Source organism: Marinimicrobium sp. LS-A18, from assembly GCF_000463525.1.
Taxonomy (GTDB): Bacteria; Pseudomonadota; Gammaproteobacteria; order Pseudomonadales; family Cellvibrionaceae; genus Marinimicrobium; species Marinimicrobium koreense.
In genome coordinates, this window is record NZ_AWEP01000002.1 from 517,477 (window position 1) to 575,147 (window position 57,671).

Consider the following 57,671-nt stretch of genomic DNA (forward strand, 5'->3'; position numbering starts at 1 on the left):
AAAAACCTGGGCGTACAGTCTCTGGCCGACGCGCTGCGGACCATGCCGTCGGTGTCCATTACCAATGCCGGTGGGCCGGGTAAAGCCAGCTCGGTGCGGGTGCGCGGTGAGTCCGGTTTCCGGACGTTGGTGCGCGTGGATGGGGTGGACATCACCGACCCCACGGGGCCTCAGTCGAGCAGTCAGGTGCATCACCTGTTGACGGCCAACGTTGCCCGGGTCGAGCTGCTTCGTGGCCCCCAGGGCATGATGTACGGCGCGGATGCGGGCGGTGTACTCAACGTCACCACCGATCATATCAACGACGGAATGCAGTCGGGCCTGAGTGTTGAAGGAGGCCGCTACGATACCCGGAATTATTCGGGGTATGTGGGCGGTGGTAATGAGCAGGGCGATTTTTATCTCTCGGCCGCGCGCGCTGATACCGAGGGTTTCAGCGCTCGATCCGACGATCCCACCGGGGAGGCCGATGGCTACGAAAACACCACGCTGCACGCGCGCGGTGGTTGGAATCTGGATCGGGATTTGCGGGCGCAGATCGTTGTGCGTGATACCGAAGGCACCTCTGAGTTTGATAACTGCGGCTTCCCGGTGACAACGCAAAACTGCGTTGATCAGTTTGAGCAAACCAACGCTCGGGCGAGCATTACCCACAGCAATCAGAGCGGCGCCAATACCTTTGCTTACTCTCAGACGGATGTGGATCGGGTCAACTACGCCGATGGCGCTGAGTCCTATCAAACCGAAGGCAAAATCGCCAAGTGGGAACTGAACGGTAAAGTGGATCTGGCCGACTCTCACACCCTGGTGTACGGCGCCGAGCATCGCCGCGATGAGGTGATGGACCTGGAGCGCGAGCAACGCGGGGCCTACCTTGAGTATCAGGGTGATTATCAGGATCAGTGGTTTGTGACCGCCGGTGTGCGTCAGGATGATAATGACGATTTTGGCAATCACACCAGCTACCGACTGAGCACCGCATACCTGGTGCCGCTGTCCGGTGGTGAACTGAAGTTCAAATCGGCTTTGGGTACCGGGTTCCGCGCACCCAGCCTGTCGGAAATCGACTATAACCGATCACAGGAACTTCCACCGCCGTCGTTGGACGCCGAAGAGAGTCGAGGTCTGGATCTGGGTGTCGAATATTTCGGACGTGACGGCCTGTACCTGGAAGCGGTCTGGTTTGACCAGAAAATCGAAGATGAAATCTTTTTCGATATGATCGCTTACAGTGGTTATCTGCAAGATGGCGTCACCAGTGAGTCCCGAGGGGTAGAGCTGAATTCCGAGGTGCCTTTGGCCGACCAGTGGCAACTGGTGGGTAACTATACCTACGTGGACACCGAAGCCGGCGATGGCAACCCTCGCTCACTACAGCCGCGTCATCTGGCCAATGTCGGTCTGCGCTACTCGCCGGTGGAGGCACTCACGGTGGCGCTGGACTGGCGCACATCCCGGGATCGGCAAGAGGGCACCACCGAGTTGGACGATTATCAGGTGGTCAACGCCAATGTGCGCTATCAGGTCATTGACGGTATGGTGGTGTTTGTGCGCGCGGAAAACCTGTTGGATGAGGACTATGTCGAAACCCTCAACTACAACACCAGCGGCGCGGCCGGCTATGCCGGTGTAGAGTTCACCTTTTAGGCACTAATGACAGGACACTCCATGAGTGACATGAACGAAGAGCGCAAGGCGGCCCGTCACAAGGCCGCCATGGAGAAACAGAAATCCCGGGTGGATGCCCGTATCGCGGCGGCGGACACCGATCGCGGTGTGGCCATTCTGTTGACCGGTAATGGCAAGGGGAAATCCAGCTCGGCCTTCGGCATGGTGCTGCGGGCCCTGGGTTATGGCCAGAAGGTGGGCGTGGTGCAGTTCATCAAGGGCGAGCAGCTCTCCGGGGAAGAAATTTACCTCAAGGAGCAGCTCCCTCAGGTGCGCTTTTACCAGATGGGTACCGGCTTTACCTGGGACACCCAGGACCGCAGCGGCGATATTGCCGCCGCCGAGCGGACCTGGGCCCAGGCGGCGGAGATGCTCAATGACCCCTCACTCGATCTGGTGGTGCTGGATGAGCTGACCTACATGCTGGCCTTTGATTATCTGGATGAGGCCACGGTGCTCTCGGCACTGGCGAACCGCCCGATGCATCAGAGCGTGGTGGTCACCGGGCGGGGCGGCGGTGCTGAACTGCAGGCCCTGATGGATACCGTCTCGGAAGTGAAGGATATCAAGCACGCCTTCAACGCCGGGATCAAAGCCCGTCGGGGCGTGGACTACTGACCGTGGTGGTGCTTGCCCGCACCCGCCAGAGCCGGCGCCGTCAGGGCACGATTGTCCTGGGGGGCGCGCTGCTGGTCAGCGTACTGCTCTCGCTGTGGCTGGGCTCGGTGAATTTGGGGGCGGTCAATGTCCTCAAGGCTCTGGTGGGGCTGGAGGCACCCGGGCACACCGCGCAGATCGTGCAGGCCATCCGACTGCCGCGCGCCTTGCTAGCGGCGTCGGTGGGAGCACTGCTGGCGCTGTGCGGCGCTATCCTGCAGGGGTTGTTCCGCAACCCGCTGGCGGACCCCTCCCTGATCGGCGTGACCGCCGGCGCCTCCGTGGGCGCCAGCCTGATGATTGTGCTCGGCACGGGCATGAGTGGGGTGCTGACCGGTGTGGCCGGTATGTCCCTGGTATCCCTCGGCGCGTTTCTGGGCGGGCTGCTCACCGTGTGGTTGGTTTATCGGGTGGCGACCGGCATCAATGGCACCTCCGTGGCCACCATGCTGCTGATGGGCATCGCGGTGTCCGCTCTATCGGCCAGCGCCACAGGGCTGCTGGAGTACTTTGCCGACAACGAAATGCTCCGGCGGATCAGTCTCTGGCGGATGGGCGGCCTGGAGGGGGCGAACCTGACCCGGGTGTTACTGGCCGGCGGTATTCTGGCCGTGGCATTGCTGGCCTTGCCGTCCTTTGGGTGGGCGCTCAATACGCTGCTTCTGGGTGAGTCTCAGGCCCGCCACCTCGGGGTGGATGTCGAGCGGCTGAAAACCCGGCTGATCATTCTGGTGGCGGCGGGGGTCGGGCTCTCGGTGGCGGTGGCCGGCAGCATCGCCTTTGTCGGGCTGGTGGTGCCGCACATGATCCGGTTGTGGGTCGGGCCGGATCATCGCTACCTGTTGCCTCTGTCGGCTTTAGGGGGCGCGGTGTTGCTGTTGCTGGCGGATGTGGCGGCACGCACCGTGATGGCTCCGGCCGAACTGCCCGTGGGCCTGGTGACGGCCCTGTTGGGGGCGCCATTCTTTATTTCCCTGCTGCGCCAGCGCCGCTTTGAGGGGGCTTAGGCCATGTCATTACTGCACATCGATCAACTGAGTGTCTGTATTGACGAGCGCGAACTGGTCTCCTCGGTGTCACTGGCGGTGCAGCCGGGTGAAATCCTGGCGCTGATCGGGCCCAACGGGGCGGGTAAGACCACGCTCCTGCGCGCCATCAGTGGTGACCTGAGTCCGAGCGCGGGGGAAATCCGGTTCAACGATCGGGTGCTGGCGCACTGGCTCGCGGGTGAGAAGGCCCTGGCGTTGGCGGTGCTGACCCAGTCCAATCCGCTGGCCTTCCCGTTTACCGTGTCTGAGGTGGTGGCGCTGGGGCGCACGCCCCACAGTACCGGCGTGCTTATCGATGAACAGGTGTGTGCCGAGGCCATGGCGGCTCTGGATGTGACGCACCTGGCCGAGCGGCTCTATCCGTCTCTGTCCGGCGGTGAAAAGCAGCGGGTGCAGTTGGCCCGGGTGATGGCCCAGATCTGGCGCCCGGATACCGCCGACGGTCGGCTCCTGCTGCTCGATGAGCCGGTGGCGGCACTGGATCTGGGCCACCAGCGCCAGCTGATGCAGGCGGTGCGGGCCTTTGCCGATCGGGGGGTCGGGGTGGTGATGGTGGTGCACGATATCAGCCTGGCCGCCGCTTACAGCGATCATCTTCTGGCACTCAAAGACGGTGGTCGGGTGGCCTATGGTTCGCCGGATGAGGTTGTGAATACGGCGCTGATTGCGGATCTGTTTGATACGGAGGTGGAGGTGATTACCCATCCGAAAACGGGAAAACCGGTGGTATTGGCCAATGGGTAAACGTAAGGGTTTGTTTCGTCGGTTTTTGACGGCGTTTATTTTGCTGCTTGGTTTATCCCTCGGGCTCCATGCACTGGCCCAGATCCAGGTAACGGATGATCTGGGCCGGGAGATCACTTTGGAGCAGCCGGCCAAGCGGTTGATTGCGCTGGCACCGCATATCGTGGAGAACGTCTACAGCGCCGGCGCAGGTGACCGATTATTGGCGGCGGTGGATTACAGTGACTATCCACCGGAAGCCCAAAAGTTGCCGCCTCTGGGGAGCGCCCAGTCGGTCAGTGTGGAGGCCGTTGTGGCACTGGAGCCCGATCTGGTGTTGATGTGGGCCACCGGTAACAGTCGGACCTTGCGTCAGCAGTTGGAGCGGCTTGGAATCAACGTGTATGTGGATGAGCCACGTACCCTTGAGGATGTGGCTCGCTCGGTCCGCTCCATCGGCGCACTCACGGGAACCGGGGATAGCGCTGAACAGGCCGCCCAGAGACACCTGAATCGATTGGCCGAGCTGCGGGCTCAATACAGCGAGCGAACACCGGTCAGCGTGCTGTATCAGGTCTGGCATCAACCCCTGCAGACCCTCAATGGCGAACACCTGGTGAGCGATGTGATCCGCCTGTGCGGCGGACGCAATGTCTACGCCGATGCCAAGCCTCTGGCACCGACCATCAATATGGAGTCGGTGTTGGAGCGCGATCCCCAGGTCATTGTGGCCAGCGGTATGGGAGAGGAGCGCCCGGATTGGTTGAATGAGTGGAAGTCGTGGTCCGAGTTGACGGCGGTACAGCGGGATAACCTGTTTTTTGTGCCGCCGGATCTGATTCAGCGGCACACGCTGCGCATCCTGGATGGCGCCGAACTCTTCTGCCGGCACATTGACCGGGCCCGCCAGCGCCTGTCAGGCGACCCCTGAGTCAGCGGGTCGCCTGATCCGAGTGTGGATTGCGGGTCACCGGGCGGGAGAGGGCGTCGATGGCGTTCAGGGTAAACGCCTGGAAGTCGTGGTAGTCGTTGGCGGAGAAGCGGCCGGCTTCGAGTCGATAGTCAAACTGATGGGTCAGCGCATCAGCGCCGGCGAGGGACCGTGACCGAAAGTGACCAAAGCGGGACTGGTCGTGCTGGTCGGCCACTGGCTCCGGTGTCCGTTCGTCCTCCACCGGGTAGGTGATGCGGGAGGTCAGCCGAAGGGGGTAGGCGATCTCAAAGTCCGTCTGACGATCGTGCACGTAATGACTACTGAGGTAGTAGCGCTCCCAGTAGGCCGGATCGATGACCGCCGCCTGATCGCGCTGGCGCGCGCTCCGGCCGACCCGGTAGTTGAGCGTCAGAATCAGCTCCTTCTCGGTGTCGTCCAGGTTGTCCACGGACAGTGATTCCACAATCACCGGCCGGCCATTCTCCCCGAGGAACCGCTGCACCCAATTGAGTCGCTCGCGGGGCTCGATATCTTTGAAATAGCCGCGCAGGCTGGAGGCAAAGTAGTCGCTCATGGTCAAGCTTTCCCGCACCAAGGTTTCGCCATTGGGCAGGGCGCTCAGTGATCGGCGGATGTCGACTCGGCTGGGGCTGAGTGCGGGTACCTGAACCAGCGCAGGGCGCTCTCCCAGAGTCAGCGTCCAGGTGCTTCCCAGCCCGTCCGGTGCTACCCCGAGCAGATCGATGTTTTTGTTGGTGGCATCGATAAAGGTGCCGCCGTTCCACTCCGGCAGATACACGACCATATGATCAAACTGATCGATGCTGGGCATATCGGGGTCCACCGGGCCGGACAGATTGGCCAGGGCCAGCTCGGCGGGAATCCCGGCTTCGCGCAGCAGGCGCCAGAGCAGTACCGAGTGGTCCTTGCAGTCGCCAAAGCGGTCCTGAAGAATCTGCTGCGGTGGGTTGGGGGTGTAGCCGCGCACCCCGAACTCGAGCGCTTTGTAGGTCAGGGTGCGTTGCACATAGCCGGCAAGGGCGGCTATGCGTGCCCCGGTATCGTCCGGGGCCAGGCCCTCGGTGAGTGTGGCCACCAGTGCACCCAGCTCCGGGGTATCCGCGAGAATGACCTCGTTCACCCGTGTCCGGTAGTCTGATCCGGCTTCCCGCCACTGGTTTTTACTGACCACAACCACACCGGCCATATAGTCTTCATCGTCCACCTGCATCGGCTCCCACAGCGCCGGGGTCGGGTTTTCCACGGTCCAGAGCAGAGAGTTCCGGCGCTTCTTGGGCTTGGGCGCGTTGGTCTGGTTGTACAGCAGGTCGTCCAGCTCGCCCTCGATATAGAGCGCCGATAGCCCGATCGGACGCTGGCCGGACAAATATAGGCGCTCGAACGGGAATCGCTCGGCCGGGGAGCGCTGTTCCAGAGTGTATTCAAACTCGATCCGGTAACCCGGCGCCAATCCGGCCACCGGGGCGCGAACAACCTTGCCGAAGGTGGCCTGGTCGTAGTCCTCGGCATCGCCAATGTACAGGCTGCTCCGGTCCAGTGAAGACACCCGCTCGCCGTCTTCGTCAAACACCTCGAGGCGGTTTATATACAGGCGTTCAGAAAGTGGGTTGTAGCGGGCCATCAGCGTGCTGTGACGATTGACGCCGGCGGTATCGTGCACCTGGATATGACGCACCTCGGTGGTTTTGAGCGGTCTGGCCGGGTCGTAGTGATAGGCCGTGACCGTCAGGGGGTAATGAGAGTCATAGCCGTCTATATCACTCACCTCGTCCGGAGGCGTCAGGGCGGGCCAGGCCACCGGCTCGATGGGGGTGTTGATGGAGGTGGAATCGCCCTTGCCCAACTGGGCGTTGGTGAAGCGCAGATATTCAGCGGTGGCCCGGTCGCCGGGCTGCAGGATCAGTGCCTGCTCGAATGACGCCTTGGCCTCCCGGTAGCGCTCAAGATGGTACTGGGCATCGCCCCGGTAGTTGTACACGGTATTGGAACCCAGCCCTCGCTCAATCAGCCGGTCGCTGTAGGCGATGACCGCTTCGTAATCCCGCATGTCTCCGAGCACATCCATCCGGGTCAGGTGCAGGTTGGCGGAGTGAACCCCCCGGCGATCTGCCTCATCCAGGACCGTCAGGGCCTGCTGGAAGGCGGATCGGGCCCGGGCGACTTCCGCTTGCGCCTGGACGGCGGCTGCACCGGGCTGGCGGGGGCTGTGCTGGTCCAACACGGCCTGGGCCTGGTCGGCCCGGTCCTGCTGCAGCAGGCTCTGCACATACGCGTAGAGGTCGTCTTCCGACAGGGAGCCCAGTGCAAAACCGCGCTGATAGTGATCAATGGCGGCCGGATAGTTCTGCAGGTGGTACTCAAACCAGCCCAGCCAACCCTGGATCATGGCGTCGCTCTGGGCCTGAATGTCCGGGTGCTGCATGAACGCCAGCCCGTCCCGGTAGCGGTTCAGCAAGTTGTAGGTGGAGGCGGTGTTATTGATATAGACCTTGTCCTGTGGATCGAGTCGGGCGGCAAGGGCAAACCCTTTTACCGCGTCCAGATGGTTCTCTGCATTGTGGAAATACAGACCGGCGGCGTTGTAGAACCAGGCTTGCGCTACGGGGTCGGCCGCAGCGTTGGGCTTTGACCAACTCACAGCGTCGACGACCTCTTCGGACAGAGTATCCAGGGCCGCGTCGTCCAGGGTGGTCCAGACGGCAAATAGGTGGGTGCAATCACCCCGGTTGACCAGGTGATAGCGAAAGCGCAGCGGCAGTTCATCCTCCCTGGGCAGAAGCCGCTCCCAGGACGCTGCCTCCTGTTGGCCAATGCGTCGGGGTTGGGGGTTGCGGGCACCCGGTGTGGGGTATTCGTGCCCGATGGCCCGTAACAGAGCATAGCGCACCGCCTCTTTACCGGGCCGCCAGTCGGTGAAGCAGGCGGGGACCGAGACGAAAGCTCCCTGCCAGCGCTCCCCGCCAATGTCCGGGTGGCTGACATGCTCACTGACCTGTGGCCAGTAGGTCCAGTCGCTCCCGGTCAGGTCCAGTTGGTAGCCAAACGGCGATTCATAGGTCTCGAACGGCTGGCCGCTGGTGACGGGTTGAGCCTCGGAGGATCGGTTTTTCGCGGCGATAGCCCCGGGCGTCAGGACGGTCAACGCCAGAACAAGACTGGCAATACGATACAGGGGAATGCGAGGGGGCATGACGAAGGGTCCTTTAGCCGGGTCCTTTTTCCGAGCCGTGATGGCTTATTATGGACCACAGCGCTCATGGGGAGTATGGCACGGGGGTCGCGTTTGTTTTGGGAGTCTAGCCGGAAAGTCCAGGGTGGGCAAATGGCGCGCCAAGTGGTCACCGAGGGGGATTTCGGGTGGTGACAGAGCTTCGGATAATGCTAGTATTTGTCCTTTCTTGCATCACGGCGCCCGGTGCGGCGCTTGAGAATAACAACTGAGGTAATATCGTGTCGAAACAATTGCTGATCTACAACAACATTTCCCCCGTCTCCAGCGAAGCGCACCGCGACTGGTCGATCCAGATTGACAACCACGCCTTTGCCGAGGAGCTGAATTCCGTGCCGCTGCTGGCGACCGAAATCACCTCTGTGGCCCGTGAGCTGCCGGTGATTTTTGCCAAGACCCAAGACGATGGCGGTTTTGTTCCCCTGGCGGTGATGGGCCTGAAGAAAGGCCAGAACCTGTTTCTGGACGAGAAAAAGCGCCTGACTATGCGCTATATCCCGGGCTTCCTCCGCCGCTACCCCTTCGCCTTCGCCAATGACGGCAAGACGGACAACTTCACCCTGTGCATCGACGACCAGTTCGAAGGCTGGAGCAAAGATGGCAGCGAGGGCAAGCGTCTGTTCACCGAAACGGGCGAGCAGACCGAAGAGCTCAAGGGCGTCATGGAGTTCCTGAAGGACTACCAGTATCGCGCCGAGCTGACCAATGTGTTCTGCAAGCGTCTGTCCGAGCTCGAGCTGCTGGAGCCGATGGAAGCCAATATCAAGCTGAAAGACGGCCAGGAAGGCGGCGGTTTCAACCTGACCGGTTTCTACGTGGTCAACCGCGAAAAGCTCAAGAAAATCAGCGACGAAGACGTGCTGGACCTGTTCAAGAAAGACGGTCTGGAGCTGATCTTCAGTCACTTGCAGTCCATGCAGAACCTGAATGCACTGGTCAACAAGTACTCAGAGCAGTCCAAAGAAGCCGCCTGATTGTTTCGGTGGTTCAAAAAACCCGCACTGGCTGCGGGTTTTTTTGTGCCCGGCGTTCGGGCCTCGGGGGTGTGAGCGGGGCAGATCAGGTGCCCTGGGCGGGTTCGTGGATGCGCACGATCAGAACGTCACAGGCGGCCTGGTGCAGAATATCGGTCGCGGTGGTGCCCAGCAGTCGCTTCAGTCCTTTTTCCCCGTGACTGCCGGTCACGATAACATCGGCGCCGAGCTTGCCGGCCAGGTAAGTGATCTCTTGTGGTGCGTCGCCAAACAGGATGTGAAGGTGGTCGGGAGGCAGAGCCATGCCTTCAGCATATGCCTGGAGGCGAGGAAACAGCTCCTGACGAACCTGCAGTTCACCGTGGCGATGGTTGCGCCCGGTGCCGCTACCCAACGCCGTGACCGGGTGCTCGGCCACGTGGACCAGATGGAGGTGCGAGCCCGTCGTCACGAGCTTGCTCGCGCCGCTCAGGACCTGGGCAGAGTCCTGGGTCAGATCCAGTGCCACCAGGAGGGTGTTATAGCGGGACATGGCAATCTCCCTTAACCGGTTCTAAGCTGTTGTCTCCATAAGTGTAGCCCAAGGCGTGGGTTGATCCGAACGAACCTGAGGTAAGTAGTAGACTGTAATCAGAGGATCAGGCTGAGCGGCCTCCGAACGTGGGGCTGAATGCCGATCCGCCATACCTGTTAAGACCCGGAGAGCGGACTATGACCAGCACCGACACCTCGCGCACCATCCTGTTGACCGGCGGCACCGGCTTTATCGGTGTACCGCTGTGTCATGCATTGCAGCAGCGGGGCTATCACCCGGTGGTGCTCACCCGGGACACCCTGCGGGCCGCAAGGGTTCTGGGGACGGGCGTCAGCCTGGTATCGGAGCTGAGCCAGTTGCCGGATCGACCGGTCGACGCGGTGGTCAATCTGGCCGGCGAGCCCCTGGCCAGTGGCCGCTGGAATGACCGGCGCAAAGAGGAATTTCGGCGCAGCCGTATCGGGACCACCGAGGCGCTGCTGGCCCACTTTCAACAGCGGGGCCACTTTCCGGAACGGATGGTCAGCGGCAGCGCCATCGGCTTCTATGGCGATGGGGGTGACCGACCGCTGACGGAAGTGGATGGTAGCGGTACGGGATTTGCGGCCCAGTTATGCCGGGACTGGGAGGCGGTGGCGGAGCGCTTTGCCGACTCCGGTACCCGGGTCTGTCGGTTGCGGACCGGCATTGTGCTGGGGCCCGGTGGGGGTGCGCTGCAGTCCATGTTGTTGCCCTTCAAGCTGGGGTTGGGCGGGCGTCTGGGGTTGGGGCGCCAGTGGATGTCCTGGGTTCACCGGACGGATCTGGTGCGTCTGATTCTGCACTGCCTGGAACAGGACAACCTGTCCGGACCGGTGAACGGGACGGCGCCGAATCCGGTCACCAATCGCTACTTCACCCGCTCCCTGGCGAAGACGCTTCATCGCCCGGCCGTCTTCCCCGCGCCGGCGTTCATGTTGCGGGCCATGATGGCCGATATGGCGGATGAGTTGTTGCTGGTCAGTCAGCGGGTATTGCCGGAGGCGGCGCTGGAGTCCGGTTTTCAGTTTCAGTATCCCGAACTGTTGCCGGCGCTGGAGCAGATTCTTCGCAAATCCGGGAGCGAATAGCGACCGGAATAAATAATTTTCTTCGGAGCCTTGAAAACGGTCTGGTCGGCCTTATTTTTTCAGTAAGCCCGCTCGAATTGAGGGGCCTGGTTACCGGCACTACCTGATCGGTCGTGTGTCCGGATGAGCAACACGCTGTTGCTCCCGGCCGGTAGCATTCACTGAACCTGACTCGATCATTGTGATGAGTCCCATTGAATATTGCTCTGAAGAGGATATTGTTATGCGTAGCTTTGATTTTTCTCCCCTGTACCGTTCTGCCATCGGCTTTGATCGCATGGCCAGCCTGCTGGATACATTGAGCCGCAGCGAGCAGAACCAACCCAGCTATCCCCCGTACAACATCGAGTTGACCGGTGAGGATCAGTACCGAATTACCATGGCCGTCGCCGGGTTTGACCGCTCGGAATTGAACATTGAGGTCAATCAGAACAATCTGACGATTTCGGCCAATAAAGAGCCCGAACAGGAAGAGCGGCAGTACCTGCATCAGGGCATCGCCGCGCGTAATTTTGAGCGCCGGTTCCAACTGGCCGATCACGTGGAAGTCAAAGCCGCGACCTTCGAAAATGGTCTGCTGCACATCGATCTGAAGCGGGAGATTCCCGAGGCGATGAAGCCGCGTACCATTGAGATTGATGATGGGCAAAGCCCGTCATTGAAAGATGGTCGAGACGTCAAGTCTGTTGGTCACGAAGCGGAATCGAAAAACAGTGGCGACTCCAAAGCCGCTTAAACGGCACTCTGTCCTCGAGAAAAACCGGCGAGTCACTTCGCCGGTTTCTTTATGGGTTTGAACTTGACGATTTCTCGGATCGGTTCACTCCGCGCTGAACAGTTTCGCCCGAACGGTCGCCCGGTATTCACGCGGGGTGATCGCCAACTGTTTTTTGAACAGGGTGGTGAAATAACCCGTATCCTGATAGCCCACCTTATCGGCAATTTCAGCGATGGTCAGGTTGCTGGTTTTCAGTAAGTCCCGGGCATTGTTGATCCGAATTTCCTGCAGATAATCCAGGGGCGTCTGCCCGGTGGCGGCCTTGAATCGACGGTTCAGGGTTCGCGTGCTGAGCCCAAAGCGCTCTGCCACCTGAGAGAGCACCACCTCCCGTGGGTAATTGTCCTGCAGCCAGAGCTGGACCTGAATGATGTCTTCATCCGGATGGCGACTGTGCGCTTCCTCAAAGTAACCGCTGCTCTCGTAGGAACGGCGGATTTCGTGGGAGAAGTGACGTTCGACGTGGCTGGCAATGCGCTTGTTATACAGGCGCTGAATAAAGTGCACCGTCAGATCCGCCAGCGAGTTCACACTGGCGGCACAGTAGAGATTGCCCGCCTGGGTAATGAAGTACTGTCGCTTGAGATCGACCTCGGGGTAGTCGCGTTGGAACTGGTCGAAGTAGTGCCAGTGAGTCGTGGCGGGCTTGCCGTTGAGCAGTCCCGCCTCGGCCAGAAAACAGCAGCCGGTACCCACCGCGCTGATCAGGGCGCCGTTCTGATATTGCTCCCGAAGCCAGTCCAGCACCTGCGGTTGGCGCCGGATGATGGGGCGCGGGTTGCGCCAGAAGCCGGGTACATAAACCAGGTCGGGGGAGGGGGCATTCTCCAGGGCGTGGTCTGGCGTCCAGCGCAGGCCGGATCGGGTCGCGGCCGGCTCACCCTGGGCCGAGACCGTGCTCAATATCAGTCTGGTTCGCTGGCTGCCGCGGTCGCGCTGGTTGGCGCTCTCCGCCGTGAGCAGCATTTCCATGGGCAGAGTGGCGCTGGTTGCCAGCATGTTGTCGCTGAGCAGAAACGCAATCTGGATGGCTTCTCCGGCATTCTGGGGCATAAAACGGGCTCTCTGGTGTGATTTGGCCAAAATACCACAAGTTTTGGCGAAAACAACCATGACAATTGCCAGTCAGGGCAATACACTTTCCAGCTGTCCAGACCTCCTGTGCCCGCCGTCTGTGGGCCCGTCGAGGTTGTTGAATTCAATGGGAGTCAACTATGTCATCACTGCCGGTTATTGTGGGATTTGGTGGTTTTAATGCCGCCGGTCGAAGCTCGGGTCATCATGCCTATCGGCGAATGATCATCGAAAGTTTGCCCACACAAGAGCGGCAGGAGACCCTGGCCGGCCTGGCGGTGCTGATGGGGCTGGTGACTTTCGAAGACAATGCTTATCGGGACGCGGATGACCGCCCCTATGAGCTGGCCGAGATTGAGCGCCAGTTCGGCCCGGCGATTCTGGAGGGCACGCTGATTCGCCGCATCGACCCGGCGCTTTTTGATGTGGATGCCGCGCACTGGCAGAAAAGTGCCAGCCTCAGTGGTAGCGAGGCGCCCATGAGTTTTGAATTGTCCGAGCGCGACCTGCCCGAACCGCTGCCTTCCGACTGGCAGGTTCAAACGCTGGACGATCGGCGCGTCAAAGTCACGCTGACTGGAACACTGGATGTAAAATGGGACAGCTTCCGGGCTCTGCCGGTCAAGTCCGCCGGGCAACTGCCCAAGGGGTTCGATCCCGGCACTCTGTATAACTCCCGCTTTCATCCCCGAGCCTTGCAGTTGACCGTCATTGGTGCCTCTGATGCGATCCAGTCGGTGGGTGTGCCCTGGGCTGACATTGCCAATGCGGTGCGTCCGGACCAGGTGAGTGTATATGCCAGCAATGTCATGAGTCAGATGGACGAGGCGGGCTTTGGCGGTTTGCTGCAGGCGCGCCTGAAGGGCGGTCGGGTCAGTACCAAGCAGTGCCCACTGGGTCTGAACAGCATGCCGGCGGATTTCGTCAACGCCTACATTATCGGCAGCGTCGGTCAGACCGGGGCCATTGCCGGCGCTTGTGCCTCATTTTTGTATAACCTGCGCGCGGCGGTGGAAGACATTACCGCCGGACGCTGCCGGGTCGCAGTGGTGGGCAACGCCGAGGCTCCGATCACCCCGGAAATCATCGATGGTTATGCCACCATGGGCGCTTTGGCCGCCGAAGACAAACTGAAGAAAATCGACGGTGCCGACGAGACCGACCCTCGTCGGACCAGTCGACCGTTTGGAGAGAACTGCGGTTTCACCATTGCCGAATCCAGCCAGTATGTTGTGCTGATGGATGATGCGCTGGCGATTGAGCTTGGAGCCGATATTCACGGTGCGGTCAATGACGTTTTCATCAATGCGGACGGCTTCAAGAAGTCGATTTCAGCACCGGGGCCGGGTAACTACATCACCATGGCCAAGGCGGTCGCCTCCGCGCGCGCCATTCTGGGTGATGAGTCGATCCAGAAGCGCTCCATGATTCAGGCCCACGGCTCCAGCACCCCCCAGAATCGGGTGACCGAATCCGAGATCTTTCATCGGGTGGCCGAGGTGTTCGGTATTACCGACTGGCCGGTCACCGCGGTCAAGGCCTATGTGGGCCACACCCTGTCCGCCGCCAGCGGCGAGCAGTTGATCAACAGCCTCGGTGTGTTCCGTTATGGCTTTGTGCCGGGCATCAAGACCATCGACAAGGTGGCGGATGACGTGTTTTCCGAACGCCTGACCATTCCGCTGGAAGACCTGGATCGCCGGGAAAATCCGCTGGATGTGGCGTTCCTGAATTCCAAAGGGTTTGGTGGCAACAATGCCACTGCCAGCGTGCTGGCCCCCCGGGTGGTGGAGCCGATGCTGCGCCGCCGCTACGGTGACTCGGCGTTTGAAGCTTACGCGGCGCGTCGGGAGTCGGTCCGGGAGCGGGCCGGAGCCTATGATAGCCAGGCGCTCAAGGGGCAGTTCGATACCCTGTACCACTTTGGCCAGAACATGATCGATGAGAGTGAAATCGAGCTGGGCAACCGGGAGTTGCGCCTGCCGGGCATGGCGCAGAGTATCGACCTGGACCTCCCCAATCGCTACACCGATATGACCGACTGAGCGCCCGGGCGTCTGCCGGTCGGCCACAAGCGGCTGGCCGGCACGCAAATTGGCCGATCTTTGTCCATATCGGCCTATACAAAGCCGATTCTTTCCCTTAAAATACCGCGCCTTTCGCACCCTGTGTGTGATTGGGTCTTTTCACCGGGTGTCGGTAAGTGCCGGCCCCAATTGGAAAATATAGGAAAATCCTCAATGGTAACTATTCGTCTGTCACGTGGCGGCTCCAAAAAGCGTCCTTTTTACCACCTGTCCGTAACCGACAGCCGCAGCGCCCGTAACGGCCGTTACATCGAGCGCGTTGGTTTCTTCAACCCGATCGCCCGCGGTCAGGAAGAGCGCCTGCGTATCGACAATGAGCGTGTCGAGTACTGGGTAGGCCAGGGCGCACAGCTGAGCGAGCGCGTAGCCAGCCTGCTGAAAGAGCAGAAGAAGCAAGCCGCCTAAGCGAGGCGCGCTTGACTATGGCTGACGCCCGAACCCGCAACAAGGGGTCAAACCTGATTGACGTCGGGCGTATTACCGCCGTATTTGGTATTCAGGGGTGGGTGAAAATTCACTCCTACACCGAGCCGCAGGAGAACCTGTTTGGCTACGGCCCCTGGTGGTTGAAAACCGCCCGGGGAGTAAAACCGGTAGAAATCGACGATAGTCGACCTCACGGCAAAGGGTTTGTCGCGCACATCAAGGGTGTCGATGACCGTGATGAGGCCGCCCTCTACACCGGGGTGACCATTGCCGTGGAAAAACAGCTGCTCCCGGAGCTGGAAGGGGATGACTATTACTGGCACCAGTTGCAGGGCCTTCGGGTCGTCAGCCACTGGGACGGTCAGGAGTACGATCTGGGTACCGTGACACGTATGCTGGAAACCGGCGCCAACGATGTGTTGGTGGTGCAGGGCGATGCCCAGAGTATCGACCAGAGCGAGCGGTTGATTCCCTATGTGCCCGAACAGTATGTGCGCCGGGTTGACCTGGCGGCAGAGTGTATCGAGGTGGACTGGGACCCGGAGTTTTGAGCGAAGCGCCCCACACACAGCCGGTACGGCTGGCGGTAGTCAGTCTGTTTCCGGACATGATGCAGGCGGTGACTGGTTACGGTGTGACCGGCCGGGCCGTCAAGCAGGGGCTGATCGACGTGCAGTGCTGGAATCCTCGGGAGTTTACCCGGGACAAGCACCGTACGGTAGACGATCGACCCTACGGCGGCGGTCCCGGCATGGTGATGATGGTGGAGCCTCTGCGCGATGCCATTGCGGCCGCCAAGGCCTGGGCCGGAGAGAACGCGCCGGTGATTTACCTGTCGCCCCAGGGGCGCCCGCTGGATCAGTCTGGCGTGGAAACCCTGGCCAGTTATGGCCCGATGGTGCTGGTGGCGGGGCGCTATGAAGGGATTGATGAGCGCCTGCTGAAGACGGTGGTCGATCAGGAGTGGTCCATCGGGGATTACGTTCTGAGTGGCGGTGAGTTGCCCGCCATGGTGGTGATTGACGCGGTAACCCGACTGATTCCAGGCGCTTTGGGCCATGCTCAGTCGGCCGAGCAGGATTCCTTCACGGAAGGTCTGCTGGATTGCCCACACTACACCCGCCCGGAAAATTTTGAAGGGCATGAGGTCCCGGAAGTGCTACTGTCCGGTGACCACGAAAGAATTCGGCGCTGGCGCCTGAAACAGGCGCTGGGGCGGACCTGGCAGAAACGGCCAGACTTGCTTGAAGCAATTAACCTAACCGAGGAACAGCATGCGCTGTTGACGGACTTTCGTCGGGACCTTGAAGCACTTAACTCTAGCTGTGAAGCTACAGACTCTCAGGAGACTAGGCATGACTAACAAGATCATTCAGGCGCTCGACGCCGAACAGATGAAGCAGGATGTACCGGAATTCGCCCCGGGCGATACCGTTGTGGTACAGGTAAAGGTAACCGAAGGTAACCGTGAGCGTCTGCAGGCGTTTGAAGGTGTGGTTATCGGTAAGCGTAACCGCGGCCTGAACTCTGCATTTACCGTGCGCAAGGTATCCCACGGTGTGGGCGTTGAGCGTACTTTCCAGGTGCACAGCCGTCAGGTTGACAGCATCCAGGTGAAGCGTAAGGGTGATGTTCGCCAGGCGAAGCTGTACTACCTGCGCGATCTGACCGGTAAGGCGGCACGCATCAAGGAAAAGCTGTCCTAAGCGATACGCTGATCCGTTCGAAAAAACCGGGGCCTTGGCTCCGGTTTTTTTATGCTATTCTCGCCTCAATGCCAACCTATGACCGATCAGCACTGTGACCTTACCCGCCCAAGAGAGCCAGGCCCTGGAGCAATATCTCGACGCCATCTGGATGGAAAAAGGCCTCAGTGAAAATACCCTCAACTCCTATCGGCGCGATCTGGAGGCGTTTGCACGCTGGTTGGTCGAGCAGGGCAGGGGGCTGATGGCGTTGGATGCGGTCGCCGCCTACGACTACCTCGCCTACCGCCACCAGAAGGGCTATTCCAGTCGTTCCACGGCACGCTTTCTCTCCTGTGTTCGCGGCTTTTACCGCCACCAGATCCGCGAGGGACGGCTGACGGAAAATCCCCTGGCCCTCGTAGACAACCCGAAACTGCCCAAATCCTTACCCAAGTCCCTCACCGAGGCCGATGTTGAGCGGCTGCTGCTGGCACCGGATCTGGAAGATCCAGTGGGCTTTCGCGACCGTACCATGCTGGAGGTTCTGTACGCCTGTGGTCTTCGGGTCAGCGAGCTGGTGGGGCTCACGCTGGCGCAGGTCAATCTTCGCCAGGGGGTGGTCCGGGTCATGGGGAAGGGCAGTAAGGAGCGATTGGTGCCGCTCGGTGAGGAAGCGATCGACTGGATCTCCCGTTATCTGCAGGAAGCGAGACCTGTGCTCTTGCATAATGCGCCCAGTGAAGTACTCTTTCCCAGCACTCGCGCCCGAGAGATGACCCGTCAGACGTTTTGGCACAGAATTAAACATTGGGCGCTGGTGGCGGGTATCGACAAACCCCTGTCGCCCCATACGCTGCGACACGCCTTTGCGACCCACCTGTTGAACCACGGGGCGGATTTGCGGGTCGTACAGTTATTGCTGGGCCACAGTGATCTGTCGACTACCCAGATATACACCCATGTCGCCCGGGCGCGGATGCAGGAGCAGCATCGCCAGCATCACCCCCGGGGATGACGCGTCAGTGTCGTTGAATACTTTGAAATTGTGACAGGAAAACGTTTATGTTGAAGCAAGTGGCGGTTGGTCTGATGGTCCTGATGGGGAGCGTGATGGCCCAGGCTCAGGAAATGTCCACCGAGGATCGTATTCTGAAGGCCCTCTCCGAAGCACGTCCCGATTTTGAGTTTACCGATGTGCGCCCGGCGCCCATTGAGGGGCTGTACCAGGCTCGGGTGGTCGGCGGACCGGTGCTCTATGTCTCTCCGGACGCGCAACTGATGATTGCCGGTGACATGTTCACCATTGAGCCCAGTGGTTTTGGGCGCTACGAAGACCCGGCGGTCGTGGAAAAGCGCAAGCAGCTTGCCGCTCAACTGGATGAAGAAGACACCATTGCCTTCGCTCCGGAGGGTGAGAGCAAAGCGGTGGTGTATGTGTTCACGGATGTGGACTGCGGTTACTGCCGGCGCCTGCACAGCCAGATGAGTGCCTATCAGGACGGTGGTGAAACCAAGCCCGGCTACAATGATCTGGGCATCGAAATTCGTTACCTGGCCTATCCCCGGGCCGGTGTGGGCAGTCCCTCCGCCCAAAAGCTGGAAACCGCCTGGTGTGCGGACGACCAGCAGGCCGTACTGGATCGTCTGAAAAACCTCCAGTCGGTGGACAACAAATCCTGTGATAACAACCCGGTGGCTAAACATTATCGCCTCGGTGGTGAGTTCGGCGTGAACGGCACGCCGGCTCTGGTGCTGCCCAACGGGACGGTGCAGCCCGGCTATGTGCCGCCGGCGCAGCTCGCCCAGATTCTGGGGCTCTGAGGGCCCCACCCCTGTCGCCAATTGACACCTCGCGAGCGGCCCAGTAAGGTTGCTCGCCCGCGCCTCGCTCCGGGGCGCGCATTCCAGTAGAATAGCCGGTCTCGCCCGCCCGCACCCAGCGTTGGCGGGCGTTACCTTTTACCAGCAGGGCTCATTTTTTGGGGGAGAGAAGTTTGAAACCGGTCAAAATAGGTATCTGTGGCCTCGGCACAGTCGGCAGCGGCACGGTCAACGTTCTTCATCGCAACAGCCGGGTAATCAACGCCCGGGCCGGTTGTGACATTGTGATTGGCCAGGTCGCCTGTCGTCGCGACGATGTGGACTGCGACATCTCCGGGCTGAACGTCACCCGCGATATCTTCGAGGTTGCCACCAACCCGGACATCGACATTCTGGTCGAACTGATCGGCGGAATTGATGTGGCCCGCGAGCTGATTCTCAAAGCGATTGAACACGGCAAGCACGTGGTTACCGCCAACAAGGCCCTGATTGCCGAGCACGGCAACGAGATTTTTGCCGCCGCCAATGAAAAGGGCGTGACCGTCGCCTTTGAAGCCGCCGTGGCCGGTGGTATCCCCATCATCAAGGCAATCCGTGAGGGTCTGTCCGCCAACAAGATCGAGTGGCTGGCGGGGATCATCAACGGTACCGGTAACTTCATCCTCACTGAAATGCGCGACAAGGGTCGCGGTTTCTCCGAAGTGCTGGAAGAGGCCCAGGAGCTGGGTTACGCCGAAGCCGACCCGACGTTTGACGTCGAGGGCATCGACGCGGCCCACAAGCTGGTAATCCTGGCCTCCATCGCTTTCGGTATCCCCCTGCAGTTCGACAAAGTATTCACCGAAGGCATCAGTCGTATCGCCCCGCAGGACGTTCAGTACGCCCAGGAGTTGGGTTACCGGATCAAGCATCTGGGGATTGCCCAGAAAGGGCCCAAGGGCATTGAGCTGCGCGTGCATCCGACCCTGATTCCCCAGAAGCGCCTGATCGCCAATGTGGATGGCGTGATGAACGCCGTGTTGGTCAAGGGCGATGCCGTCGGCCCGACCCTGTATTATGGTGCCGGTGCTGGGGCCGAACCCACTGCCTCGGCCGTACTGGCGGATATCGTCGATGTCGCGCGCACCCTGACCGCTGACCCCGAGCACCGGGTTCCCTACCTCGGCTTCCAGCAGGAACAGCTGCGCAGCGAACTGGAAATCGTGCCCATTGAAGAGGTCGAGACTGCTTACTATCTGCGTATGTCGGCTCTGGACAAACCCGGGGTGCTGTCGCAGGTTGCACAAATTCTGAGTGACTCCGGCATCAGTATCGAAGCCCTGATCCAGAAAGAGGCCGCGGACGAAGAAGAAATCGTTCCGTTGATTCTGTTGACCAACCGGGCCGTGGAAAAGCAACTGGTCGAGGCGATCATCAAGATCGAATCCCTGAGCTCCATCACCGGCCCGATTACCCGCATCCGTGTGGAGCCATTGAAGTGAAATACATCAGCACTCGGGGCCAGGCCCCGGCCCTCGATTTTGAAGACGTTGTCCTGACCGGGTTGGCGCCAGATGGCGGCCTGTATGTACCGGAAACGCTGCCGGAATTCAGCCAGGAAGAAATCGCCTCCTGGGCGGGCCTCTCCTACGAAGAGCTCGCGTTCAAAATTATGGCCCCGTTCGTTTCCGGTGCCGTATCCGATGCGGAACTCAAGCAGATCATCAGTGAGGCCTACAGCAGCTTCCGCCACGACGCCATTGCGCCTCTGGTGCAGACGGCGCACAACGAATGGATTCTGGAACTGTTCCAGGGTCCGACCCTGGCGTTCAAGGATTTCGCCCTTCAGTTCCTCGGCCACCTGCTCGGTCACCTGCTGAAAAAGCGTCAGCAGAAAGTGGTGGTCATGGGGGCAACCTCCGGGGATACCGGGTCGGCGGCCATTGAAGGCTGCCGTCGGTGCGACAACATCGATATTTACATTCTGCACCCCTACAAGCGGGTGTCGGATGTACAGCGCCGGCAGATGACCACTGTGCTGGAAGACAACGTGCACAACATTGCCTTGGAAGGCAACTTTGACGATTGCCAGAATATGGTGAAAGCCAGTTTCGGCGATCAGTCATTTCTGCCCGAAGATCGCCAGTTGGTGGCGGTCAATTCGATCAACTGGGCGCGTATCATGGCCCAGATCGTTTACTACTTTTACGCGGGCCTGGCACTGGGCGCGCCGGCACGTCCGGTGTCGTTCTCGGTGCCGACGGGTAACTTCGGCGATATTTTTGCCGGTTATCTCGCCAAGCGCATGGGGTTGCCGATCGATCAGCTGGTGATCGCCACCAACAGCAACGATATTCTGCATCGCTGCCTGAGTGGCAATGATCACAGCAAGCAGCCGCTCCAGCATACCTTGTCGCCGAGCATGGATATCATGGTATCCAGTAACTTCGAGCGCATGTTGTTCGATCTGTACGATCGCGACGGTGACAAAATCCGCGGCCTGATGGAGGACTTCAAGTCCGGCGCCATGCACCTGGATGAGTCGGCGCTGTCGAAGGCGCGGGAGCTGTTCAGCAGTTACAAGGTGGATGATGATGTGATGCTGGAGGTGATTCGCGATGTGTTTGAACGCACCGAATACCTGATGGATCCGCATACGGCGATTGGTTTAAAAGCTGCCCGCGAAACGCGTCGGCGTCAGGATATTCCGATGGTCTGCCTGGCCACGGCTCATCCGGCGAAATTCCCGGAGGCGGTGCGCAAGGCCGGTCAGGATACCGATCCGGCGCTGCCACACCACATGGCGGACCTCTTCCAGCGCGAGGAGCGCTACGAAGTATTGGCCAACGACATCGGCACCGTACAGTCCTACATCGCCAAAAATTTGAAAGCGTAGGGCGCTCAAGCGGCCCGGATTGGGTGAAGTGAGCTCTTCACGCCCGGGCCGGAAAGGGGAAGCCCTTTCAAGACACGCCGTAAACCCATCCCTGGGGGCTCGACGCGCGGAGTCCCTCCGCTTACGGTCTTGAAAGGGCTTCCCCTTCCCGTCCCTCTGTGCCAAGGATCGCGTAGGGCGGATAAGCCGAAGGCGCATCCGCCGTAACCAAAGCCGAATCCCTCTAATTTCACCGACGGACCTCATGCAAAAAACCATCCTCCGACGCACACCTCCTGAACACTCTCTGGAAACCCCTCTGGCTGGTGACCTTCCTCCGTTGCTGGATCGCCTTTATCGGCTGAGAGGCGTCTCTCGCTCGGAAGAACTCTCCCACAAGCTGCAACACCTGCACAAACCCACCTTCAAAGGCCTGCCCGAAGCGGTGGCTCTATTGGCCGATGCGGTCGAGGCACAGGCCAATGTGTTGGTGGTGGGTGACTTCGACGCTGACGGCGCAACCAGTTCGGCGCTGGCGGTGATGGCACTGCAGGCCATGGGCTTGGCGAGTGTGGATTTTCTGGTGCCCAACCGCTTTGAGTATGGCTATGGGCTGACGCCGGAGATCGTGGAAGTGGCGGCGGCGATGGCGCCGGATGTGATTGTGACGGTGGATAACGGTATTTCCAGTGTCGAGGGGGTGCGTGCGGCGCAGGAGCATGGGATTGCGGTGGTGGTGACGGATCATCACTTGCCCGGTGATGAGCTGCCCTCCGCCGAAGCCATTGTGAACCCCAACCAGCCGGGCTGCCCGTTTCCCAGTAAAAACCTGGCAGGTGTTGGTGTTATTTTTTACGTGATGAACGCCCTGCGGGCGGAGTTGCGTCAGCGAGGCTGGTTTACCCAGGGACAGCCCGAGCCCAATATGGCGAATTTTCTCGATCTGGTGGCTCTCGGTACGGTAGCGGACGTGGTGCCACTGGATCACAACAATCGCATTCTTGTGTCTCAGGGCTTACAGCGCATTCGCGCCGGTGTGGCTCGCCCGGGGATTATCGCGCTGCTGGATGTGGCCGGGCGACAGATGCATCGGCTGGTGGCCAGTGATCTGGGATTTGCCATTGGCCCGCGCCTGAACGCGGCAGGGCGCCTGGACGATATTTCCGTGGGCATTCAGTGCCTGATGTGCGACAGCGATGAGTTGGCCCGGGAAATGGCGTTAACGCTGGACGAGCTCAACCGCGACCGCAAGGCGATTGAGAGTGGCATGCAGAAGGAAGCGGTGGCCATGCTCAATCGGTTGCAACTGGATGAAGAAAATCAGGCGCTGCCCTGGGGGCTCTGCCTGTATGACGGTAATTGGCACCAGGGTGTGATCGGTATTCTGGCGTCGCGCATCAAGGATCGCCTGCACCGCCCGGTGATCGTGTTTGCCGATGCCGGGGAAGGGGAGATCAAAGGCTCGGCCCGCTCGATTGCCGGTTTGCACATCCGCGATGCACTGGATGCGGTGGCGGCCCGTCACCCGCATCTGTTGAACAAGTTCGGCGGCCATGCCATGGCGGCGGGGATGACGCTGGCCCGTGAAAATTTTGAGGATTTTCAGCGGGCGTTTGATGAGGAAGTGAAACGGCAGCTGCAACCCGAAGACCTGCAGCCGGTGCTGGTCAGTGACGGCAACCTCGCGCCCGCCGAGATGAGCCTGGAGTTGGCGACTCTGCTGCGTAATGCCGGCCCCTGGGGCCAGCACTTCCCGGAGCCGCTGTTCGATGGCGAATTTCGTCTGGTGCAACAACGGTTGGTGGGAGAAAAACACCTCAAAATGACCCTGGCGCTGGACACGGCGGGTCAGCAGTTGGTGGACGCCATCGGCTTCAATATTGATCCGGAGCTCTGGCCCAACCCCAATGCCGAGAGAGTGCACCTTGCTTACCGGCTCGACGTCAATGAATTTCGGGGTCGGCAAACCGTGCAACTGATTGTCGAACACCTGGAAGCCGTCTAGCGCCAGGTCAGTTTTCTTTTCATTGGCACCTCTGACTCAAAAAAAATGTAGGACAACTGCATCCAAATCCCCGGGGCATCCGTTTGCTATAGTATAGAAATTCGGCGGGCTAAATACCCCTCCTTTAATATCCCAATAACGAATCAGGTCAGGAATTATGGATGACTCTTCCAATCAGTACTTGAATTTACTGAGCCGCACGGCCCAGGGCGACCAGAAAGCCTTTGCCCAGCTTTATGAGGCGACGGCAGGCCGGCTCTATGCCGTCAGCTTGCAGATGTTGCAGCGCCGGGATTGGGCGGAGGACGTTGTCCAGGAGGCGTTTGTACGCATATGGCACAACGCCGGCGAATATCAGGCCGAGAAGGGCACTGTACTGACCTGGATGATCAGTATTGCCCGTTATCGGGCGCTGGATATGCTGCGGGCCGCCAAAAGCCGGCGCGAGACCAGTGAAGATCAGGCCCCCGAGCAGGAGGACGGCCGAACCCCCGAGCTGAATTTGTACCAACAGCGCGAGCGGGTGCATATCGACCATTGCATGGATGGGCTCGAGGGGGCTCAGCGACAGGCCATCCATATGGCGTATTTTCTGGGGCTGACTCACTTTGAAGTGTGCGAGCGGTTGGCGTCCCCACTGGGATCGGTCAAAAGCTGGATTCGCCGTGGTCTGGAACGTTTGAAGAGGTGCCTTGAAGCATGAACTACCTGACTGAAGAACGCCGGAACGCTCTGGCGGCTGAATATGTATTGGGCACACTACAGGGTGCGGCGCGCGTGCGTTTTCAAACTCTGATGATGGAGCACGACCTTATCCGGCAAACCGTGTGGCGCTGGGAGCGTGGTCTGAACGAGCTCGGTGGTAGTCTGCCGTCTCAGTCACTCGACCCTCAAGTCTGGGAACGCATCAAAGCCCGGGTCGGCATCGATCAGCCACTCCCGGACTCGAACAAAGTGGTCAGCTTTCCGCCGAAGCGCAGCGCCCGCCCCTGGCAGTGGCTCGCGGGCCTGTCGACGGCTGCGGCGGTCATACTGGCGGTGCTCGTGGTGTGGCAGCCTCTGGCGCCCACGGTTGGCGTTCCTGACCGACTGGCGGTGATTCAAAGTGAAGAGGCTCAACCGCTATGGCTGATTGAGGTCGAAGACCAGCGTCTGCGCGTACGTGCCACTGAGAGTCTATCCCCCAGGGCGGATCGGGATTACGAGCTGTGGTTGGTGGCGGCTGATGGTCGGGCACCGGTATCGCTGGGGCTTTTGCCCAAGCAGGGTGAATCCGAGTTGCCACGAAATGCGCTGCTGGACGAAGTTGATGTGGCCGCTTTGGCGGTCAGCCTGGAGCCTTTGGGCGGCTCACCTACCGGACAACCCACCGAGGTACTGTACACAGCAGAACCAGTCAATATTTAAAAATGAAGTACTTTTCTCGAAAAGCCCGCTCTGCGGGCTTTTTTTGTATGAATGTTCCCGTTATTTCGTTTTGATATGGAATAGTTGTTTTTCTGAAAAAATAAATATCGAATAAATCAATTTTTTTTGAATCCAGAACCGGTTTTCACCCGTTTGCTTCATGAGACTTGATGATCCACTCATCGTCAGGTTTGTTCATATCACCTAAAACAGGAAGCGAAAGGCTATGAAAACCAAATACCTATCACTCGTTATCGGCACTCTGTGCACCGGTATGGTGGCCACTGCGACAATGGCTTCCAGTCATCGTGAAGCCCCCAACATTACCCGTATGCCCACCGTCGACTCCACCGACTTCTACGCGTTCAACAGCTATGAAGAGGGTCGAGGTGAATACGTGACACTGATTGCCAACTACCTGCCATTGCAGGATGCTTACGGCGGCCCCAACTACTTCGCTCTGGATCCGGCGGCGGTTTACAGCATCCATATCGACAATGATGGTGATGCGGTCGAAGACCTCACCTACCAATTCCGCTTTCAGCAAGCGCTGCCCGGTGAGGACGGTGAAGGCGTCAAGCTGACTGTGGGCCCGGAAGGCAATACGCGATCCGTCGCGGTTCCTTTGAAGAACGTTGGCGGAATTTCGGCCGATGACATGTCAGCCGTGAATTTTCTGGAAACCTACGAGCTTACTCTGGTCGAGGGTGAGCAGCGAACGGGCATGGGAATGGAGGTGCAGGACGCCACTATGGGTGGCACCACCTTCAGCAAGCCTCTTGATTTTATTGGCACCAAAAGCTTCGGTTCGCGTGATGCCTACGCTGACTACGCGGCCAGTTTTGTCCATGAGATTGCTATTCCCGGCTGCGAGACCAACGGTCGGGTCTTTGTCGGTCAGCGCAAAGATCCCTTTGTGGTGAATTTGGGAAAGACCTTTGACCTGGTCAACTATGTGCCCGTCGAAGGCGACAGCATGCGCGGCAACGGTGATGGCGAAGGTTTTCCCGGTGGCATTACCCAGGATGCGGGTAATGATGATCTGGGGAATAAAAATGTGACCGCACTGGCTTTGGAAATTCCCAAAAGCTGCGTCACCGGTGATGGGAATGGCACCATCGGCACCTGGACCACCGCCAGCCTGCCTCAGGCCCGTATTCTGAATCCGCAAGCGGAGTTCAATAACACCGAGGTGAATGGTGGTGCCCTGACTCAGGTATCCCGACTGGGGAACCCCCTGGTGAATGAGCTGGTCATCGGTTTGAAAGACAAAGATCGTTTCTCCAGTGCCCACCCGTCTGACGATGGTCAGTTCCTCGATTATGTCAGTCACCCATCGCTCCCTGAACTGTTGAACATCCTGTTCAAAGATGCCGTCAACAGCACTCTGGGGACCAATATGGAAACCCTGGCTCCGACCAACTTTCCTCGTAACGATCTGATTACCGCGTTCCTGACCGGGTTTGAGGGCGTGAATCAGTTGTCGACCGTTACGCCGTCCGAAGTACTTCGCCTCAACACCGGCATTCCTGCAAAGCCGGCGGCGGAGCAGTCGCCCTTCGGTGTTGCCGGTGATGACCTGGCGGGCTTCCCCAATGGTCGTCGTCCCGGTGACGACGTCGTGGACATCGCTCTGCGTGTCGTCATGGGCCGCCTGTGCTATCCCATTCCGGTCAATGGCGAACAAACGGATCTGGGACTGTGTGCCCCCGAAGATGCCAATACCGGCGAAGTGGCCTTTACCGATGGTGCACCAGTGGACGCCAGCATGATGAAGGTGTCTTTCCCTTACCTGGCAGAGCCACTTCCCGGTTCTGAATAAAGGAGACTGGTATGAAAACTTACGCAACAGCTTTAATTGCAGCGCTGACGCTGATCATGGTCGGCTGTGGTGGCAGTAGTGGCAAAGATCCCAAGCCCACCCCTGATCCGAATCAGGCTCCAACCGCCAGTGGTGCCAGTCTGACCACTCAGGCGGATACGGAGCTGACCGGTATGCTCAGTGCCGAAGATGCTGACGGTGATCCTCTTACCTTCGCTTTGGTGGATGAATCGGTCAATGGTTCGGTGACGGTAGAGGCAGACGGTTCATTCAGTTATCAGCCCAATGCCACCTTCACCGGCACTGATTCATTCAGCTTCCGGGCCTCTGATGGTGATCGCGATTCCAATGTTGCCAACGTGGAGATTGTGATCGAGCCGCTGGAAGTATCCTTCAGCACATACAGTCGTCAGGTTTTTGAGCAGATGCCAACAGATGAACCCCTGCCGGTAAACGGTCGGGTATTCGTTCAGGATGTGGCAGAGCCCAATGCGTACGACGACCTGTTCACACAGTAAATGGTCCATGGTGATGCCAGGGATGGCAATTTCCACAATTGATTAACTGGGCATTTCTTATGCACATCCGGATATTCTTAATGACATTGCTGGGTTGGTGTTGCGTGGCGCACGCCGAGCCCATTATTCCCGAATCCCGTACTACCCTGGTGGCAAAATGGGACCCTGCCGAATTCAGACAAGCCGATCCGCCCAGCACCGCCGAAGCACGGTGGCAGTCTGACCCGCAGTCGCTGCTGATACGCGTTCGAAAGACGATTGAGCTTTCCGTCAAACCGGGCTATAGCCATTTTTACGATCGAGCAAGGACCCTGTTGGAGGTTCCGGTCGAAGCCCAGACCGATAATCCGGAAGTGTGGTTGTTGTGGGCGAAAGTACAACAACACTACCATGATTTTGACGCGGCGCTTTCCGCTTTGGAGCGGGTTTTCCGCGCACAACCGGGCCATGTGGAAGCACGTCTGCTCGCCGCCCGAATTTATCTGATTCAGGGACTCCCCGATCGCGCACACGGTCACTGCATCGCATTGATTGGCAATGCGGACCTGGTGACCGCCAGCGCCTGTGCCCTGGAGGTAGCGAGCTACCGGCAGTCTTTGGAGGCCAGCTATCAGAGTCTGCAGGCGCTGGTGCAGCGCGAAGGGTTGCCCGACGACGAGCGAGGCCCCTGGATTGCCCAGATCCTTGCTGACATGGCGTTGCGTCTGAGTCGGTTCGAGGAAGCCGAGTCGTGGCTCGATCAGCATCTTGACGGCGCCAGCGTCAATTACCTGTTGCAATGGTCGGAAGTGCAATTGGCGCTCGGTAACCATCATCGAATCATCGAAGAACTGGAGCCTGTGGTCACGGCCGCACCCAATATCGACGATGCACTGGCCCTTCGCCTGGCGATTGCCGAACAGGCAACCGAGGGTGATCGTTGGAAAGATTATGTTGAAGGGCGCATGGCGTTGCGGCTTCAACGCCAGGATACACATCACGCCTCAGATCTGGCGCGTTACTACCTTGAGGTGGACCCGCAACCCGAGAAAGCGCTTCACTGGGCGGAAGTCAATTGGGAAAAGGCCCGAGAGCACAGTGATCGGCGACTGTTACAGCAGGCCCGCCGCAGTGTGGAAAAAATTATAAGTGAGAAGAGGGCCCACTGATGCGTTTTTATCTGCTGGTTTTATTGGGTGTCTTATCATTCTCGGCCCAGGCTCATCAATTGAGCACGGCCTACCTGAGCGGCGATCTCGGTGCCACTGGCAAAGTTCAGCTCGAGCTGCAAACCCGGCTCTACGACCTGGAGCGAGCAGTGGGAATGGATACCAATCGCGATGGCGAACTGTTGTGGGGCGAGGTACTGGACAATGCCGCCACACTGGAGACCTATCTCCAAGACCGGATCAACCTGCGGCGAGGTGACCGACCCTGCAATCTGTCTTTCGCGGGTCCCTGGAAGGTGGATGAGCACTATGGCGAAGCCTATCTGGTGACGTCGCTTCAGGCGCAGTGCCCGCTCAGTGGCGACCTCACGCTGGCTTACCAGGCATTTTTTGAGCAACAGCCCGAGCACAAGCTGCTGGTGAACTTTCGCTCGGAGGCACCGGGCTCAAGCGACACTGGCAGTAGCCACCGGGTAATGGATCCCAGTCAGCAGGAGATGATTCTCGGAGGTAGGGAGGGGAATCTGATGTTGACCATCAAGGATTTTGTCAAAGAAGGCATCGTTCACATCTGGATCGGTCTGGATCACATTCTGTTTCTGGTGTCGCTGTTGCTGACCTCTGTGCTGATGCGTGCCTCGGGACAATGGCAGCCGGAAGTGAGTGTGCGCCGTGTTGTGACCAATGCTGTCTGGATCGTGACCGCCTTTACTCTGGCTCACTCGGTGACGCTCACCGCCACCGCTATGGGCTGGGTCCAGCCATCCAGCCGCTGGGTGGAGGTGGCAATTGCCCTGTCGGTGGCATTGGCAGCGCTGAATAATGTCTTTCCGGTGGTTACTCGCCTGTCTGGAATTACGTTTGCGTTCGGCCTTATCCACGGCTTTGGTTTTGCCGGAGTGTTGGGCGAACTTGGTGTCCCTGCCGACCAGGTGCTGCCCACAGTGCTGGCGTTCAATCTGGGCGTTGAAATCGGCCAACTGGCGATCGTGCTGGTGTTGCTGCCTTGTCTCATGCTCTTGCGTCACTACCGATGGTTCAGAGGTATTCTGGTGCCGGCTGCCTCTGTGTTGATTGCCGGCTTGGCCATATATTGGGTTGTGACTCGAATGTGAGGCAGTGTTTATGCAACATCGATTTTTAATAGGCTCGTTTATGATCCGGCCGCTGGCGGCACTGGTAGCCCCGGGAACGTCGGGGTGACTAGCGGGCTGGATTGTCGGCTTAGCGAAACGTAAGCCGACACCACGATCTCAATGCGCCTGAAGTACCTCACGCAACGTCGGCCAAACATTCTCCAGAATCTTCGGCTGCGCCTCGGCGTTGGGGTGAATACCATCTCGCTGCATTAGCTCATCTTTTATGGCGATGCCCTCAAGCATAAACGCCACCAGAGGCACATCTTCTTCCTGAGCCAACTGCGGATACACGGCGGTAAACTGATCGGTATAACGCGGACCGTAATTGGGGGGAATCTGCATGCCCAAGAGCACTACCTCCGCCCCTTGTTCCCGGCTCAATTGAATCATTGCGGCGAGGTTGTCGGCGAGATCGCTGACCGGGTAACCGCGTAAACCATCATTGCCGCCCAGCTCCAGAATCACCCATTCCGGGTTGTGCTCGCTCAGCAGCCGGGGAAGGCGCTTTAGGCCGCCTTCAGTGGTTTCACCGCTGACGCTGGCATTCACCACCGTATGGGGGTAGCCTTCGCGCTCCAGTCGCTCATTGAGCAGGTTGACCCAGCCATCCTCCTCGTCAATGCCGTAGGCCGCACTCAGACTGTCGCCCAGTACCAGGACGCGTGGGGACTCTGCCCAGGCCACTGAGGCGAGCGAGAGCAGCAGGGCAAGGGAAATACAGTGCAGTGTGCGGTGTAACGTCATGGGCAGTTCCGGCTCAGTGGGTGAACACAGGTGCAATAATAACCTCTGAGAGGCTCATACTGCATGGGTACGCTGGTCGGGCGACTAAGGGTCACCGTAAAGAATTGTGAACCGTTTTGACACCCTCTCGTAACCAAGGTGCAATAGGTCACTCTGTTTTTTGACGAACCAGGACATTTCATGACTTCCACGGCACTGGTACAGGCCAACGGCGTTGGCAAAGTGGTTTCGACCGCAGAAGGGCAATTGACCATTCTGCACCGCATTTCCCTATCGGTGGCGGCGGGAGAAAGTGTGGCAATCACCGGCCCTTCGGGCTCCGGCAAGTCAACGCTGCTGGGCATCCTGGCGGGGCTGGACCTGCCCAGTTTCGGTGAAGTGCAGCTGTGCGGCCAGAACCTGACCGCACTGGACGAAGAGGGACGGGCAAAAGTCCGGGCCGAATCCGTCGGTTTCGTGTTCCAGTCGTTTCAACTGCTGCCGGGCCTGACCGCGCTGGAAAACGTCATGCTCCCCATGGAGCTGCATGGCATGAAGAATGCCCGCAGTCGGGCCGAGGAGTACCTGGCTCGGGTGGGACTTGCCGAGCGTCTGACCCACTACCCGCAACAGCTCTCCGGTGGTGAGCAGCAGCGAGTGGCGGTGGCGCGGGCCTTTGCCAGCCAGCCCAAGGTGCTGTTTGCCGACGAGCCCACGGGCAACCTCGATATTCACACCGGTGCCAAAATCATCGATCTGCTGTTTGAACTGAATCGCGAGCAGGGCACCACCCTGATTCTGATTACCCACGAGGAGCGCTTGGCCCAACGCTGCGGTCGTCGCGTTCATCTGGTGGCCGGTTCCCTTGAACCGGAAACTGACCCCGTGCCAGAGGAGGCCTGAGCCAATGCTGGCCGCAAGACTACTCTGGCGCAATTGGCGTAGCGGGGAAGTGCGATTGCTGAGCATCGCCCTGGTGATGGCCGTGATGGTGGTCAGTGCCATCGCCATTTTTACCGACCGGCTTGAAGCCACTCTGGTGCAGCAAAGCAACAACCTGCTCGGGGCGGACCGGGTGGTTCGGGCGTCCCAACCCCATGATCCAGCCTGGGCAGAAGAAGCCGGCGAACGCGATCTTCAGCAGTCCCGATTGGTGGAGTTTTCCTCCATGGTGTATCGGGGTGATGAGATGCACCTGGCCTCCATCAAGGCGGTGGACGAGGGCTACCCACTGCGTGGTGTGGTGGAAACCACCGATCAACCCTGGACTACCAAACCTCCGGAAGAAGCCACCGGCATCCCGGCGCCGGGTGAAGCCTGGGTGGATGCACGCATGCTGCCCCTGCTGGGCATTGAGCTGGGTGATACCTTTGGTGTCGGCGAGGCGGAACTGGTGGCCAGCCGTGTTCTGGTGCGCCAACCCGATGGTGCCAGTTCCATTTTCATGACCGGTGGCCGGGTCCTGATGAACCTTCAGGACCTGCCGGCAACCCGCGTGGTGCAACCGGGCAGCCGGGTGAGCTACCAATGGCTGCTGGCCGCCGACCGGCCCGCCGATCTGGAAGGGTTTTTAACCTGGCTGGAACCGCAACTGACTGACCACTATAGGGTGGTGGACATCGAATCCTCTCAGCGAAACCTGGCTGAGACCCTGGATCGCGGCAAACAGTTTCTGCTCTTGGCCGCCGTGGTGGGCGTGCTGTTGGCCGGTGTTGCCATCGGGCTTGCGGCGCGCCAGTTTGCCGATCGCCATGTGGATCAGGTCGCCCTGATGAAAAGCCTCGGAGCGGGCAGTCAGCGTATTCGGAATCTCTACTTCGGTCAGCTGATTATCCTGTCACTGGTGGCCTCCGTCATCGGTGTCGGCCTGGGGGAGGGCTTTCAGCAACTGGTGGCTTACGGCATGTCGAGCTTTTTCGCCCTGAACCTGGCCCAACCGGGCTGGCTGGCCTATGTGCTGAGTGTTCTGAGTGGCCTGGTGTGCCTGATGTTCTTTGCCTTGCCCGCCCTGTGGTTCCTGCCGAAAGTGCCGCCCCTGAAAATCCTGCGTCGGGAACTGAGTGTGGATAAGGTTCAGGTCTGGACTCAGGTAGTGCTGGCGTTGCTCGCCGTAGTGTTGCTGGTGGTCTTGTTCAGCCGGGATTGGGCGCTGGCGGCGAGCGTCGTGGCGGCCCTGCTGGTGGTGGTTGTGGTGACCGCCATCCTCGGCCTCGGGCTGCTGCACCTGAGCCGCAAACTCACCACCGGGGCCAGCAGTGTCTGGCGCCTGGCAGTGGCCAACCTGCAGCGCCGGCGCGGCCACAGCCTGGTGCAGATGGTGATCTTCTCGGTGGCGATCATGCTGCTGATCACCCTGACTGTAGTGCGCACCTCGCTGATACAGGATTGGCAAGCCCAGTTACCGGAGGATGCCCCCAACCACTTCCTGGTCAATGTGGCACCCGAAGACGTCGAGCCGGTACAGACCATGCTCGACCGCGAATCCGTGGACCGACAACCGCTGTACCCCATGGTGAGGGGCCGCCTGACGCACATCAACGAGCAGGAAAAGTCCCGGGAACGCCTGAACCGCGAGGCCAACCTGACCTGGACAGACTCCCTGGCGGAAGACAACGAGGTAGTGGCCGGGCAGTGGTGGGATCAGTGGTCCGGTGGCGAGCTACCCGGCGTGTCGGTGGAGCAGGAGCTGGCCGGTGAGCTGGGTATTGAACTGGGTGATATCTTACGATTTTCGATTGGTGGGCTGACACTGGAAGCCGAGGTGGCCAGCTTGCGGACGCTGGACTGGCGCTCCATGAATCCAAACTTCTTTTTCATCTTTGAGCCTGGAGCCCTGGACGGCTTTTCCGCCACCTACATCACCAGTGCCTATGTTCCGGCCAGCCAGAAAACACTGATCAACGAGCTGATGCGTGAGTACCCCACCATTCTGCTGATCGAACTGGATCGGGTCTTCGAGCAGATCCGATCGATTGTCACCCAGGTGACCAAGGGCATTCAGTTGGTTCTGGTGCTCACGGTAATTGGCGGCATCCTGGTACTTCTGGCGGCGGTCACGACCAGCCTGGATGCGCGTAAGCAGGAGGCGGGTCTGCTGCGCGCCTTGGGCAGCCCACGTCGGTTGGTGGTGGGCAGTGTCTGGGCGGAGTTTTCGATTCTCGGTGGCCTGTCGGGGTTGATTGCCGTGCTCGGCTCGGAGGCGCTGTTGATGAGTCTGCAGCACTTTGTGCTGGAAATCCCGATCCGACCCCACTACCTTTTCTGGGTATTGGGCCCGATCTTGGGCGCCGCCTTCGTCGGCCTCCTGGGTGCCCTGAGCTGCCGCAGCGTAGTCACCACACCACCCGCCGTAGTATTGCGCGAAGCGGCGTAGGTGTTTTTGATTGTTTGATTTCGCGACTTCGACTTGAGTGCTGCGGTTGGGTAACCCCTTGGGAGACACGCCGTAAACCCGTCCATGGGGGCTCATCACCTGCCGTCCAGGCAGGTGACGGTCTCCCAAGGGGTTACCCAACCTCCGCGGTGCCAACGTCGAGTTTCGGGAAATAGAGCCAAAAAAAATCAGGCACGTAGGTTGTGTAGGGCGGATAAGAGAAACGCATCCGCCGTTACCAATGGTTGATTGGTGGCACTGAGGACCGAGAAGGGGGTATACCTTTTCAAGACCGTAAGCGGAGGGACTCCGCGCGTCGAGCCCCCCAGGGGCCGCTCTATGGCATCCATGCCATCGCGGCATTCGTGCGTCCATGCACATCATGGGTTCACGGCGTGTCTTGAAACGGTGTTCCCCCTTCTTGGTCCGGTCGTGACTAATCAACGCCGCTTAAAATAAACGTTAAACTCTTAACTATCTACACCGCAACGAGGCCCGTCCTTGAGTCATCAACCAAAAAGTCGCGTTCTGGACAAAGGCCTGTGGGGCATGAGTGCGCCCATGCTGGTGGATCAGGCGGTGACCTTTACCATTCCTCTCACCGACATGTTCTTCCTGAGCCGGATCTCCGACAGCGCGGCCGCCGCCGTGGGCGCCGTATCGCCCCTGGTATTCGCCGGTAACACCCTGCTCATGGTGACCGCCTTTGCCGGCTCCAGCATCGCCAGCCAGCGTATCGGAGCCAACAAATACGACACCGCCAACGCCACCATCATGGCCTACGTGTTTCTGATCATGGGCCTGGCCGTGCTCACCGCACTGGCCATCAACACCGGCGGCGCCTACGTCGCCGGTTGGATGCCGCTGTCGGAGACGGTGGAAACCCACGCGGTGACCTATCTGGGCATCATCGGCTGGATGGTGGCCATCTGGGGCCTGCGGGCGTCTTACCAGACGATCCTCAATGTCTACGGCGAGCCCAAATGGAACACTATCAGCAATTTCATCTTCTTCGGTGCGAATATCCTCGGTAACAGCATCGTGGTATTCGGGCTGTTTGGCGTTCCCAAGATGGGCGTGGACGGCGTGGCCATGGCCAGCGTGGCGGCGATTTTCTGCAGCTTTGTGTTCACCTTCAGTATCGTGCATTTCAAGCTGGGCCTGCGTCTGCCGTTGAGGCAGGGGGTTCGGGAGTTTCGTTCGCTGATCAAACCGGTACTGCGCATAGCCGCTCCGGCGAGTCTGGAGCCGGTGTCGTTCAATATGTACATGATCATGTTGAACTGGATTGTCGCCGGGGTGGGGGATCTGGCGTTGAAGGTGAAGGTCTACGCTTTCAATACGTTTCTGTTCTGCCTGATGATTTCCGTCGCGCTGAGTATGGCCACGGAGGTGATCATTGCTCAGCGGGTCGGGCGCAATGAGTTTGCCGAGGCGGATCGGCAGATGCGTCACAGTCTGAAGGTGGCGATCTGGGGCACGGGGTTGCTGGCGCTGTTGTGGGTGGTGTTGAACCAGCAGATGCTGGGGATTTATACCGATGATCCGGCAATTCTGGCGTTCGGGTTTTGGGTGTTTGTGTTGGCGTTTCTCTCTGAGCCGGCACGCACGGTGAATATTGTGATGGGGGCGGCGTTGCGTTCGACGGGGGATGCGGCGTTTATTTCTTATTCGACGATTGCGGTGATCTGGTTGTTCTCGGTACCCTTGGCTTATGTGTTGACGATTACGTTGGGTTGGGGCATTTACGGGGTGATGTCGGCGGCGATTGTGGATGAGTCGGTGCGGGCGGCGATCAAGTGGTGGCGCTGGCGTAAGGGGCATTGGAAGGAGTATGGCGTCGCGGCCCGTGAAGCCCGAGAGGCCAAACGCCGAAACTTAATGAATCAGTAGGGTCTATAATTAGTTGTGTGGAGCCGAGTAGAGGTTCCGGCTCGTCAAGGTGGATAGTGTTTGGAGACCCGCCGTAAACCCATCCCTGGGGGCTTCACGTCGGCATCCATGCCTTCGAGAGTCTCCAAACACTATCCACCTTGACGAGCCTCCGTGCTGACCGGAAACCAATGTAAACTTGCAAACCCAATAACCGAGGTCTTTATGCCCCAGGAAAAAGCCAGAAGTCTGATAACCCAGTTGCATGAGATGTACGGCAACGAGGAGCCCAGTGAGCAGCAGAAGCATTTGATGGAGCAGTTGGAGTTACACACCCATCCGAAGGGGGCGAAGGATCAGTACGGTGAGCCGGTGCCGTTGGATACTCTGGAGTTGTTGGTGGAGGAGATGGCGGCGGAGCATCCGCGTACGGCGGCGGTGATGCGGGAGATTCTCGAGACGCTGAAGAATATTGGTGTCTGAGTCCGCTTGGGCAGGTTGCGTGCAAGGCGCAATCTGCCGGTTATTGAGGGTGCGCCCCGCGGGTCACACGGCCCAGGCGAGGGCGACGCCGGCGCGTTCGAGGTAGATGTACTCGGTTTTCTCTGTGGCCGGGTGGCAGGGGTGGCGGAAGTGGTGGTGGTCTTTGGTTGACCCCATGTACTCCCAGGCCTGGCCGGCGAATTCACAGATCGGATCGCCCTGATTCAGGCGGTCTTCCGCAAGTTGATCCCACATGGTTTCCCACTCGGGACTGGTCATACTCAGGTATTCCATGGCGGCCACTCCGGCTCGGTGTTTAATGTCTAATCTAGACTTTTCATTCTATTTGTCAAATATAATTTGTAAGTCTTTGATGTGGATAGCAAAAAGGTCGTTTAAGTGTGCGCCTTGTCACACTGTTTCTGCGGGGATTTTTGGCCGATGTTGATCAATAAGTAGTCAGGCGCCACTTAAAAGATTATAGTTAGTGTAATCTTTGCTGGGCCAATTGGCTGGCGGCGTGTGATAGGAGGTTGGATGAATATCGGTCAGGCGGCGGAGCGCAGCGGATTGAATCCGAAGACGATCCGTTATTACGAGAGTATCGGGTTGGTGTGTCCGCACCGGGCGACCAATGGTTACCGGGATTACCGGCAGGCGGATGTGGAGCAGCTTCAGTTTTTGCAGCGTGCCCGGGCGGTGGGATTTACGTTGGATGAGTGCCGGGAGTTGCTGGATCTTTACCGGGACCCGCACCGGCGCAGTGCAGAGGTCAAGGCGCTGGTGTTGGAGCGGGTGGCGCAGGTGGATGAACAGCTGGCTCGCCTGGAGGCGATGCGGGATACCCTGGTGACCATGGCGGAGCACTGTGCCGGGGATGATAACGCGGAGTGTGCGATCATTGATTCTCTGGCCCAACCAATGCCCTTTAAGCTTGTTTAGCGTCCGGACCTACTGGTGGCTGGTTCGGGGCGATAGACCCAGAACTTATTGAGGATAAAAGAGACGACGGGCACGGATATCACCACAATGCTCAGGGTGATTCGATGGGGGAGCGACGTGCCGGTCTCTAGTGCCCAGAGAAGTATTTCGCTGGAGAGGAAAGTGGAAACCGAGGCGACCACAAAGCGTTGCAGGGTGGCACGGGTGAGCGCTACCCGAAAGGTCAGCCAGCCATGGCCGTAGAAGGACACGGTCATGGCGGTCACATAGCCCAACAGATTGGCGGCGTACAGGTTTAGGCCCAGTCCCTCATGGCTGCTCAGTGCCATCAGGTAGTGGGTCAGGGTCGCAGCGACGCCGACGATGCCAAAGCAGACCAGTTGTCTAAGCAGTCTGATCGTCATCGAAGCCCCACTTGGCCGCCACCAGATAGATGGGTCGGTTTTTCACTTCCTTGTAAATTCGGCCCACGTACTCCCCGAGCAGCCCCAGAAAGAACAGCTGAATGCCACCCAGGAACAGAATGACCACCATGGTGGAGGCATAACCGGGTACATCCACCCCGGTGGTCAGGGTTTTGATGATGACCACCACCGCAAACACAAAGGCGCAGAATGAGACGATCAGGCCCAGGTAGGTGCCCACCCGGATGGGAAAGGTGCTGAAGGAGGTGATACCGCTCAGGGCAAAGTTCCACAGGCGCCAGTAGTTGAACTTGCTTTCGCCCTGGGCGCGCTCCTGGCGGTCGAATTCGATGACTGTGTGCCGGAAGCCGGGCCAGCAGAACAGGCCCTTCATGAACCGGTCTTTTTCCGGCAGTAGTTTGATGGCATCCACCGCCTTGCGATCCATCAGGCGGAAATCCCCGACGTTTTCGGGGATATGGATTTCGCTCATTTTGTTGAACAGACGGTAGAACCACTGGGCGGTCTTGCGCTTCATCAGGCTGTCGGCCTTGCGGGAGGCGCGTTTGGCGTAGACCACCTCGTATTCGCCGGTGAGCCACTGATCCACCATCTGGCCGATCAGCTCCGGCGGGTCCTGCAGGTCGGCGTCGATCGGCAGAACGGCATCGCCCCGGGCAAAGTCCAGTGCAGCGGTCATGGCCGCTTCCTTGCCGAAATTCCGGGTCAGGGCGAGCACTTTGATCCGGGGATTGCGGTCGGCGTGATTACGTAACTGCTGGAGGGTATCGTCGGCGGAGCCGTCGTCCACACAGATGATCTCATAATCGACCGGAACGTCTTCCAGTGCCTGCTCGAGCGTCTGAAAAAAGTGATCAATCCCGCCCGACTCGTTGTACATGGGCGTGAGTATCGACAGTAGTGGATGGTTCATGCCGGTTGCTCCGGGTTGAGTCAGAGCCATGGGGCTCTGTTGTTATTGGTGTCTCTGTCCATGGTGCCAGACTTCGGCAGAGGCATTGTCCACGGTTTTAGCGGTTTTTTACAGGGGCAGGGCGTCAGTTTGTGGCCTCTATCGCGATTTCCGCCAACCGGGGAGCCCGCCGGAGCACTGGCGGTGGTGCGGCCTTGTGCGTTAGAATGCGCGCCCTGATTGGGGCGATCCCCCACCTGAATTCACTCTGTCTCCGGCCGCTGTATCCCGGTCGGCCGGCGACGCGACAACCGGTTTGGAACCTATGGAAATCAATCCGCTGCTGAATCAATTGAAAGACCTGACTGAGCGAACTGATGTGCTCAGGAGGTATCTTTGACTACGCTCACAAGAAAGAGCGTCTGACAGAAGTTGAACTGGAGCTGGGTCAACCCGATGTGTGGGAAGATCCGGACCGCGCCCAGGCACTGGGTAAAGAGCGCTCCTCACTGGAGCTGGTGGTAAAGACCATTGAGGATCTGGACACCGGTGTGGCGGACTGCCGCGAGCTGCTGGATATGGCGGTCGAGGAAGATGACGCCGACAGCATCAATGATGTGGCGGCCGAAATTGAGCGCCTGGATGGCCAGTTGGAGTCCCTGGAATTCCGCCGGATGTTTTCCGGCGAGGTGGATGAAAACAACGCCTACCTCGATATTCAGTCCGGCTCTGGCGGCACCGAGGCCCAGGACTGGGCCGAAATGGTCCTGCGAATGTACCTGCGCTGGGGCGAGCGCAAAGGGTTCAAAACCACCCTGGAAGAAGCGTCCGCCGGTGAAGTGGCGGGCATCAAAAGCGCCACCATCCGCTTTGAAGGCGAATACGCCTTCGGCTGGCTGCGCACCGAAACGGGCGTACACCGGCTGGTGCGCAAGTCGCCCTTTGATTCGGGCAATCGTCGTCACACCTCGTTCTGCTCGGTGTTCGTCTCCCCGGAGATCGACGAAAATATCGAAATCGATATCAACCCGGGTGATCTGCGTACCGACACCTACCGCGCCAGCGGCGCCGGTGGTCAGCACGTGAACAAAACCGACTCGGCGGTGCGGATTACCCATGAGCCTACCGGTATCGTGGTGAGCTGTCAGAGTGAACGCTCCCAGCACCAGAACCGCGACCGGGCCATGAAGATGCTGCGCGCGAAGATGTACGAGCAGGAAATGCTCAAGCGCAACGCCGAAAAGCAGGCCATGGAAGACAACAAGGCCGACATCGGCTGGGGCAGCCAGATCCGCTCCTACGTGCTGGACGACCAGCGCATCAAGGATCTGCGCACCAGCGTTCAGACCAGTAACTGCCAGGCGGTGCTGGACGGCGCGCTGGACCAGTTTATTGTCGCCAGTCTGAAAGCGGGCCTGTAATCAGGCCCTGTTCATTCACTCCCCAACATCAGAGATGCCATGAGCAAGCCCAACGCCCCCCAGGATGAGAACAACCTTATTGCCGAGCGTCGCTCCAAGCTGGCGGCCATTCGAGAGAAGGGCAACCCTTTCCCGAATGACTTCCGTCGCGACAATACCTGCGCCGAACTGCAGGCGGCACACCAGGACAAATCCAAAGAGGACCTGGAAGGCGCCGGCCTCACCGCCAGCGTGGCGGGGCGGATCATGGCCAAGCGGGGCCCCTTCATGGTGCTGCAGGATGCCTCCGGCACCGTTCAGCTCTATGCCGACAAGGACACCCAGAAGACCATCAAAGAACAGTGGGGCCAGTGGGATATCGGCGATATCGTCGGGGCCAGCGGCACCCTGCACCGCTCGGGCCGGGGCGACCTGTACGTCAACATGGAGCAGTATCAACTGCTCACCAAGTCCCTGCGTCCGCTGCCGGAAAAATACCACGGCCTGCACGATCAGGAGCAGCGCTACCGCCAGCGCTATGTGGACCTGATCGTCAACCCGGAAGTGCGCGATACCTTCCGCCTGCGCTCCCGGTGCATCAGCTATATCCGTAATTACCTTGACGGCAACGGCTTCATGGAAGTGGAAACCCCGATGCTCCAGGTCATTCCCGGTGGCGCCACCGCCCGGCCGTTCATCACCCATCACAATGCGCTGGACATCGACATGTACCTGCGTATTGCCCCAGAGCTGTATCTGAAGCGCCTGGTCGTCGGTGGCTTTGAGCGGGTGTATGAAATCAACCGCAATTTCCGTAACGAAGGCCTGTCGACCCGTCACAACCCCGAGTTCACCATGTTGGAGTTCTACCAGGCCTACGCCGACTTCAACGACCTGATGGACCTGACCGAAGATATGCTGCGCGGGCTTTGCGAAACCGTGATGGGCTCTACAGTGGTCCCGTACCAGGACAGCGAATACGACTTCGGCAAACCCTTCCGCCGGATCAGCGTGTTCGACAGTATTCTGGAATACAACCCGGATATTACCGCCGAGCAGATCAGTACCCTCGAAGGCGCCCGCGCCGTGGCGGAAGGCCTGAAAATTCCGCTGAAGGACTCCTGGGGGCTGGGCAAAGTGCAGATCGAAATTTTCGAGGCCACGGTCGAAGAGAAACTGGATCAGCCGACCTTCATCACCGAATACCCCACGGAAGTGTCACCCCTGGCGCGGCGAATGGATGCCAAGCCCGAGGTGACCGAGCGGTTTGAGTTCTTCGTGGGTGGCCGCGAGCTGGCCAACGGTTTCTCAGAGCTTAACGACGCCGAAGATCAGGCGGAACGCTTCAAGGAGCAGGTGCGGGAGAAAGACGCTGGTGACGACGAGGCCATGCACTACGATGCGGACTATGTGCGCGCCCTGGAATACGGCCTGCCGCCGACCGCGGGGCAGGGCATCGGCATCGACCGTCTGGTCATGCTGTTCGCCAACGCCGCCTCCATCCGCGACGTACTGTTGTTCCCCCATATGCGCCCAGAACACTGATAGGACTACCGAACTTCGCGTAGGGCGGATAAGCGCGCAGCGCGCATCCGCCGTTCCCAACGGCTGCCGCGCCCAAAGCATTCGAACCATCACGAGACTTCACCCATGAACGTCATCGATATCACTCTCGACAACGCCCAACAGTACGTCATCGACGAATCCTTCAAACGCCCCGTGTTGGTGGACTTCTGGGCCGACTGGTGCGGCCCCTGCAAAACCCTGATGCCCCTGCTGGAAAAGCTCGCCGACGAATACAACGGCGAGTTCCTGCTGGCCCGGATCAACGCCGACGAGCAGCAGATGCTGGCGTCGCAGTTTCAGGTTCGCAGCCTACCCACGGTGATGTTGATCAAAGACGGCCAGCCCCTGGATGGGTTTACCGGTGCCCAGTCCGAGGTGCAGGTCCGGCAAATGCTGGAGCAGCACCTGCCCAAGGCGTGGGAGCGGGACCTTCAGCAGGCTCAGGGGATGCTCGAAGCGGGGCAGTTTGGTGAAGCGTTGCCGGTGCTACAGCGGGTATATGAGGAGTCCGGCCGAAACCCGCAGATCGCCTGCATGGTGGCTCACGCCCAGGTTGAACTGAACCGGCTCGAAGAGGCGGAAGCGACCCTGGCCAACGTCAAGCTGGCGGATCAGGATACCCTCTACGAGCAGGTGAAAGCCAAAATCGAATTGAAAAAGCAGGCCGCCAAAACCCCGGAAATCGAGTCGCTGGAGCAGGCGCTCGAGGCTGATCCGGACAATCTGGAAACGCGCTACAAGCTGGCGGTTCAGTACAATCAGGAAGGCTATCAGAAGCCGGCGCTGGAGCTGTTGATCGAGGTGCTGCGTAAGGACCTGGGCTATGCCGACGGCGCGGCGCGGAAAACCCTGACGGATATTATCGCGGCGTTGGGGAAGGGCGATCCGTTGGCGATCGAATATCAGCGGAAGTTGTTTACGTTGTTATATTGAGGGCAATTGAGTACTTCGAATATGGTGCTCCGCCTGGGTATAGCCTTGTGAGACACGCCGTGAACCCATCCTTGGGGGCTCGATCGCCTGCCGGTCCCCTTCGCGCTCCCGGCGCTTCGGGACACTTCCCACATCCATGTGGGGCGTCCAAGGCAGGCGACGGTCTCACAAGGCTATACCCAGCCTCCGCGGTGCCAGCTTTTCGTTTCGGGAACTAGCACCCCTGACGTTTTGTAACCCTTAAACATAAAAACCCCCAGTCCTCACCGGACTGGGGGTTTTTATTAGCGCCTGACGTGCCGATCGTCGTTACTGCTCACTGGCGCTCTTTTCAAATATCCCTTTTCAGTTCTTTTTTTGACCGAAAAATTGCCGATTTTTCAGGCCCCCGGGGCGATGTTGCTCGCCCTCAAGGTAAATCCACTATAGAATAAATTGACAGCGCTGTCACGCCGTTTGGTCAAATTTCTTGCTTGGCGTCGGCGGTGACCCGGACGACCGGGAAAAATGCGACCCGCGCGGGCCGGGGCACTTGTCAACGGGACGTCTTTTCAGGATAGTGCGCCTTCCAGCTACTTTCGACGGAGCTCTTCGTGGCCAAAGCGACCATCGACAATGTTGCCGCCCTGGCGGGCGTCTCTATAAAAACCGTATCCCGGGTAGTGAACAAAGAGCCGAACGTTCGGCAGGCAACGCGGGACAAGGTGTTGAAAGCCATTGATGAGCTGGATTATCGGCCCAATCTCTCGGCGCGCAGTCTGGCGGGAAATCGCTCTTATGTGATTGGTCTGCTCTACGACAACCCCAGTGCCAACTACGTCATCGACGTACAGGACGGGGTGTTGTCGACCTGCCGCTCCCAGGGGTACGACGTGCTGATTCACCCCTGCAATCATCAGGACCCGGACATTGGCCGGGAAATACGGGATCTGATGCGCCAGACCCGCATCGACGGCGTTATCCTCACGCCGCCGCTGTCGGACGTGACGCCGATTCTGGAGGTGCTGAAGGAGCGGCAGTTGCCCTTCGTTCGTATTGCTCCGACCATCGATAAGCCGATCAGCCCTTACGTTGAGACCAATGACGCGGAAGCGGCCTACGATATGACCTGTGAACTGATTGCGCTCGGGCATGAGCGCATCGGGTTTGTGGCGGGGCATCCGGATCACCGGGCGGTCACTCATCGGTTTGAAGGCTACCGGGCGGCGCTGGTGGAGAATGACATTCCCCTGGATGAGGCGCTGGTAGTGCAGGGGTTTAACTCGTTCGAGTCCGGCGAAGAGGCGGCTGATGTGCTGCTCGCCCTAGAGCAGGCTCCCACTGCAATCTTTGCCGCCAACGATGACATGGCGGCCGGGGTCATGATGGTGGCGCATCAGAAGGGGTTGCGCATCCCGGGAGATCTGTCGGTGGCCGGCTTCGATGATACGCCGGTGGCGCATCAGATCTGGCCCTCCCTGACGACGGTTCGTCAGCCGATTCAGGCCATGGCCCAGAAGGCGACCGACTTACTGTTGAAGCAGCTTAAAGGCAAGGATGTTCAACTGCCCGCCAGTATGTTGAGTTCCAGTCTGATTCGACGGGATTCCACCGGCAAACCAATACCGCACAAGCGTTAGGAGCAGTGAGCGGTACCCATGGGGTGCCGCTCAGGCGCTCAGTTCCGCGGTATTGTCCACCAGCCAGGCGGCGGTGCCGATCAGTGCGGACTTGTCGTGCATGATGATATTGAGTGGGATTCGGCCCACGTAATCGCTCATGGGTCCCTTGTGCTGATAGCGTTTGACCAGGTCAGAACCGTCGATGAAATCCGCCAGTTTGGGGGCAATCCCGCCGCCGATGTAAACGCCACCCTGGGCGCCCAGGCACAGCGCCCGATCGCCAATCGCGCTGCCCAGCATGGCGCAGAACAGCTCCAGGGCTTCGCGGCACAGGGGGTCTTCACCGCTTTGACCTTTGCCGGCCACGTCGGCCGGTTCGTAGTTCTGTACGGTTACGCCGTCGATCTCCGCCAGCGCCTGATAGATCCGGACCAGGCCTTTGCCGCAAATCAGGGTTTCCACCGACACGTGATCCTGTTTCTTCAGGAGATTCTGGAGAATGGCAATTTCCCGCTCATTGCCCGGAGCGAAATTGGTGTGTCCGCCCTCGGTCGGGACAATTTTCCAGCGGTCGCCGCAGGGCACCAGCGCCGCCATACCAAACCCGGTGCCCGGCCCCAGAATCAGCATGGGAGCCTCCGCGTCGGTCTCACCCGTCACCAACGGCTTGAGCATGTCACCTTTGAGGTGGGGGGTGGCATAAGCAAGGGCGGCAAAGTCGTTGATGACGTCCAGGGCGCGCATGCCCAACTGATCTCGCAGCTCGTCGATGCCGAACTCCCAGTCCAGGTTGGTCATGCGCACCCGGCCGTTATGAATGGGGCCGGCAATGGCAAAACAGGCAAAGTCGGGTAGGGCGACCCCGGCCACTTCGGCGTAAGCGTGGACCATCTGATCCAGGCTGGGGTAGTCGGCACAGCGCAGGCTGTGCTGATGCTTGGCGGTAAAGTCGGGCGGCGTTGCGCAGGCGCCGGCAATCTCAACCAGACCGAAGCGGGCGTTGGTGCCGCCAATATCCGCAACCAGAATAAAGCTCATAGTGGTCCCCGTTGTGTGCCGTTCCTGCGAGCCTGTCGCTGTTGGGGCAGGCAGTCGCTGTTCTTGGATAATCGGTTGCCCGATCGAAAAGTGGAGTGAGTCTACGAGCGGTTGACAGCGCTGTCAATAATTCTGGCGTATCACCCCACAAATGTGGCGTTAAAATATACATGATGATGGATTTCTGACCAGTTTGTGTTCGCGAATTGATCGTCGAGCGAGCCGTCCCGTAATCCGAGTATAGCGGGTATTCGCGCTGTAACCGGTAACATTTTGTTTTTTTTAAAAATGTGGTATTGTCACTCAAAACGCCGACAGGAACGTTAGCGATGATCGCTGTAAGGCAGGCATAATCAGCCTTACAAAATGAGCAGGGTAGGAGAAACAGGCTGTAAACGGTTACACGCCAAAATTTATCCTACTCCTTCAGCGATTACTGGCAAAAGGATTGTGAATTTGAGGTTTTGTTGAAGTGGGGTGTTGACAGCGCTGTCAGCCCTCAGTAAAGTGAACGCAGAATTTGTGGTCGAGGCAGGGTGGTCTCGACCGGTGAAGCGCCGAAGAGGGCAAACATGCCGCTCTTGGTCAATCACCACGATCTCTCACCCTCGATGTCTGGTTGATGCATCGAGGTCTCCCTCTTGCCCTTTACATCTGTAAAGGGCTTTTTTTTTGTCTGCAATTTCTTCCTCCCCCTTCCTTCCCACCGCTTCATCTAGTGGTTTGACTCATTAACTGGCATAATCGGCGGCTTTCTGATCCAGGACACTCCCGCCAGGTTCTCGCCTGTCCGGGCAATTCCGCGTTTTGCGCCTGAGTTTGGGTGATCGGCCTATCGCTCACCTGCTACTGACATCGGGCCTATAGAGTAGAACCGTCAACTGTTCGAGGAATCCCATGCAACCACAGGTCAAGCCCCGCAATCCCAACTTTTCTTCCGGTCCCTGCAGCAAGCGCCCGGGATACGACGTCAGTCAGTTGGACGTTTCCACCCTGGGCCGTTCCCATCGTTCCGGGCTGGGCAAGGCGGCGCTCAAGCGCGCCTGCGAAGATACCGCCCGCCTGCTGGGCCTGCCGGAAGGGTACCGGGTGGGCGTGGTACCGGCCTCGGACACCGGTGCAGTGGAAATGGCCATGTGGTCGCTGCTCGGTCAGCGCCCGGTGGATGTCATGCAGTGGGAGTCTTTTGGTAAGGGCTGGCTGACCGACATTACCAAGCAATTGAAGCTGAAGGATGTCACCCCGCTGGAAGCCGACTATGGCTACCTGCCGGATCTGACCAAGGTCAATTTTGATCACGACGTCATCTTTACCTGGAATGGCACCACCTCCGGGGTGAAAGTGCCCAACGGCGACTGGATCGCCGATGATCGCCAGGGCCTGACCATTTGCGATGCCACCTCGGCGGTGTTCGCCATGGAGCTGCCCTGGGAGAAGCTGGATGTGGTCACCTTCAGTTGGCAGAAAGTGCTCGGGGGCGAGGGCGCCCACGGCATGCTGATTCTGAGTCCGCGCGCCGTAGAGCGTCTGGAAAGCTACACGCCGGCCTGGCCGCTGCCGAAGATTTTTCGCATGACCAAAGATGGCAAACTGATCGAAGGTATTTTCCGCGGCGAGACCATCAATACCCCTTCCATGCTCTGCGTGGCCGATTACCTGGATGCGCTTGACTGGATCGACCGCATCGGTGGCGTGAGAGAAGCGATTCGTCGCTCGGAAGCCAACCTTGATGTGCTGTCCAGGTTCGTTGAACAGAACGACTGGATTGAATTCCTGGCCAAGGAGCCGGGCACCGTCTCCAACACCAGCGTGTGCTTTACCCTGGATGCCGAGCCGGATCGCGTCAAGGCCATGGTCAAGCTGTTGGATCAGGAAGGGGTGGCGTACGACATCGGCGCCTACCGCGACGCGCCTCCGGGCCTGCGTATCTGGTGCGGTGCCACGGTGGAAACCGCCGATATTGAAGCGCTGCTGCCCTGGTTGACCTGGGCCTACGAACAAACCGCCTGATCGGGCAGACGCAACGACGGGCAACCCGTCGACACGACAAAGACAGGAAGACTTATGTTCAAGATCAAGACCTACAACAAAATCTCCGTCAACGGCCTGAATCGCTTTGGCCGTGACCATTACGAAGTCGCCAGCGACATCAATGAGCCGGATGCTTACATCCTGCGCAGCCACAAGCTGCACGATGAATCTCTGCCTGCCAGCGTACGTGCCGTGGCCCGCGCCGGCGCCGGCGTCAACAATGTGCCGGTGGCGGATTACACCAAGAAGGGTGTGGTGGTGTTCAACACCCCCGGAGCCAATGCCAACGCAGTAAAAGAGCTGGTGCTGGCGGGCATGCTGCTGGCCTCGCGCGGCATCATTCCGGGCATGAATTACGTTCAGACGCTCACCGACATGACCGATGCCGACGAAATGAGCAAGTTGCTGGAAAAGCAGAAGTCCAACTTCGCCGGCTCCGAGCTGATGGGCAAAACCCTGGGCGTTGTGGGGCTGGGCGCGATCGGCTCTCTGGTGGCCGAAACCGCCCTGGCGCTGGGCATGAACGTGGTCGGTTATGATCCGGCGCTGTCGGTGGAAGCGGCCTGGCGCCTGCCCAGCCAGGTGAGCCGGGCGGACAACCTGCAGTCGCTACTGAGCCGGTCCGATTTCATCAGCCTGCATGTGCCGGCCATTGACGCCACCAAACACCTGATCAACGACGAATCCCTCAAGTCCGTCAAAGAAGGGGCGGTGCTGCTGAACTTCGCCCGGGATGCCATTGTCGAGCCGGAAGCGATTGTCCGTAGCCTGGAGGCGAAGCGCCTGCGTCAGTACGTGTGCGATTTCCCGGAGCCCTGCCTGCTGTCCCGGGATGACGTTTACGCCATGCCGCACATTGGCGCCAGCACCCTTGAGGCGGAAGACAATTGCGCGGTCATGGCCGCCGAGCAGCTCAAGGGCTACCTGGAGCACGGCAATATCCGCAACTCGGTGAACTTCCCGGAAGTGAGTATGGAGCGTTCCGGCGAACTGGGTTCGCGCCTGACCTTCTGTAACGAGAACGTCTCGGGCGTTCTGGGCCACGTGTTGTCGGTATTGGCGGACCACGATATCAATGTGATCGATATGGTGAACAAGAGTCGCGGCGAGATTGCCTATAACATTATCGATCTCGAGCAGGCGCCCACCGAAGCGGTGGTGCAGGCTGTTGCCTCCGTCGAGCACGTGATCTCCGTGCGCGTGGTTTAAACACCGTTGCCTGGGCCGCCTTGGCCCGGGCATGTTCTCGGGCGGAAAACCCTTGCCGCTTTGCCTTTCCGGCCTTACCGCTTTTTTCTCTCTCTCCGGTCCCCCTGGTCCAACGTAAGTAGTTCAACTCGTACTTAATCCCAGCAATTCCTTTTATTTCAACAGGTTAGAAAGCTGTCCGGTCGACGTTACGGCGTTGGCACAGGCATTGCTTTACTCTTTGTAAGTGTTAATGACTTTGCCGCTTTGGAGTAAAACCAATGGCCATATCCTTCGAATCTGCCTTGGGCGTTCACGAATCCGCGTTCAAGCTGCGTGCGCAGCGGGCGGAGCTGCTGGCCGATAACATGGCCAATGTGGATACCCCCAATTACAAAGCCAAAGATCTGGATTTCCGGCAGGCGCTGGAAGCCCAGACCAGTGGGCGCTCGGGCGTGAATCTCGCGGCCACCCACAGTGGTCACCTGAGTGGCTTCGAAGAAACCGGCCACCCGGATGCCAAATACCGGGTACCCCAGCAGCCCTCCATTGATGGCAACACGGTGGAAGAGCACATCGAACACGCGGAATACATGAAAAATGCCCTGGATTTTCAGGCCAGCTTTCAGTTCCTGAACGGCAAATTCAAAGGGCTCACCAGCGCGCTGCGCGGCGAGTAAACGGGTAGGGGAGTTACGGTATGTCTTTGGTCAATATTTTTGATGTCGCCGGTTCCGGCATGAACGCGCAAACCGTGCGCATGAACACCACCGCCAGCAACCTGGCCAATGCCCAGACCGCCAGCTCCAGCGTGGATCAGGTGTATCGCAGCCGTCAGCCGGTGTTTGCCCAGATGCAGCGCGATGCGCAGCTGCAAATGCAGGGCGGGAACCAGTGGGCGGAAGAGCCGGCTGGCCGCGGTGTTCAGGTGATGGGCATTGTGGAAAGTGATGCGCCGCTGCAGCGTCGCTACGAGCCCGATCATCCCCAGGCCGACGAAGAGGGTTATGTGTTTTACCCGAACGTCAATCCGGTGGAAGAGATGACCAACATGATTTCCGCCTCCCGTTCGTTTCAGATGAACGTGGAAGTGATGAACTCCGCCAAGCAGATGGTTCAGCGTGCGCTGACCCTGGGTCAATAAGGACTGACTGGACTTACTGAAGGTATCGAGCCATGAATCAGGTCAACAACGACAACGCCGCGAACAGCATCCTGAGCAATCTGAACATTGCCAACAAAAACAAGGATGAGGAAAAAACCAATGAGTTGGGGCAGTCGGCTTTTCTGGAACTGATGATCACTCAGATGAACAATCAGGATCCGCTGTCGCCGCAGGATAACACCGAGTTTATTGCCCAGTTGGCCCAGTTCAGTTCGGTCGAGGGGTTGGAACGACTCAACAGTAGCTTTGAAGATTTCAGCGGGACGTTTCAGTCAAACCAGGCGCTGCAGGCTTCATCCCTGGTAGGGCGCCAGGTCACCGTGCCTTCCGAGACAACGCAACTGTTTGAGGGTGGTATTATCAGTGGCGCGGTCAATCTGGAGTCCTCGGCCAGTGATGTGCAGCTGAATGTGTACAACGAAGCCGGTTCGCTGGTTTCCAAAATTCCGTTAGGGGCGCAGCCGGAGGGTGAGCTCGCGTTCCGGTGGGATGGTCAGAATATGGAGGTCAATGGCGAACTGCTTGACTGGGTCGGCAGTGAAGAACCTTTGCCGGCAGGAGACTACCGGTTTGAAATGCTCGCTAACCAGAACGGCGATCGCGAGCAGGTTGAAACCGCGCTCAGCGCCAACGTGAACAGTGTAACCCTGGGGGATGATGGTCAACTGACACTGAATCTTGCCGGAATCGGTGCCGTCAATATCGGCGACGTCAAACAATTCAACTAATCGCTCCACTGCGTCAAGACGAGGATACAATCATGCCGTTTAATATCGCGCTCAGTGGCATTCGCGCCGCCAGTTCGGACCTGGACGTCACCGGTAATAACATTGCCAACGCCAGTACAACCGGCTTCAAATCGTCCCGGGTGGAGTTTGGTGATATCTACGCAGGCAGCATCTTGGGGTCTACAGCCAATACACCTGGTAGCGGTGTCAGTCTCCAGAATATTCGTCAGCAATTCAGTCAGGGCAACCGTAACTTTACCGACAACTCTCTGGATCTGGCCATTAACGGCACCGGTTTTTTTGTGACCAGTAACGGCGGTGATCGTCAGTATACCCGTGCCGGTGCGTTTGGGCTTGATGATGATGGCTTTATGGTGTCCAACGTGGGTGCCCGGTTACAGGGTTTTGCGGCCGATGAAGATGGCAACATCAACGGCACCTTGTCAGACTTGCAAGTGGATGTCAGCGTCCAGCCACCGCGGCAAACGACACTGAGTGAGGCGCGCTTTAACCTTGATTCGAATCAGCCGGTACTGGAGTCAACTGGAACCGAGTTTACAACGGACGGCGCGGTGATCGGTATTGCGCAGCAGGGATTGCAGGAGGCGACATCGACCACCACTGACGTGGGCAATATCACCACACCCATTAACTTTGCAGCCAATCCCACTACCTTTCAGCTAGAGCTGACGGGATCTTCCCCAGTGTCCGGGAATGGCACCGTCAATATTACGCTCGATGCCTCGACGGCGAACTCGGTGCAGGATATTGCCAACCTGATTAACAGTGAAATTTTTGGCGCTCCCTCGCCGATCAACGTGCAGGCAGTGGCTAACGGTAGTCAGTTGCTTTTCCAGGACTTGACTGAAGGGGTCAGCTCTACCATTACAGTCAGTGGTGTTACGGGAACCAACGATCTGTCAACCGCATTGACGGGTGCCCCGGCCAGCGTTGCGGGGATTGCTGAGGTGACCAATGGCTACCTGGCTCAGACACTGGAGTTCGAGGGGCCGGATGGTGATGTGTTCAATTTCACCAGTGAGCGCGATGCTTCGGCGGCACAGACCGCCTCGGAGATGAACGCTCTTGCGGGCATTACCGCGTCTGCACAGACCAACGCGCGGATCATTGCCGGCAGTTTTGACAATAGCAACAACAACTTCACTTTGAACGGTGTGACGCTCACATCCACCACGCTGGATGGTCTGGCCAACGAAATCAACGGCCTGGGTACTTCCCAGTTGGCAGGTATTAGCGCTGAAGTAAACAGCACTGGGGATCTGGAGATCACATCCCGAGTGGGTGCTGACCTGCGCTTCGGTTTTGGCGGCAGTCAGCCCCCGGGTACGCTGGACGTGATTGGTCGGACGGGTACCGGCATTCAGACGGTCAATACCAATACAGAGGATGTGGTAGTGGGTGGTAACCTGACCATCCAGATGGAAGAGGGATACAGCCTGCTGTCGGCGGAGCCGAGTGTGGGTAATCTTTTCTCGCCTCTGACCGATGACAGTTTCTCGGAGGTGGCGATCAACGCCTTTGACCCGGCTGATCAGGGCACATTCAACCACTCGACCACCTCCACGGTATACGACAGTCTGGGTAATCCGCACACTCTGGAGCAGTACTTTGTGCGCCAGCCTTATGATCCGAATGATCCATCAACCTCATCCAATCACTGGATGATGTACGTTCAGGTGGATGGTCAGAATGTGGGTGACCCGGATCCGACTTTGCCGGTACCGGAAAACACTCAGCCCACCATGGCATCCTTTAACGTTCACTTTAACAGTGACGGTTCACTGAACGAAGATCTGACCGATCCCATTCTGATCTCCAACTGGACGCCCAATAATGATGATGGCTCTGCGGCAGGCGCGCTGGGACCCTTGAATGTTCTCCAGGGCGGTCAGTTGCCTGTAACTGAGCCCCCGAGCAGCTCCAACTTTGAAATAAGCCTGGATGGCACGACGCAGTTCGGGTCTAATTTCGGAGTTGAGCGGCAGGATCAGAATGGCTACACCACCGGTCGTCTGTCCGGGGTCGATATCGCCGATGATGGGATCATCTTTGCCCGGTTCACCAATGGTGAGGCACAGGTGTTGGGGCAGGTGGCTTTGGCCAACTTCAACAACATTGAAGGTCTCAAGCCAGTAGGGGACACCTCCTGGGTACAGACGGCGGACTCCGGTGAGCCGGTAGTCGGTGCTCCGGGTTCCTCCCAGTTGGGTATCATCAACTCTGGCGCGTTGGAGGAGTCCAATGTCGACCTGTCCACCCAGTTGGTGAACCTGATCATCGCCCAGCGTAACTTCCAGGCGAGTTCAAAAACCATCGAGACCGCCAATCAGGTGACTCAGACCATCATTAACCTGCGATAAACGGGCTTAACGAAAGTGGGGTAACGGCGGATGCGCCTTTGGCTTATCCGCCCTACGCGGGTTTACACCGCTGCACTCGGCCGTAGGGCGGATAAGGGCGTTACGCCCGCATCCGCCGTTACCCCGACTCCCGCCATCCACCAAACCCCATCACCGCCCCCTCCGCGATTTCTGCCACTCTGGCACCCATCTTGCAAAACATCCCCCAACGGCCCAAAAAGCGACAATTTTTCCGCACCCATCGGGGGAATACACCATGGATAAAGCGCTCTACATCGCCATGACCGGCGCCAAGCACAACATGCTGGCGCAGACTAACCACTCCAACAACATGGCCAACCTGAACACCACCGGTTTTCGGGCGGACTTCGCTCAGGCCCGAAGCATGCCGGTGTACTACGGTGATGGTCATCCCACCCGCGCCTATGCCCTGACCGAGCGGCCGGCCACGAATTTTGAGCCCGGGCCCATGAATGCGACCGGGCGGGATCACGACATTGCTGTCCAGGGCGATGGCTTTATCGCCGTTCAGGCACCGGACGGCACCGAGGCTTACACCCGCGCTGGCGGCCTGCACATTGATCCCCTGGGTATTCTTCGCAACGGCAGTGGCCTGGCGGTCATCGGCAACGATGGTCCGATCGCTTTGCCGCCGCTGGAAAAGCTGGAAATCGGCTCCGACGGCACACTGTCGATCGTCGCTCAAGGCTTGGGACCCGAGGCCATGGTGGAGATTGACCGGATCAAGCTGGTCAATCCGGACCTGGCCGAGGTGTCCAAGGGGGAGGACGGTCTGTTCCGTCTGGACGGTGGCGTACCCGCGCCAGCCGATGCCCAGGTGAGTGTGGCCACCGGCTTTCTGGAAGGCAGCAATGTCAACGCGGTGAACGAGTTCACCCAGATACTCAGTCTGTCTCGCCAGTATGAGATGCAACTGAAGCTGATGCAGACCGTCAAGCAGAATTCGGAAGCCTCGGCACGGCTATTGCAGAACGGTTAATAGCGTAGTGCCGCGGGCCAGTTTTACGGCCCAAGGCGGAAAAACCTTGCCGCAAGGCGGCAAGCACTGAAGCAGATACCCGACAGAGAGAACACACCATGCACGCAGCACTGTATGTCAGCAAAACCGGTTTGAGTGCTCAGGACAAACAACTGACCACCATCTCCAACAACCTGTCCAACGTGGGCACGGTGGGCTTCAAGCGCGACCGTGCAGTGTTTGAAGACCTGCTGTATCAAACCCAGCGTCAGCCCGGCGGGCTGGCCAACCAGAACAACGAGTTGCCCTCCGGTTTGCAGTTGGGCACCGGTGTACGCGTCGTCGCGACGCAAAAAGAATTTACACCCGGCAGTCTCGAAGTGACCGACCAGGCATTGGATGTGGCCATCAATGGTCGCGGCTTTATCCAGGTACTTCAGCCCGACGGAAATCTGGCGTATACCCGCAACGGTCAGTTGCAGATCAATGGCGAAGGGGAGCTGGTTACCAACAGCGGCCTGTTGATTGAACCGGGCATCGTGATTCCGGAGAACACCAGCCAGATCAACATAAGTGAAGATGGCATTGTCTCTGCGCACTTTGATGACGACCCCCAGCCCCAGGAAATCGGTCAGATCCAATTGGCGGACTTTATCAATCCGTCCGGTCTGGAAGCGATCGGTGGCAACCTCTATGTCGAAACCGTGGCCAGTGGCAATCCGGTGATTGGGGCACCATCGGAAGAGGGCATGGGGGCGCTCAAGCAGGGCATGCTGGAGAGTTCCAACGTGGATATCGTGCAGGAAATGGTGAATATGATTTCCACGCAGCGCGCCTATGAGCTGAACTCCAAAGTCGTGTCCAGCGCAGACCAGATGCTTCAGTACATCAATCAGACGCTGTAACGAGGCCTTTGCCATGACACCCACTGCACTGATTCGCTGCTGCCAAACCCAGATCGTTCGCGCTGCGCTGCTCTTGTTGGCGCTAAGCGTGTCGGCGTGCGTGACTTACGAGCGGCCGGTGCCCGGCGATCCTTACTACGCGGCCACCATTCCCACGGCAGCAAGCGTGCCACAGCGTACGGAGGGCTCGCTTTATCAGGGCAACTATGGCATGGCGCTGTACACCGATCGTAAAGCGCTGAATGTGGGCGATATCATTACCGTAACCTTGGCCGAGCGTACCGTGTCCAGTAAAAGCTCGGGCGTTTCTGTGGACAAGGAAAGCGAGCTGGACTTCAATGCCGGGCCTTTGTTGGGGACGAACCCTAGCTTTCGTGGTAACACCCTGGATACCAACCTGAATCAGAATCGATCTTTCAGCGGTGATGCCGGGGCTGATCAGAGCAATAGCTTGCAGGGCAATATTACTGTGACCGTAGCGGAAGTGTTGCCCAACGGGGCCTTGGTGGTACGCGGCGAGAAGTGGATCACCATTAATCGTGGCGATGAATTTATTCGCATCAGCGGCATCGTTCGGCCGGACGACGTATCGCCAGACAACACCGTGCCGTCCACTCGGCTGGCCAATGCCCAAATTTCCTACAGCGGCACCGGCACCCTGGCGGACTCCCAGTCCATGGGCTGGTTGTCCCGGTTTTTTAACAGCGGTTACTGGCCATTCTGAGCGAGGCTGAACCTGTGAGAGGATTTTCCATGATCCATCGTATTCTGATCGCGGTCCTGTTAGTGATGACATGCACCCTGGCTCAGGCCGAGCGAATCAAAGATATCGCCACGGTCGCCGGCGTGCGCTCCAACCAGCTGGTGGGTTATGGCCTGGTCGTCGGTCTGGATGGCACCGGGGATCAGACCAACCAGTCGCCGTTCACCATTCAGTCCTTCAACAACATGCTGCAGCAGTTTGGTATCACCGTTCCGCCGGGTACACGGGTGCAGACCAAGAACGTCGCCGCGGTGATGATTCAGGCGGAATTGCCGGCCTTTGCCAAGCCCGGCCAGACCATTGATGTTACGGTGTCCTCCATCAGTAATGCCACCAGCCTGCGCGGCGGCAGCTTGTTGATGACCTCCCTGAAAGGCCCGGATGGTCAGGTCTACGCTCTGGCTCAGGGCAACCTGGTAGTGGGCGGCTTTGGCGCCGAAGGTCGGGACGGTTCCCGCATAACCGTCAACGTCCCCAGCGTGGGTCGCATCCCCGGTGGTGCCACGGTAGAAAAAGAGGTCAAAAACAATTTCAGTTCCGGACAGCCGGTGGTGCTCAACCTGAACCGTGCGGATTTCACCACCGCCAACCGGGTCGTCCAGAGCATCAACGAAATGCTGGGGCCGGATGTCGCCCGCGCCCAGGATGCGGTGTCGGTCTCGGTCAGTGCGCCTCAGGATCCATCACATCGGGTAGATTTTATTTCCCTGCTGGAAAACATTGAGGTCGAGCCCGGTGAGGAAGCGGCCAAGGTGGTTATCAATTCACGCACCGGTACCATCGTGGTGGGCCAGCATGTGCGCGTCTCCCCGGTGGCGGTCACCCACGGCAATCTGACTGTTTCCATTTCGGAAGACTATACCGCCGTGCAACCCAACCCACTGGGCGAAGGCGATACCGTTGTTCTGCCGGGCAGTGATGTGGAAATCACCGAAGAAACCAATCCGATGTTCAAGTTTGCACCAGGCAATACGCTTGAAGATATTGTTCGCTCGGTGAATAACGTCGGTGCGTCTCCCGGTGACCTGATGGCCATTCTGGAAGCGCTCAAACAATCCGGCGCACTCAAAGCCCAGTTGATGGTGATCTGATGATACCGCTCGATAACACGCATGTGCGTCAGCAAGTGCAGGACAGTCTGCTGAACAACGACGGCATGGAAGCGCTGCGCGCCAAAGGTCGCAACGGCGACCCGGAGGCGTTGCGGGAAGTGGCTCGCCAGTTTGAGTCCATGTTTGTACATCAGATGTTCAAACAGATGCGCGCTACCAACGAAGTGTTTGGCAAAGACAGTCTGTTCAGCAGCGAGGAGAGCAAGTTCCACAAGGAAATGCTCGACCAGCAGATGTCCCTGGAACTGACCAAAGGCCGGGGCCTCGGTCTGGCGGAAATGTTGTATCAACAGATGGAAAGGGCTTACGGCGACAAACTTAAACCGCAGAAAGCGGAATCCATGGATACCAGCCGCCTGGAGCGCCAATCCAACCTCTCGGTTCCGACCGCCCCGGTCACTGGCGGTAAAGCGCCTCTGACGAACAGCCCGGCCGAGTTTGTGGAGCGCATTCGTCCCCACGCGGTTAAAGCGGCGGAGCAGCTGGGTGTGGCCCCGCAGGCACTGATTGCCCAGGCCGCACTGGAAACCGGCTGGGGTCAGCACGTGATTCACACCGGCAGCGGTTCCAACAGCCACAACCTGTTCAATATCAAAGCGGATGGACGCTGGGAAGGGGATCGTATCAACGTCTCCACCATTGAATACCGACACGGTCTGCCACAAGTGGAGCGGGCGGATTTCCGTCGCTATGACAATTACGAGCAGAGCTTTGCCGACTATGTCCAGTTCCTGCAGGACAGTCCACGCTATCAGGATGCTCTGAAGGCGGGTAACGATGCGGAACGCTACGTAGAAGGATTGCAGGATGCCGGCTACGCTACCGACCCCGCCTACGCGGAAAAGCTTAAAACCCTGATGCGCACCGAACCGCTGATGACCGTGGTTCGCAATGACGCCCCTAACCCGAACGATGCCTGATAGGTAAGCCACCATGTCCGGAATACTGAATACCGCCATCTCCGGTTTGCGCGTCAGCCAGGCAGCCATGCGCACGGCGGGCCATAATATCAGCAATGCCAATACCGATGGTTACAGTCGGCAGCGGACCGAAGATATCACTCGCCCGGAACAACGTCTGGGTAACGCGGGCTATGTGGGTACGGGCGCTACAACCCAGTCAATCACACGCATTGTGGATCAGTTCGTAATCAGTCAGCTGCGCACGGATACCACCAACTTTCATTCGCTCGACAAATACAACAGCAACCTCGAGAAAATCGACAAGTTGTTTGCGGACGAGTCCACCGGTCTCGCTGGCGGCCTGAAGGCCTTTTTCGCTTCGGTGCAGAACGCCGCCGATGACCCCTCCTCATCCCCCGCACGGCAGTTGATGATTACCGAGGCGGACAGTCTGAGTACCCGTTTCAATACGCTTTATGATCGTCTGGCGGATATCGAACGCAATGTGATTCGGGAAATTGATGCGGTCACCCAACAGATCAATGACCTGGCGCAGAACGTGGCGGACCTCAACCAGTCCATTGCTGACAAAGCGCTGCCCGG

53 protein-coding genes (2 of these 53 only partly in view) are annotated in these 57,671 nt (G+C 58.9%); 45 read left to right on the top strand and 8 right to left on the bottom strand.

What is annotated here, in order from left to right; genetic code table 11:
• The 5 genes in view from N645_RS0102285 to N645_RS0102305 are tightly spaced (at most 40 nt apart) and all read left to right on the top strand, a layout consistent with a single transcriptional unit that may run on beyond the window.
• A protein-coding gene (locus N645_RS0102285; RefSeq protein WP_024459895.1) for a TonB-dependent siderophore receptor crosses the window boundary here: on the top strand, positions 1–1,647 show its 3' portion. The gene continues 129 nt to the left of window position 1, outside the view; only the last 1,647 of its 1,776 coding nucleotides appear in the window; its start codon lies off the left edge, out of view; it ends in the stop codon at positions 1,645–1,647.
• Positions 1,648–1,677: 30 nt separating this feature from the next.
• On the top strand, positions 1,678–2,286 hold the full coding sequence (gene cobO / locus N645_RS0102290; RefSeq protein ID WP_024459896.1) for a cob(I)yrinic acid a,c-diamide adenosyltransferase: 609 nt from the start codon (positions 1,678–1,680) through the stop codon (positions 2,284–2,286).
• Positions 2,287–2,294: 8 nt separating this feature from the next.
• A complete protein-coding gene (locus N645_RS0102295) occupies positions 2,295–3,332 on the top strand; it encodes an iron ABC transporter permease (protein ID WP_238559208.1) in 1,038 nt (345 codons plus the stop codon).
• A gap of 3 nt (positions 3,333–3,335) precedes the next feature.
• The gene (locus N645_RS0102300; protein ID WP_024459898.1) at positions 3,336–4,118 is read left to right on the top strand and encodes a heme ABC transporter ATP-binding protein; all 783 of its coding nucleotides are present in this window, start codon (positions 3,336–3,338) and stop codon (positions 4,116–4,118) included.
• Between the two features lie 40 nt (positions 4,119–4,158).
• Complete coding sequence (locus N645_RS0102305; RefSeq protein ID WP_238559183.1) at positions 4,159–5,028, top strand: cobalamin-binding protein; 870 nt, start codon at positions 4,159–4,161, stop codon at positions 5,026–5,028.
• 1 nt (position 5,029) lies between these two features.
• Here N645_RS0102305 and N645_RS0102310 read toward each other — a convergent pair whose 3' ends face one another.
• Positions 5,030–8,242: a DUF3857 domain-containing protein gene (locus N645_RS0102310; protein WP_024459900.1), complete on the bottom strand. Its 3,213-nt coding sequence runs from the start codon at positions 8,240–8,242 to the stop codon at positions 5,030–5,032.
• Positions 8,243–8,502: 260 nt separating this feature from the next.
• Between N645_RS0102310 and N645_RS0102315 the strand changes: the two genes are divergently transcribed.
• Positions 8,503–9,255, top strand: a complete 753-nt coding sequence (locus tag N645_RS0102315; protein ID WP_024459901.1) for a SapC family protein — start codon at positions 8,503–8,505, stop codon at positions 9,253–9,255.
• 85 nt (positions 9,256–9,340) lie between these two features.
• On the opposite strand, the gene N645_RS0102320 is transcribed toward N645_RS0102315, so the two are convergent.
• The gene (locus tag N645_RS0102320) at positions 9,341–9,787 is read right to left on the bottom strand and encodes a universal stress protein (protein WP_024459902.1); all 447 of its coding nucleotides are present in this window, start codon (positions 9,785–9,787) and stop codon (positions 9,341–9,343) included.
• Positions 9,788–9,966: 179 nt separating this feature from the next.
• On the opposite strand from N645_RS0102320, the gene N645_RS0102325 reads away from it, so the two are divergent.
• The gene (locus tag N645_RS0102325) at positions 9,967–10,899 is read left to right on the top strand and encodes a TIGR01777 family oxidoreductase (RefSeq protein ID WP_036159800.1); all 933 of its coding nucleotides are present in this window, start codon (positions 9,967–9,969) and stop codon (positions 10,897–10,899) included.
• 223 nt (positions 10,900–11,122) lie between these two features.
• Complete coding sequence (locus N645_RS0102330) at positions 11,123–11,635, top strand: Hsp20 family protein (protein ID WP_024459904.1); 513 nt, start codon at positions 11,123–11,125, stop codon at positions 11,633–11,635.
• 84 nt (positions 11,636–11,719) lie between these two features.
• On the opposite strand, the gene N645_RS0102335 is transcribed toward N645_RS0102330, so the two are convergent.
• On the bottom strand, positions 11,720–12,730 hold the full coding sequence (locus tag N645_RS0102335; RefSeq protein WP_036159802.1) for a GlxA family transcriptional regulator: 1,011 nt from the start codon (positions 12,728–12,730) through the stop codon (positions 11,720–11,722).
• 161 nt (positions 12,731–12,891) lie between these two features.
• Here N645_RS0102335 and N645_RS0102340 point away from each other — a divergent pair, with 161 nt between their 5' ends.
• The 16 genes from N645_RS0102340 to N645_RS0102420 all read left to right on the top strand — a co-directional run bounded on the left by N645_RS0102340 (position 12,892) and on the right by N645_RS0102420 (position 29,642).
• The gene (locus N645_RS0102340) at positions 12,892–14,796 is read left to right on the top strand and encodes a beta-ketoacyl synthase (RefSeq protein WP_024459906.1); all 1,905 of its coding nucleotides are present in this window, start codon (positions 12,892–12,894) and stop codon (positions 14,794–14,796) included.
• A gap of 195 nt (positions 14,797–14,991) precedes the next feature.
• The gene (gene rpsP, locus N645_RS0102345; protein WP_024459907.1) at positions 14,992–15,243 is read left to right on the top strand and encodes a 30S ribosomal protein S16; all 252 of its coding nucleotides are present in this window, start codon (positions 14,992–14,994) and stop codon (positions 15,241–15,243) included.
• A 17-nt stretch (positions 15,244–15,260) separates the two neighbouring features.
• Positions 15,261–15,815 (top strand): ribosome maturation factor RimM, encoded by a 555-nt coding sequence (gene rimM, locus N645_RS0102350; protein WP_024459908.1) that lies wholly within the window; start codon positions 15,261–15,263, stop codon positions 15,813–15,815.
• On the top strand, positions 15,812–16,627 hold the full coding sequence (trmD, locus tag N645_RS0102355; protein ID WP_024459909.1) for a tRNA (guanosine(37)-N1)-methyltransferase TrmD: 816 nt from the start codon (positions 15,812–15,814) through the stop codon (positions 16,625–16,627). The genes rimM and trmD overlap by 4 nt, the downstream gene beginning before the upstream one ends.
• Complete coding sequence (rplS, locus tag N645_RS0102360; protein ID WP_024459910.1) at positions 16,620–16,970, top strand: 50S ribosomal protein L19; 351 nt, start codon at positions 16,620–16,622, stop codon at positions 16,968–16,970. Before trmD ends, rplS begins: the two co-directional genes overlap by 8 nt.
• Positions 16,971–17,121: 151 nt before the next feature.
• Positions 17,122–17,967: a site-specific tyrosine recombinase XerD gene (gene xerD, locus N645_RS0102365; RefSeq protein ID WP_051174302.1), complete on the top strand. Its 846-nt coding sequence runs from the start codon at positions 17,122–17,124 to the stop codon at positions 17,965–17,967.
• A 47-nt stretch (positions 17,968–18,014) separates the two neighbouring features.
• A complete protein-coding gene (locus N645_RS0102370; RefSeq protein ID WP_024459912.1) occupies positions 18,015–18,773 on the top strand; it encodes a DsbC family protein in 759 nt (252 codons plus the stop codon).
• Between the two features lie 173 nt (positions 18,774–18,946).
• Positions 18,947–20,254 carry a homoserine dehydrogenase gene (locus N645_RS0102375; RefSeq protein ID WP_024459913.1) on the top strand — a complete coding sequence of 436 codons (1,308 nt, stop codon included), beginning with the start codon at positions 18,947–18,949 and terminating at the stop codon, positions 20,252–20,254.
• Positions 20,251–21,648, top strand: coding sequence for a threonine synthase (gene thrC / locus N645_RS0102380; RefSeq protein ID WP_024459914.1), 1,398 nt, complete (start codon positions 20,251–20,253; stop codon positions 21,646–21,648). The genes N645_RS0102375 and thrC overlap by 4 nt, the downstream gene beginning before the upstream one ends.
• A gap of 244 nt (positions 21,649–21,892) precedes the next feature.
• The gene (gene recJ / locus N645_RS0102385; protein WP_051174228.1) at positions 21,893–23,632 is read left to right on the top strand and encodes a single-stranded-DNA-specific exonuclease RecJ; all 1,740 of its coding nucleotides are present in this window, start codon (positions 21,893–21,895) and stop codon (positions 23,630–23,632) included.
• Positions 23,633–23,789: 157 nt separating this feature from the next.
• Positions 23,790–24,335, top strand: a complete 546-nt coding sequence (locus N645_RS0102390; RefSeq protein WP_024459916.1) for a sigma-70 family RNA polymerase sigma factor — start codon at positions 23,790–23,792, stop codon at positions 24,333–24,335.
• Positions 24,332–25,039, top strand: coding sequence for an anti-sigma factor domain-containing protein (locus N645_RS0102395; protein ID WP_024459917.1), 708 nt, complete (start codon positions 24,332–24,334; stop codon positions 25,037–25,039). Before N645_RS0102390 ends, N645_RS0102395 begins: the two co-directional genes overlap by 4 nt.
• A gap of 226 nt (positions 25,040–25,265) precedes the next feature.
• Positions 25,266–26,861, top strand: coding sequence for a DUF4331 domain-containing protein (locus tag N645_RS0102405; RefSeq protein ID WP_024459918.1), 1,596 nt, complete (start codon positions 25,266–25,268; stop codon positions 26,859–26,861).
• A gap of 11 nt (positions 26,862–26,872) precedes the next feature.
• Positions 26,873–27,379 carry an Ig-like domain-containing protein gene (locus tag N645_RS0102410; protein WP_024459919.1) on the top strand — a complete coding sequence of 169 codons (507 nt, stop codon included), beginning with the start codon at positions 26,873–26,875 and terminating at the stop codon, positions 27,377–27,379.
• Between the two features lie 80 nt (positions 27,380–27,459).
• Positions 27,460–28,527 (top strand): lipopolysaccharide assembly protein LapB, encoded by a 1,068-nt coding sequence (locus N645_RS0102415; protein WP_024459920.1) that lies wholly within the window; start codon positions 27,460–27,462, stop codon positions 28,525–28,527.
• Positions 28,527–29,642, top strand: a complete 1,116-nt coding sequence (locus tag N645_RS0102420; protein WP_036159805.1) for a HupE/UreJ family protein — start codon at positions 28,527–28,529, stop codon at positions 29,640–29,642. Before N645_RS0102415 ends, N645_RS0102420 begins: the two co-directional genes overlap by 1 nt.
• A gap of 138 nt (positions 29,643–29,780) precedes the next feature.
• Here N645_RS0102420 and N645_RS0102425 read toward each other — a convergent pair whose 3' ends face one another.
• Complete coding sequence (locus N645_RS0102425; protein ID WP_024459922.1) at positions 29,781–30,410, bottom strand: arylesterase; 630 nt, start codon at positions 30,408–30,410, stop codon at positions 29,781–29,783.
• Positions 30,411–30,590: 180 nt separating this feature from the next.
• Between N645_RS0102425 and N645_RS0102430 the strand changes: the two genes are divergently transcribed.
• The 4 genes from N645_RS0102430 to N645_RS0102445 all read left to right on the top strand — a co-directional run bounded on the left by N645_RS0102430 (position 30,591) and on the right by N645_RS0102445 (position 36,117).
• A complete protein-coding gene (locus N645_RS0102430; protein ID WP_024459923.1) occupies positions 30,591–31,292 on the top strand; it encodes an ABC transporter ATP-binding protein in 702 nt (233 codons plus the stop codon).
• 4 nt (positions 31,293–31,296) lie between these two features.
• On the top strand, positions 31,297–33,762 hold the full coding sequence (locus tag N645_RS0102435) for an ABC transporter permease (RefSeq protein ID WP_024459924.1): 2,466 nt from the start codon (positions 31,297–31,299) through the stop codon (positions 33,760–33,762).
• A gap of 501 nt (positions 33,763–34,263) precedes the next feature.
• Positions 34,264–35,655: an MATE family efflux transporter gene (locus N645_RS0102440; RefSeq protein WP_024459925.1), complete on the top strand. Its 1,392-nt coding sequence runs from the start codon at positions 34,264–34,266 to the stop codon at positions 35,653–35,655.
• Positions 35,656–35,859: 204 nt separating this feature from the next.
• Positions 35,860–36,117, top strand: a complete 258-nt coding sequence (locus tag N645_RS0102445) for a DUF4404 family protein (RefSeq protein ID WP_024459926.1) — start codon at positions 35,860–35,862, stop codon at positions 36,115–36,117.
• A 63-nt stretch (positions 36,118–36,180) separates the two neighbouring features.
• Here the strand turns inward: N645_RS0102445 and N645_RS0102450 are convergent, their stop codons facing one another.
• Positions 36,181–36,411 carry a hypothetical protein gene (locus N645_RS0102450; protein WP_024459927.1) on the bottom strand — a complete coding sequence of 77 codons (231 nt, stop codon included), beginning with the start codon at positions 36,409–36,411 and terminating at the stop codon, positions 36,181–36,183.
• A 243-nt stretch (positions 36,412–36,654) separates the two neighbouring features.
• Here N645_RS0102450 and cueR point away from each other — a divergent pair, with 243 nt between their 5' ends.
• Positions 36,655–37,059 (top strand): Cu(I)-responsive transcriptional regulator, encoded by a 405-nt coding sequence (gene cueR, locus N645_RS0102455; RefSeq protein WP_024459928.1) that lies wholly within the window; start codon positions 36,655–36,657, stop codon positions 37,057–37,059.
• Here the strand turns inward: cueR and N645_RS0102460 are convergent.
• Together N645_RS0102460 and N645_RS0102465 are read right to left on the bottom strand one after the other, a co-directional pair.
• Entirely contained in the window at positions 37,056–37,463 is a 408-nt protein-coding gene (locus N645_RS0102460; protein ID WP_024459929.1) for a GtrA family protein, read from the bottom strand. The genes cueR and N645_RS0102460 overlap by 4 nt on opposite strands.
• Positions 37,444–38,397, bottom strand: coding sequence for a glycosyltransferase family 2 protein (locus tag N645_RS0102465; RefSeq protein ID WP_024459930.1), 954 nt, complete (start codon positions 38,395–38,397; stop codon positions 37,444–37,446). The genes N645_RS0102460 and N645_RS0102465 overlap by 20 nt, the downstream gene beginning before the upstream one ends.
• A 304-nt stretch (positions 38,398–38,701) precedes the next feature.
• Between N645_RS0102465 and prfB the strand changes: the two genes are divergently transcribed.
• The 4 genes from prfB to N645_RS0102485 all read left to right on the top strand — a co-directional run bounded on the left by prfB (position 38,702) and on the right by N645_RS0102485 (position 43,894).
• Positions 38,702–39,797 (top strand): peptide chain release factor 2 gene (gene prfB / locus N645_RS0102470; RefSeq protein WP_152521606.1). Its coding sequence is split into 2 segments (ribosomal slippage): positions 38,702–38,773 and positions 38,775–39,797, totalling 1,095 coding nucleotides; the frame shifts between segments, so codons are not numbered across the junction.
• Positions 39,798–39,836: 39 nt separating this feature from the next.
• Positions 39,837–41,321 carry a lysine--tRNA ligase gene (gene lysS / locus N645_RS0102475; RefSeq protein WP_024459932.1) on the top strand — a complete coding sequence of 495 codons (1,485 nt, stop codon included), beginning with the start codon at positions 39,837–39,839 and terminating at the stop codon, positions 41,319–41,321.
• Positions 41,322–41,426: 105 nt separating this feature from the next.
• Positions 41,427–42,275 carry a thioredoxin gene (gene trxA / locus N645_RS0102480; protein WP_024459933.1) on the top strand — a complete coding sequence of 283 codons (849 nt, stop codon included), beginning with the start codon at positions 41,427–41,429 and terminating at the stop codon, positions 42,273–42,275.
• A 593-nt stretch (positions 42,276–42,868) separates the two neighbouring features.
• On the top strand, positions 42,869–43,894 hold the full coding sequence (locus N645_RS0102485; protein WP_024459934.1) for a LacI family DNA-binding transcriptional regulator: 1,026 nt from the start codon (positions 42,869–42,871) through the stop codon (positions 43,892–43,894).
• A 30-nt stretch (positions 43,895–43,924) separates the two neighbouring features.
• Here the strand turns inward: N645_RS0102485 and glk are convergent, their stop codons facing one another.
• The gene (glk, locus tag N645_RS0102490; RefSeq protein ID WP_369755120.1) at positions 43,925–44,998 is read right to left on the bottom strand and encodes a glucokinase; all 1,074 of its coding nucleotides are present in this window, start codon (positions 44,996–44,998) and stop codon (positions 43,925–43,927) included.
• An 813-nt stretch (positions 44,999–45,811) separates the two neighbouring features.
• On the opposite strand from glk, the gene N645_RS0102500 reads away from it, so the two are divergent.
• The 12 genes from N645_RS0102500 to flgK all read left to right on the top strand — a co-directional run.
• Positions 45,812–46,924: a phosphoserine transaminase gene (locus N645_RS0102500; protein WP_024459936.1), complete on the top strand. Its 1,113-nt coding sequence runs from the start codon at positions 45,812–45,814 to the stop codon at positions 46,922–46,924.
• 54 nt (positions 46,925–46,978) lie between these two features.
• Positions 46,979–48,154 carry a phosphoglycerate dehydrogenase gene (locus N645_RS0102505; RefSeq protein ID WP_024459937.1) on the top strand — a complete coding sequence of 392 codons (1,176 nt, stop codon included), beginning with the start codon at positions 46,979–46,981 and terminating at the stop codon, positions 48,152–48,154.
• A gap of 260 nt (positions 48,155–48,414) precedes the next feature.
• Positions 48,415–48,813, top strand: a complete 399-nt coding sequence (gene flgB, locus N645_RS0102510) for a flagellar basal body rod protein FlgB (protein ID WP_024459938.1) — start codon at positions 48,415–48,417, stop codon at positions 48,811–48,813.
• A 20-nt stretch (positions 48,814–48,833) separates the two neighbouring features.
• Positions 48,834–49,277 (top strand): flagellar basal body rod protein FlgC, encoded by a 444-nt coding sequence (gene flgC, locus N645_RS0102515; protein ID WP_024459939.1) that lies wholly within the window; start codon positions 48,834–48,836, stop codon positions 49,275–49,277.
• Positions 49,278–49,309: 32 nt separating this feature from the next.
• A complete protein-coding gene (locus tag N645_RS0102520) occupies positions 49,310–50,026 on the top strand; it encodes a flagellar hook assembly protein FlgD (RefSeq protein ID WP_024459940.1) in 717 nt (238 codons plus the stop codon).
• Positions 50,027–50,058: 32 nt separating this feature from the next.
• Positions 50,059–52,407 carry a flagellar hook-basal body complex protein gene (locus N645_RS0102525; protein WP_024459941.1) on the top strand — a complete coding sequence of 783 codons (2,349 nt, stop codon included), beginning with the start codon at positions 50,059–50,061 and terminating at the stop codon, positions 52,405–52,407.
• A 256-nt stretch (positions 52,408–52,663) separates the two neighbouring features.
• Complete coding sequence (locus N645_RS0102530; protein WP_024459942.1) at positions 52,664–53,407, top strand: flagellar basal body rod protein FlgF; 744 nt, start codon at positions 52,664–52,666, stop codon at positions 53,405–53,407.
• A gap of 98 nt (positions 53,408–53,505) precedes the next feature.
• Positions 53,506–54,291 carry a flagellar basal-body rod protein FlgG gene (gene flgG / locus N645_RS0102535; protein WP_024459943.1) on the top strand — a complete coding sequence of 262 codons (786 nt, stop codon included), beginning with the start codon at positions 53,506–53,508 and terminating at the stop codon, positions 54,289–54,291.
• 13 nt (positions 54,292–54,304) lie between these two features.
• On the top strand, positions 54,305–55,015 hold the full coding sequence (flgH, locus tag N645_RS0102540) for a flagellar basal body L-ring protein FlgH (RefSeq protein WP_024459944.1): 711 nt from the start codon (positions 54,305–54,307) through the stop codon (positions 55,013–55,015).
• Positions 55,016–55,044: 29 nt separating this feature from the next.
• Entirely contained in the window at positions 55,045–56,145 is a 1,101-nt protein-coding gene (locus N645_RS0102545; RefSeq protein ID WP_024459945.1) for a flagellar basal body P-ring protein FlgI, read from the top strand.
• A complete protein-coding gene (gene flgJ / locus N645_RS0102550) occupies positions 56,145–57,086 on the top strand; it encodes a flagellar assembly peptidoglycan hydrolase FlgJ (protein WP_024459946.1) in 942 nt (313 codons plus the stop codon). Before N645_RS0102545 ends, flgJ begins: the two co-directional genes overlap by 1 nt.
• 13 nt (positions 57,087–57,099) lie before the next feature.
• Positions 57,100–57,671, top strand: partial view of a flagellar hook-associated protein FlgK gene (gene flgK / locus N645_RS0102555; protein ID WP_024459947.1) — the start only. It continues 2,176 nt past the right edge of the window; only the first 572 of its 2,748 coding nucleotides appear in the window; the start codon lies at positions 57,100–57,102; its stop codon lies beyond the right edge, outside the window.

Coding starts and splice junctions, on each gene's coding strand:
- cobO (WP_024459896.1), top strand. CDS start 1,678: ATGAACGAAGAGCGCAAGGCGGCCCGTCACAAGGCCGCCATGGAGAAA.
- N645_RS0102300 (WP_024459898.1), top strand. CDS start 3,336: ATGTCATTACTGCACATCGATCAACTGAGTGTCTGTATTGACGAGCGC.
- N645_RS0102310 (WP_024459900.1), bottom strand. CDS start 8,242: ATGCCCCCTCGCATTCCCCTGTATCGTATTGCCAGTCTTGTTCTGGCG.
- N645_RS0102320 (WP_024459902.1), bottom strand. CDS start 9,787: ATGTCCCGCTATAACACCCTCCTGGTGGCACTGGATCTGACCCAGGAC.
- N645_RS0102325 (WP_036159800.1), top strand. CDS start 9,967: ATGACCAGCACCGACACCTCGCGCACCATCCTGTTGACCGGCGGCACC.
- N645_RS0102330 (WP_024459904.1), top strand. CDS start 11,123: ATGCGTAGCTTTGATTTTTCTCCCCTGTACCGTTCTGCCATCGGCTTT.
- N645_RS0102335 (WP_036159802.1), bottom strand. CDS start 12,730: ATGCCCCAGAATGCCGGAGAAGCCATCCAGATTGCGTTTCTGCTCAGC.
- N645_RS0102340 (WP_024459906.1), top strand. CDS start 12,892: ATGTCATCACTGCCGGTTATTGTGGGATTTGGTGGTTTTAATGCCGCC.
- rpsP (WP_024459907.1), top strand. CDS start 14,992: ATGGTAACTATTCGTCTGTCACGTGGCGGCTCCAAAAAGCGTCCTTTT.
- rimM (WP_024459908.1), top strand. CDS start 15,261: ATGGCTGACGCCCGAACCCGCAACAAGGGGTCAAACCTGATTGACGTC.
- rplS (WP_024459910.1), top strand. CDS start 16,620: ATGACTAACAAGATCATTCAGGCGCTCGACGCCGAACAGATGAAGCAG.
- xerD (WP_051174302.1), top strand. CDS start 17,122: ATGGAAAAAGGCCTCAGTGAAAATACCCTCAACTCCTATCGGCGCGAT.
- N645_RS0102370 (WP_024459912.1), top strand. CDS start 18,015: ATGTTGAAGCAAGTGGCGGTTGGTCTGATGGTCCTGATGGGGAGCGTG.
- recJ (WP_051174228.1), top strand. CDS start 21,893: ATGCAAAAAACCATCCTCCGACGCACACCTCCTGAACACTCTCTGGAA.
- N645_RS0102390 (WP_024459916.1), top strand. CDS start 23,790: ATGGATGACTCTTCCAATCAGTACTTGAATTTACTGAGCCGCACGGCC.
- N645_RS0102395 (WP_024459917.1), top strand. CDS start 24,332: ATGAACTACCTGACTGAAGAACGCCGGAACGCTCTGGCGGCTGAATAT.
- N645_RS0102405 (WP_024459918.1), top strand. CDS start 25,266: ATGAAAACCAAATACCTATCACTCGTTATCGGCACTCTGTGCACCGGT.
- N645_RS0102410 (WP_024459919.1), top strand. CDS start 26,873: ATGAAAACTTACGCAACAGCTTTAATTGCAGCGCTGACGCTGATCATG.
- N645_RS0102415 (WP_024459920.1), top strand. CDS start 27,460: ATGACATTGCTGGGTTGGTGTTGCGTGGCGCACGCCGAGCCCATTATT.
- N645_RS0102420 (WP_036159805.1), top strand. CDS start 28,527: ATGCGTTTTTATCTGCTGGTTTTATTGGGTGTCTTATCATTCTCGGCC.
- N645_RS0102425 (WP_024459922.1), bottom strand. CDS start 30,410: ATGACGTTACACCGCACACTGCACTGTATTTCCCTTGCCCTGCTGCTC.
- N645_RS0102430 (WP_024459923.1), top strand. CDS start 30,591: ATGACTTCCACGGCACTGGTACAGGCCAACGGCGTTGGCAAAGTGGTT.
- N645_RS0102435 (WP_024459924.1), top strand. CDS start 31,297: ATGCTGGCCGCAAGACTACTCTGGCGCAATTGGCGTAGCGGGGAAGTG.
- N645_RS0102445 (WP_024459926.1), top strand. CDS start 35,860: ATGCCCCAGGAAAAAGCCAGAAGTCTGATAACCCAGTTGCATGAGATG.
- N645_RS0102450 (WP_024459927.1), bottom strand. CDS start 36,411: ATGGAATACCTGAGTATGACCAGTCCCGAGTGGGAAACCATGTGGGAT.
- cueR (WP_024459928.1), top strand. CDS start 36,655: ATGAATATCGGTCAGGCGGCGGAGCGCAGCGGATTGAATCCGAAGACG.
- N645_RS0102460 (WP_024459929.1), bottom strand. CDS start 37,463: ATGACGATCAGACTGCTTAGACAACTGGTCTGCTTTGGCATCGTCGGC.
- N645_RS0102465 (WP_024459930.1), bottom strand. CDS start 38,397: ATGAACCATCCACTACTGTCGATACTCACGCCCATGTACAACGAGTCG.
- lysS (WP_024459932.1), top strand. CDS start 39,837: ATGAGCAAGCCCAACGCCCCCCAGGATGAGAACAACCTTATTGCCGAG.
- trxA (WP_024459933.1), top strand. CDS start 41,427: ATGAACGTCATCGATATCACTCTCGACAACGCCCAACAGTACGTCATC.
- N645_RS0102500 (WP_024459936.1), top strand. CDS start 45,812: ATGCAACCACAGGTCAAGCCCCGCAATCCCAACTTTTCTTCCGGTCCC.
- N645_RS0102505 (WP_024459937.1), top strand. CDS start 46,979: ATGTTCAAGATCAAGACCTACAACAAAATCTCCGTCAACGGCCTGAAT.
- flgB (WP_024459938.1), top strand. CDS start 48,415: ATGGCCATATCCTTCGAATCTGCCTTGGGCGTTCACGAATCCGCGTTC.
- flgC (WP_024459939.1), top strand. CDS start 48,834: ATGTCTTTGGTCAATATTTTTGATGTCGCCGGTTCCGGCATGAACGCG.
- N645_RS0102520 (WP_024459940.1), top strand. CDS start 49,310: ATGAATCAGGTCAACAACGACAACGCCGCGAACAGCATCCTGAGCAAT.
- N645_RS0102525 (WP_024459941.1), top strand. CDS start 50,059: ATGCCGTTTAATATCGCGCTCAGTGGCATTCGCGCCGCCAGTTCGGAC.
- N645_RS0102530 (WP_024459942.1), top strand. CDS start 52,664: ATGGATAAAGCGCTCTACATCGCCATGACCGGCGCCAAGCACAACATG.
- flgG (WP_024459943.1), top strand. CDS start 53,506: ATGCACGCAGCACTGTATGTCAGCAAAACCGGTTTGAGTGCTCAGGAC.
- flgH (WP_024459944.1), top strand. CDS start 54,305: ATGACACCCACTGCACTGATTCGCTGCTGCCAAACCCAGATCGTTCGC.
- N645_RS0102545 (WP_024459945.1), top strand. CDS start 55,045: ATGATCCATCGTATTCTGATCGCGGTCCTGTTAGTGATGACATGCACC.
- flgJ (WP_024459946.1), top strand. CDS start 56,145: ATGATACCGCTCGATAACACGCATGTGCGTCAGCAAGTGCAGGACAGT.